This window comes from Pinisolibacter sp., assembly GCF_036782435.1.
GTDB lineage: Bacteria > Pseudomonadota > Alphaproteobacteria > Rhizobiales > Ancalomicrobiaceae > CALBKH01.
The window spans coordinates 1-54,388 of sequence record NZ_DAIPZB010000003.1 but is presented as its reverse complement, the minus strand read 5'-3'; the positions used below and the strand labels follow the sequence as shown (position 1 = coordinate 54,388).

The 54,388-nt window shown below is 68.4% G+C and carries 55 protein-coding genes (1 of these 55 cut by a window edge); 25 read left to right on the top strand and 30 right to left on the bottom strand.

Translation table 11 applies throughout. The features are described from left to right. Positions 1-1,019, top strand: the 3' portion of a protein-coding gene (gene mutY, locus V7Q42_RS01915) for an A/G-specific adenine glycosylase (protein WP_333822036.1). It extends 73 nt beyond the left edge of the window; 1,019 of the gene's 1,092 nt are visible here — the last part of the coding sequence; its start codon lies off the left edge, out of view; it ends in the stop codon at positions 1,017-1,019. 17 nt (positions 1,020-1,036) lie between these two features. Here the strand turns inward: mutY and V7Q42_RS01910 are convergent, their stop codons facing one another. Further along, the gene (locus V7Q42_RS01910; RefSeq protein ID WP_333822035.1) at positions 1,037-1,459 is read right to left on the bottom strand and encodes an acyl-CoA thioesterase; all 423 of its coding nucleotides are present in this window, start codon (positions 1,457-1,459) and stop codon (positions 1,037-1,039) included. 187 nt (positions 1,460-1,646) lie between these two features. Between V7Q42_RS01910 and V7Q42_RS01905 the strand changes: the two genes are divergently transcribed. Beyond that, complete coding sequence (locus V7Q42_RS01905; protein WP_333822034.1) at positions 1,647-2,639, top strand: hypothetical protein; 993 nt, start codon at positions 1,647-1,649, stop codon at positions 2,637-2,639. A 96-nt stretch (positions 2,640-2,735) separates the two neighbouring features. Here V7Q42_RS01905 and V7Q42_RS01900 read toward each other — a convergent pair whose 3' ends face one another. Further along, positions 2,736-3,890 (bottom strand): site-specific DNA-methyltransferase, encoded by a 1,155-nt coding sequence (locus V7Q42_RS01900; RefSeq protein ID WP_333822033.1) that lies wholly within the window; start codon positions 3,888-3,890, stop codon positions 2,736-2,738. Between the two features lie 192 nt (positions 3,891-4,082). Here V7Q42_RS01900 and V7Q42_RS01895 point away from each other — a divergent pair, with 192 nt between their 5' ends. Then, a complete protein-coding gene (locus tag V7Q42_RS01895) occupies positions 4,083-4,751 on the top strand; it encodes an HAD family hydrolase (protein WP_333822032.1) in 669 nt (222 codons plus the stop codon). Between the two features lie 83 nt (positions 4,752-4,834). After that, positions 4,835-6,316 carry an AMP nucleosidase gene (locus V7Q42_RS01890; RefSeq protein WP_333822031.1) on the top strand — a complete coding sequence of 494 codons (1,482 nt, stop codon included), beginning with the start codon at positions 4,835-4,837 and terminating at the stop codon, positions 6,314-6,316. Between the two features lie 316 nt (positions 6,317-6,632). Here the strand turns inward: V7Q42_RS01890 and V7Q42_RS01885 are convergent, their stop codons facing one another. Further along, positions 6,633-6,971: a hypothetical protein gene (locus V7Q42_RS01885; protein ID WP_333822030.1), complete on the bottom strand. Its 339-nt coding sequence runs from the start codon at positions 6,969-6,971 to the stop codon at positions 6,633-6,635. Positions 6,972-7,224: 253 nt separating this feature from the next. Between V7Q42_RS01885 and V7Q42_RS01880 the strand changes: the two genes are divergently transcribed. After that, complete coding sequence (locus tag V7Q42_RS01880; protein ID WP_333822029.1) at positions 7,225-7,473, top strand: hypothetical protein; 249 nt, start codon at positions 7,225-7,227, stop codon at positions 7,471-7,473. A 138-nt stretch (positions 7,474-7,611) separates the two neighbouring features. On the opposite strand, the gene V7Q42_RS01875 is transcribed toward V7Q42_RS01880, so the two are convergent. Continuing rightward, on the bottom strand, positions 7,612-8,466 hold the full coding sequence (locus V7Q42_RS01875; protein ID WP_333822028.1) for a tRNA1(Val) (adenine(37)-N6)-methyltransferase: 855 nt from the start codon (positions 8,464-8,466) through the stop codon (positions 7,612-7,614). After that, positions 8,463-8,693, bottom strand: coding sequence for a putative signal transducing protein (locus V7Q42_RS01870; RefSeq protein ID WP_333822027.1), 231 nt, complete (start codon positions 8,691-8,693; stop codon positions 8,463-8,465). Before V7Q42_RS01870 ends, V7Q42_RS01875 begins: the two co-directional genes overlap by 4 nt. Before the next feature lie 291 nt (positions 8,694-8,984). Here V7Q42_RS01870 and V7Q42_RS01865 point away from each other — a divergent pair, with 291 nt between their 5' ends. Continuing rightward, on the top strand, positions 8,985-10,004 hold the full coding sequence (locus V7Q42_RS01865) for a polyprenyl synthetase family protein (protein WP_333822026.1): 1,020 nt from the start codon (positions 8,985-8,987) through the stop codon (positions 10,002-10,004). Between the two features lie 162 nt (positions 10,005-10,166). Here V7Q42_RS01865 and V7Q42_RS01860 read toward each other — a convergent pair whose 3' ends face one another. From V7Q42_RS01860 to ppdK, 4 genes are all read right to left on the bottom strand, one after another. Next, complete coding sequence (locus V7Q42_RS01860) at positions 10,167-10,457, bottom strand: type II toxin-antitoxin system RelE/ParE family toxin (RefSeq protein WP_333822024.1); 291 nt, start codon at positions 10,455-10,457, stop codon at positions 10,167-10,169. After that, positions 10,454-10,699 (bottom strand): CopG family ribbon-helix-helix protein, encoded by a 246-nt coding sequence (locus tag V7Q42_RS01855; RefSeq protein ID WP_333822210.1) that lies wholly within the window; start codon positions 10,697-10,699, stop codon positions 10,454-10,456. The genes V7Q42_RS01860 and V7Q42_RS01855 overlap by 4 nt, the downstream gene beginning before the upstream one ends. A 374-nt stretch (positions 10,700-11,073) precedes the next feature. Then, complete coding sequence (locus V7Q42_RS01850) at positions 11,074-11,592, bottom strand: hypothetical protein (protein ID WP_333822022.1); 519 nt, start codon at positions 11,590-11,592, stop codon at positions 11,074-11,076. Between the two features lie 158 nt (positions 11,593-11,750). Then, a complete protein-coding gene (gene ppdK, locus V7Q42_RS01845) occupies positions 11,751-14,417 on the bottom strand; it encodes a pyruvate, phosphate dikinase (RefSeq protein ID WP_333822020.1) in 2,667 nt (888 codons plus the stop codon). 464 nt (positions 14,418-14,881) lie between these two features. On the opposite strand from ppdK, the gene V7Q42_RS01840 reads away from it, so the two are divergent. From V7Q42_RS01840 to V7Q42_RS01815, 6 genes are all read left to right on the top strand, one after another. Continuing rightward, a complete protein-coding gene (locus V7Q42_RS01840; RefSeq protein WP_333822018.1) occupies positions 14,882-16,924 on the top strand; it encodes a tetratricopeptide repeat protein in 2,043 nt (680 codons plus the stop codon). Between the two features lie 8 nt (positions 16,925-16,932). After that, positions 16,933-17,856 (top strand): 4-(cytidine 5'-diphospho)-2-C-methyl-D-erythritol kinase, encoded by a 924-nt coding sequence (locus V7Q42_RS01835; protein ID WP_333822016.1) that lies wholly within the window; start codon positions 16,933-16,935, stop codon positions 17,854-17,856. An 89-nt stretch (positions 17,857-17,945) separates the two neighbouring features. Next, positions 17,946-19,610, top strand: a complete 1,665-nt coding sequence (locus V7Q42_RS01830) for an anti-phage dCTP deaminase (RefSeq protein WP_333822015.1) — start codon at positions 17,946-17,948, stop codon at positions 19,608-19,610. Then, positions 19,603-20,100 carry a hypothetical protein gene (locus V7Q42_RS01825; RefSeq protein WP_333822013.1) on the top strand — a complete coding sequence of 166 codons (498 nt, stop codon included), beginning with the start codon at positions 19,603-19,605 and terminating at the stop codon, positions 20,098-20,100. Before V7Q42_RS01830 ends, V7Q42_RS01825 begins: the two co-directional genes overlap by 8 nt. 131 nt (positions 20,101-20,231) lie before the next feature. Continuing rightward, complete coding sequence (locus V7Q42_RS01820; protein WP_333822012.1) at positions 20,232-21,185, top strand: ArgK/MeaB family GTPase; 954 nt, start codon at positions 20,232-20,234, stop codon at positions 21,183-21,185. A 220-nt stretch (positions 21,186-21,405) separates the two neighbouring features. After that, on the top strand, positions 21,406-22,416 hold the full coding sequence (locus tag V7Q42_RS01815) for a hypothetical protein (protein ID WP_333822010.1): 1,011 nt from the start codon (positions 21,406-21,408) through the stop codon (positions 22,414-22,416). 87 nt (positions 22,417-22,503) lie between these two features. Here the strand turns inward: V7Q42_RS01815 and V7Q42_RS01810 are convergent, their stop codons facing one another. After that, positions 22,504-25,239 (bottom strand): DUF2339 domain-containing protein, encoded by a 2,736-nt coding sequence (locus V7Q42_RS01810; protein ID WP_333822008.1) that lies wholly within the window; start codon positions 25,237-25,239, stop codon positions 22,504-22,506. Positions 25,240-25,313: 74 nt separating this feature from the next. On the opposite strand from V7Q42_RS01810, the gene V7Q42_RS01805 reads away from it, so the two are divergent. The 5 genes from V7Q42_RS01805 (at position 25,314) to V7Q42_RS01785 (ending at position 28,833) form a co-directional block, all read left to right on the top strand. Next, complete coding sequence (locus V7Q42_RS01805) at positions 25,314-25,751, top strand: ArsR/SmtB family transcription factor (protein WP_442958154.1); 438 nt, start codon at positions 25,314-25,316, stop codon at positions 25,749-25,751. Next, positions 25,748-26,269, top strand: coding sequence for an arsenate reductase ArsC (locus V7Q42_RS01800; protein ID WP_333822006.1), 522 nt, complete (start codon positions 25,748-25,750; stop codon positions 26,267-26,269). Before V7Q42_RS01805 ends, V7Q42_RS01800 begins: the two co-directional genes overlap by 4 nt. 14 nt (positions 26,270-26,283) lie before the next feature. Further along, on the top strand, positions 26,284-26,706 hold the full coding sequence (gene arsC / locus V7Q42_RS01795; RefSeq protein ID WP_333822004.1) for an arsenate reductase (glutaredoxin): 423 nt from the start codon (positions 26,284-26,286) through the stop codon (positions 26,704-26,706). A gap of 30 nt (positions 26,707-26,736) precedes the next feature. After that, positions 26,737-27,789, top strand: a complete 1,053-nt coding sequence (gene arsB, locus V7Q42_RS01790; protein ID WP_333822002.1) for an ACR3 family arsenite efflux transporter — start codon at positions 26,737-26,739, stop codon at positions 27,787-27,789. An 81-nt stretch (positions 27,790-27,870) separates the two neighbouring features. Beyond that, positions 27,871-28,833, top strand: a complete 963-nt coding sequence (locus V7Q42_RS01785) for a hypothetical protein (protein WP_333821999.1) — start codon at positions 27,871-27,873, stop codon at positions 28,831-28,833. A gap of 77 nt (positions 28,834-28,910) precedes the next feature. On the opposite strand, the gene V7Q42_RS01780 is transcribed toward V7Q42_RS01785, so the two are convergent. Together V7Q42_RS01780 and V7Q42_RS01775 are read right to left on the bottom strand one after the other, a co-directional pair. After that, positions 28,911-29,861 carry a DnaJ C-terminal domain-containing protein gene (locus V7Q42_RS01780; RefSeq protein WP_333821997.1) on the bottom strand — a complete coding sequence of 317 codons (951 nt, stop codon included), beginning with the start codon at positions 29,859-29,861 and terminating at the stop codon, positions 28,911-28,913. Positions 29,862-30,006: 145 nt separating this feature from the next. Further along, the gene (locus V7Q42_RS01775) at positions 30,007-30,510 is read right to left on the bottom strand and encodes an RT0821/Lpp0805 family surface protein (protein WP_333821995.1); all 504 of its coding nucleotides are present in this window, start codon (positions 30,508-30,510) and stop codon (positions 30,007-30,009) included. Positions 30,511-30,528: 18 nt separating this feature from the next. On the opposite strand from V7Q42_RS01775, the gene pdxH reads away from it, so the two are divergent. Further along, positions 30,529-31,170 carry a pyridoxamine 5'-phosphate oxidase gene (gene pdxH / locus V7Q42_RS01770; protein WP_333821993.1) on the top strand — a complete coding sequence of 214 codons (642 nt, stop codon included), beginning with the start codon at positions 30,529-30,531 and terminating at the stop codon, positions 31,168-31,170. A 13-nt stretch (positions 31,171-31,183) separates the two neighbouring features. On the opposite strand, the gene V7Q42_RS01765 is transcribed toward pdxH, so the two are convergent. Together V7Q42_RS01765 and V7Q42_RS01760 are read right to left on the bottom strand one after the other, a co-directional pair. Continuing rightward, a complete protein-coding gene (locus V7Q42_RS01765; protein ID WP_333821991.1) occupies positions 31,184-32,152 on the bottom strand; it encodes a magnesium transporter CorA family protein in 969 nt (322 codons plus the stop codon). Positions 32,153-32,377: 225 nt separating this feature from the next. Then, entirely contained in the window at positions 32,378-32,548 is a 171-nt protein-coding gene (locus V7Q42_RS01760; protein WP_333821989.1) for a hypothetical protein, read from the bottom strand. Positions 32,549-32,961: 413 nt separating this feature from the next. Between V7Q42_RS01760 and V7Q42_RS01755 the strand changes: the two genes are divergently transcribed. Next, positions 32,962-34,590 carry a long-chain-fatty-acid--CoA ligase gene (locus V7Q42_RS01755; RefSeq protein WP_333821987.1) on the top strand — a complete coding sequence of 543 codons (1,629 nt, stop codon included), beginning with the start codon at positions 32,962-32,964 and terminating at the stop codon, positions 34,588-34,590. A 53-nt stretch (positions 34,591-34,643) separates the two neighbouring features. Here the strand turns inward: V7Q42_RS01755 and V7Q42_RS01750 are convergent, their stop codons facing one another. Further along, the gene (locus V7Q42_RS01750) at positions 34,644-35,522 is read right to left on the bottom strand and encodes an aldo/keto reductase family oxidoreductase (protein WP_333821986.1); all 879 of its coding nucleotides are present in this window, start codon (positions 35,520-35,522) and stop codon (positions 34,644-34,646) included. Between the two features lie 93 nt (positions 35,523-35,615). Between V7Q42_RS01750 and V7Q42_RS01745 the strand changes: the two genes are divergently transcribed. Next, positions 35,616-36,527 (top strand): LysR family transcriptional regulator, encoded by a 912-nt coding sequence (locus V7Q42_RS01745; protein ID WP_333821984.1) that lies wholly within the window; start codon positions 35,616-35,618, stop codon positions 36,525-36,527. 212 nt (positions 36,528-36,739) lie between these two features. Here the strand turns inward: V7Q42_RS01745 and V7Q42_RS01740 are convergent, their stop codons facing one another. Both V7Q42_RS01740 and V7Q42_RS01735 read right to left on the bottom strand, forming a co-directional pair. Then, positions 36,740-37,324: a Tll0287-like domain-containing protein gene (locus tag V7Q42_RS01740; protein ID WP_333821982.1), complete on the bottom strand. Its 585-nt coding sequence runs from the start codon at positions 37,322-37,324 to the stop codon at positions 36,740-36,742. 202 nt (positions 37,325-37,526) lie between these two features. After that, on the bottom strand, positions 37,527-37,808 hold the full coding sequence (locus V7Q42_RS01735; protein WP_333821980.1) for a DUF3297 family protein: 282 nt from the start codon (positions 37,806-37,808) through the stop codon (positions 37,527-37,529). 250 nt (positions 37,809-38,058) lie between these two features. Here V7Q42_RS01735 and V7Q42_RS01730 point away from each other — a divergent pair, with 250 nt between their 5' ends. Further along, the gene (locus V7Q42_RS01730; protein ID WP_333821979.1) at positions 38,059-38,838 is read left to right on the top strand and encodes a DUF1499 domain-containing protein; all 780 of its coding nucleotides are present in this window, start codon (positions 38,059-38,061) and stop codon (positions 38,836-38,838) included. A 173-nt stretch (positions 38,839-39,011) separates the two neighbouring features. Here the strand turns inward: V7Q42_RS01730 and V7Q42_RS01725 are convergent, their stop codons facing one another. The 6 genes from V7Q42_RS01725 to V7Q42_RS01700 all read right to left on the bottom strand — a co-directional run bounded on the left by V7Q42_RS01725 (position 39,012) and on the right by V7Q42_RS01700 (position 45,655). Further along, positions 39,012-39,626: an SCO family protein gene (locus V7Q42_RS01725; RefSeq protein ID WP_333821977.1), complete on the bottom strand. Its 615-nt coding sequence runs from the start codon at positions 39,624-39,626 to the stop codon at positions 39,012-39,014. A gap of 21 nt (positions 39,627-39,647) precedes the next feature. Then, complete coding sequence (dxs, locus tag V7Q42_RS01720) at positions 39,648-41,567, bottom strand: 1-deoxy-D-xylulose-5-phosphate synthase (RefSeq protein WP_333821976.1); 1,920 nt, start codon at positions 41,565-41,567, stop codon at positions 39,648-39,650. A 278-nt stretch (positions 41,568-41,845) separates the two neighbouring features. Next, on the bottom strand, positions 41,846-42,100 hold the full coding sequence (locus V7Q42_RS01715; protein ID WP_333821974.1) for an exodeoxyribonuclease VII small subunit: 255 nt from the start codon (positions 42,098-42,100) through the stop codon (positions 41,846-41,848). Positions 42,101-42,156: 56 nt separating this feature from the next. Beyond that, complete coding sequence (locus V7Q42_RS01710) at positions 42,157-43,356, bottom strand: MFS transporter (RefSeq protein WP_333821972.1); 1,200 nt, start codon at positions 43,354-43,356, stop codon at positions 42,157-42,159. A gap of 84 nt (positions 43,357-43,440) precedes the next feature. After that, positions 43,441-44,370 carry a histone deacetylase family protein gene (locus tag V7Q42_RS01705; RefSeq protein WP_333821971.1) on the bottom strand — a complete coding sequence of 310 codons (930 nt, stop codon included), beginning with the start codon at positions 44,368-44,370 and terminating at the stop codon, positions 43,441-43,443. 298 nt (positions 44,371-44,668) lie between these two features. Then, positions 44,669-45,655 (bottom strand): L-threonylcarbamoyladenylate synthase, encoded by a 987-nt coding sequence (locus V7Q42_RS01700; RefSeq protein WP_333821970.1) that lies wholly within the window; start codon positions 45,653-45,655, stop codon positions 44,669-44,671. 245 nt (positions 45,656-45,900) lie between these two features. Between V7Q42_RS01700 and V7Q42_RS01695 the strand changes: the two genes are divergently transcribed. Then, a complete protein-coding gene (locus V7Q42_RS01695; protein ID WP_333821969.1) occupies positions 45,901-46,668 on the top strand; it encodes a crotonase/enoyl-CoA hydratase family protein in 768 nt (255 codons plus the stop codon). A gap of 16 nt (positions 46,669-46,684) precedes the next feature. Here the strand turns inward: V7Q42_RS01695 and V7Q42_RS01690 are convergent, their stop codons facing one another. After that, on the bottom strand, positions 46,685-47,299 hold the full coding sequence (locus V7Q42_RS01690) for a hypothetical protein (protein ID WP_333821968.1): 615 nt from the start codon (positions 47,297-47,299) through the stop codon (positions 46,685-46,687). Between the two features lie 10 nt (positions 47,300-47,309). After that, positions 47,310-47,474, bottom strand: a complete 165-nt coding sequence (locus V7Q42_RS01685; RefSeq protein WP_333821966.1) for a hypothetical protein — start codon at positions 47,472-47,474, stop codon at positions 47,310-47,312. Positions 47,475-47,584: 110 nt separating this feature from the next. On the opposite strand from V7Q42_RS01685, the gene V7Q42_RS01680 reads away from it, so the two are divergent. Continuing rightward, positions 47,585-48,451 (top strand): SDR family oxidoreductase, encoded by an 867-nt coding sequence (locus V7Q42_RS01680; protein WP_333821964.1) that lies wholly within the window; start codon positions 47,585-47,587, stop codon positions 48,449-48,451. Between the two features lie 41 nt (positions 48,452-48,492). On the opposite strand, the gene V7Q42_RS01675 is transcribed toward V7Q42_RS01680, so the two are convergent. From V7Q42_RS01675 to msrB, 5 genes are all read right to left on the bottom strand, one after another. Continuing rightward, on the bottom strand, positions 48,493-49,509 hold the full coding sequence (locus V7Q42_RS01675; RefSeq protein WP_333821963.1) for an NUDIX hydrolase: 1,017 nt from the start codon (positions 49,507-49,509) through the stop codon (positions 48,493-48,495). Positions 49,510-49,519: 10 nt separating this feature from the next. Beyond that, positions 49,520-50,047, bottom strand: a complete 528-nt coding sequence (locus V7Q42_RS01670; protein WP_333821961.1) for a tyrosine phosphatase family protein — start codon at positions 50,045-50,047, stop codon at positions 49,520-49,522. Between the two features lie 139 nt (positions 50,048-50,186). Beyond that, the gene (locus V7Q42_RS01665; RefSeq protein ID WP_333821959.1) at positions 50,187-50,801 is read right to left on the bottom strand and encodes an HD family hydrolase; all 615 of its coding nucleotides are present in this window, start codon (positions 50,799-50,801) and stop codon (positions 50,187-50,189) included. A gap of 409 nt (positions 50,802-51,210) precedes the next feature. Continuing rightward, positions 51,211-51,717 carry a peptide-methionine (S)-S-oxide reductase MsrA gene (gene msrA / locus V7Q42_RS01660; RefSeq protein ID WP_333821957.1) on the bottom strand — a complete coding sequence of 169 codons (507 nt, stop codon included), beginning with the start codon at positions 51,715-51,717 and terminating at the stop codon, positions 51,211-51,213. Position 51,718: 1 nt separating this feature from the next. Next, positions 51,719-52,156 (bottom strand): peptide-methionine (R)-S-oxide reductase MsrB, encoded by a 438-nt coding sequence (msrB, locus tag V7Q42_RS01655; RefSeq protein ID WP_333821956.1) that lies wholly within the window; start codon positions 52,154-52,156, stop codon positions 51,719-51,721. A gap of 242 nt (positions 52,157-52,398) precedes the next feature. On the opposite strand from msrB, the gene V7Q42_RS01650 reads away from it, so the two are divergent. After that, entirely contained in the window at positions 52,399-53,883 is a 1,485-nt protein-coding gene (locus V7Q42_RS01650) for an NAD(P)/FAD-dependent oxidoreductase (protein WP_333821954.1), read from the top strand. A gap of 48 nt (positions 53,884-53,931) precedes the next feature. Then, on the top strand, positions 53,932-54,090 hold the full coding sequence (locus V7Q42_RS01645) for a hypothetical protein (RefSeq protein WP_333821953.1): 159 nt from the start codon (positions 53,932-53,934) through the stop codon (positions 54,088-54,090). The last annotated feature ends 298 nt before the right edge of the window (positions 54,091-54,388 follow it).

Here is a 54,388-nt window from a genome sequence, read left to right as displayed (position 1 = left end):
GCCCGGTCGATCGAGCCGCGGGCGAAATCGCCGATCCCTATCGGGTGTGGCTCTCCGAGATCATGCTGCAGCAGACGACGGTCGCCGCGGTGAAGAGCTACTTCGAGGCCTTCACCGTCCGCTGGCCATCGGTCACCGATCTGGCGCGTGCCGACGAGACCGAGGTGATGAAGGCCTGGGCCGGCCTCGGCTACTATTCGCGCGCCCGCAATCTCCACGCCTGCGCCCGCGTCGTCGTCGCCGATCACGGCGGCCGCTTCCCCGAGACCGAGGAGGGCCTGCGGGCGCTGCCCGGCGTCGGCCCCTACACCGCCGCGGCGATCGCCGCCATCGCCTTCGATGCGCCTGCGACCGTGGTCGACGGCAACGTCGAACGCGTCGTCGCCCGCCTCTTCGCCGTGGAGGCGGAGATGCCCACGGCGAAGCCCGAGTTGCGCCGCCTCGCGGCGACGCTGACGCCGATCGAACGACCCGGCGACTTCGCGCAAGCGATGATGGATCTCGGCGCCACCGTCTGCACCCCGAGGAAGCCGGCCTGCGCGCTGTGCCCGTGGTCGGAAGGCTGCGCCGCCCGCGCGCTCGGCTCGCCCGAGACCTTCCCGCGCCGCGCTCCGAAGGCGGCTCGGCCGACCCGCACCGGCACGGCCCATGTCGCGGTGCGCGCCGACGGCGCGGTGCTGCTGCGTCGTCGCCCGCCGAAAGGTCTCCTCGGCGGCATGAGCGAACCGCCGGGTTCGCCGTGGCGCGAGGTCGGTGCGGCCGAGCCCGACGGTGATGCCGCCGCGCATCCGCCGCTCGCCGGCGCCTGGGTGCGGATGCCGACGCTGGTCGAGCACACCTTCACCCATTTCCACCTGCGCCTCGTCGTCCTGCGCGCCGACGTCGCCGCCGATGCTCCAGCGCCGGACGGCCACTGGTGGTCGCCGCCCGACGAGATCGCCGGCGAGGCGCTGCCGACGGTCTTCCGCAAGGCGATCGCAGCCGCCCACGACGGCACGCCGCCGCGCCGGGGAAGGTGAGGGGAGGCCACGCCGCTTCAGCCGGCGCGGTAGGCGCTCAGCTTCTCGATCGCGCTCTCCGACAGGGGCGTCGAGCGCCGTGTCGTCTCGTCGGTCAGCACCACCACCGAGATGCCGCGCGCCGCCAGCACCCCGTTCTGGAACACCGCCTGCTCGAGCGACATCGACGAGCGGCCGATCTTGGCGACGCGCGTGCCGATCTCGACCGTGCCCGGCCAGTTGATCTCGGCGACGAGGTCGATCTCCAGCCGCGCCAACACCAGCGACTGACCGGGCGCCAGGAAATCGCCGCCGCCGGCGAGCAGCATCTCGACCCGCCCGGTCTCGAAGAAGGTGGCGAAGACGGCGTTGTTGACGTGGCCCTGCCGGTCGGTGTCGCCGTAGCGCAGCTTGTCGAAGGTGCGGGCGGGGAAATCGTCGAGGGTCGGAAGCGTGGTCATGCGGATCCCGGATCGAGGAACGGCCGCGAGGGCCGTGGTGTCGAAACGATAGACGAGGCCGACCGGCGCGTCTGCCGTCCGGTTCGCAGGGCAGGGTCACGCCGCTCCGCCGTCGCGGCGTTCATCGAAGCGTCGTCGATGCCGCCGAGGATGCCGCCACGCTTTTCCCCCTCCTGGAGATGACACGATGCGTCGCCTCGTCCTCGCCGCCGCTCTCGCCGTCGCCGCCGCTTCCCCGGCTGCGGCCGTCGATGTCGGCGGTCCGCATTCCTTCGCCTTCGTCGCCCTCGGCGACATGCCCTACAAGCTGCCCGACGACTATCCGCGTTTCGAGGCGCTGATCGCCAGGATCAACGCGCTGAAGCCGGCCGTCTCCATCCACATGGGCGACATCAAGGCGGGCTCGACCGTCTGCTCCGACGAGACCTTCCGGAAGGTCGCGGACGAGTTCGCCATGTTCGACGGCCCGCTGGTCTACACCGTCGGCGACAACGAATGGACCGACTGTCATCGCGAGAAGGCCGGGAGGTTCGACCCGAACGAGCGCCTGAACAAGGTCCGCGAGATGTTCTTCGCCGCGCCGCAGTCGCTGGGCAAGAACCCCATCGCGCTCGAGCGCCAGTCCGAGCTGATGCCCGACGTCAAGGCCTGGGACGGCAAGCTCTTCGTCGAGAACACCCGCTTCGTCATGAACGGCGTGATGTTCGTCCAGCCCAACATCCCCGGCTCCAACAACAATTTCGAGACCCGCGGCCTCGACAACGTCAAGGAGTTCTTCGCCCGCGACGAAGCCAATCAGAAATGGCTCACCGCCGCCTTCGAGAAGGCCGTGGCGGACAAGCTCGGCGCCGTGGTGATCTCGCTTCAGGCAGAGATGTGGGACATCAAGCAGTTCGAGCCGGACGTGCCGCTCGCCTCGGGCTTCGTCAAGACGCTGAAGACCATCGAGAAGCAGGCCAAGGCCTTCGGCAAGCCGGTGCTCGTCATCAACGGCGACGCCCATTTCTTCCAGGTGACGCCGTTCTACGGCACTGACATGAAGCCGGTTCCGGGCATCACTCGCCTGCAGGTGCCGGGCGAGAAGATCGTCGGCGCGGTGCGGGTGATCGTCGATCCCGACGACGCCGACAAGCCTTTCGCCTTCCAGGAGATCGCCCAGATCCCGCCGGCGAAGAAGTGACACCGCGACGCCGAGAGGCATCGTGACGAAAGCGAAGCCCCCGGGGTCCGGCCCCGGGGGCTTCGTCGTTTCGTTCCGAACCGTGGGCGGATCGCCTCAGCCGGCTTCGCCCATCGCGGTGCGCATCTGCTGTCTGAGTTCGTCGATGACCATCGGTACGCCGTTGCGGGTCACGTGCCAGAAGGTCCAGCCGTTGCACGCCTCGGCCTCCTGGACCAGCGCGCCGATCCGGTGGATCGAGCCGGTCCGCCCCAGCGCCTCGAGGCTGCCGTCGACCCGGACGCGGGCGAGGTGACGCCCCTTGGGTCCGTAGAGGATCTCGCCGGCCTCGATCAGCCCGGCCTCGATCAGCGCACCGAAGGGCACGCGGACCTCCGCCTTCTTGCCCTTGGCCATCTCCAGCGACGCCGCGTCGTGCGGCACCACCGCGTCGATGCGGGTCCGCGCCGCCTCGGCATAGGTCGCGTCGCGCTCGATGCCGACGAAGGAGCGGCCGAGCTTCTTCGCCACCGCGCCGGTGGTGCCGGTGCCGAAGAACGGGTCGAGCACCACGTCACCGGGGTTCGACGAGGCGAGCATCACCCGGTGCAGCAGCCCCTCCGGCTTCTGGGTCGGATGCACCTTGTCACCGGCGTCGTCCTTCAGCCGTTCGCCGCCCGAGCAGATCGGGATCGTCCAGTCCGACCGCATCTGCGTGTCTTCGTTGAAGGCCTTCAGCGCGTCGTAGTTGAAGGTGTATTTCTTGGTGTCCTGGTCGCGACCGGCCCAGATCAGCGTCTCGTGGGCGTTCTGGAAGCGCCGACCCTTGAAGTTGGGCATCGGGTTGGTCTTGCGCCACACCACGTCGTTGAGGATCCAGAAGCCGAGGTCCTGGAGAATGGTGCCGACGCGGAAGATGTTGTGATAGCTGCCGATCACCCAGATCGTGCCGTTCGGCTTCAACACGCGGCGCACCGCGAGCAGCCAGGCGCGGGTGAAGGCGTCGTAGGCCTCGAAACTGTCGAACCGGTCCCACTCGTCGTCGACGGCGTCGACGAGGCTCTGGTCCGGCCGATGCAGGGTGCCCGCGAGCTGGAGATTGTAGGGCGGATCGGCGAAGACCAGATCGACCGACTTCGCCGGCAGTTTCTCCAGTTCGGCGACGCAATCGCCGACGAGGATGCGGTCGAGATGGGGATGGAGTGCCGAGGCCTCACGTGAAGAGAGGTCAGGCGAGCCCGTTCGGGCCGTCCGGATACGCGACTGGGGCATGAACGTACTCGCCTGATACGCGGCTACTGAACGCTACTCGATGGCGTCATGGTTACCGATCGCGGTAAAGGGCAGGTAAAGGGCGAGGCGACGGCGCGACGAACGGGATAACCCGTATCTCGCCCCTTCCCGGCGCACCGGCGCGCTCCTAAAAGAGAAGAGATCTCCGCCAACCGAACGAGTCGGATCTTCATGCTCGTCATCTTCGACTGCGACGGTGTGCTCATCGACAGCGAGATCGTCGTCGCCCGGCTCGAAGCCGAGGCGATGACCGGCCTCGGCCTGCCGATCTCCGTCGAGACCGTCTGCGCCCGCTTCGCCGGCACAACCACGAAGGAAGTCTGGGAGACGATCGAACGCGAACTCGGCCGTCCGCTGCCGGCCGGATTCCTCGAGGCTCATCTCGCCCGTGTCCGCGAGGTCTTCGCCCGCGAGCTGAAGCCTGTGCCGGGCGCCCACGCCATGGTCGAGGCGCTCGATCTGCCGTGCTGCGTCGCCTCCTCGACCCGCCTGCCGGCGCTCATCGACAACCTCGCCACCTGCGGTCTCGCCCATCTCTTCGACGGGCGCATCTATTCGGCGAGCCAGGTGAAGCGGGCCAAGCCCGCCCCCGACATCCTGATGTACGCCGCCTCGCAGATGGGAGCAGATCCGGCCGACTGTCTGGTGATCGAGGATTCGGTCGCCGGGGTCACGGCGGCGCGCCGCGCCGGCATGGAGGTCGTCGGTTTCGTCGGCGGTGGCCACGTCACCGCCGGTCTCGCCGACCGACTGCGCGCCGCCGGCGCTGCGGCGACCTTCGCGAAACACACCGACCTGCCGCGGATCCTCGCCACGCATCTGCCGCGTGCCGCGGCGTGAACGCGAGGCCGGCGCTCGGACGAGACTTCGGAAGAGAAGAAGTGGCGGTCGACCGGCGGCGCGCCGGAGGGGAGGCAAGGCGCATGTCGAACGGACCCGTCGACACTCCGAAGGGACGTCCCTTCGAGATCTTCACCGAGGCGACGGCCGCGGTGGCGCGGCTGATCGCGCTCTACGACGAGGCGATCGCCTTCCTCAACAGGCGCTTCCGCGAGGTGCTCGACGGCGAGGCCGTCGAGGGCCGCATCCGCGCCTTCTATCCGGAATTGCGCATCACCATCGACACCCACGCCCGCCTCGACAGCCGTCTCGCCTTCGGCTACGTCCAGGCCCCCGGCGTCTATGCGACGACGGTGACCCGGCCCGACCTCTTCGCCCACTATCTCGAGGTCCAGATCGGCCAGCTCCTCGCCAACCACGGCGTCGGCGTCGAGGTCGGCTGGTCGGCGGTGCCGGTGCCGATCCATTTCGCCCTGCGATCCGACGAGGGCCTGTCCTTCGAGGCGGCCGAACGGCTCGACCGGCCTCTACGAGACCTCTTCGACGTCCCCGACCTCGCCGTCACCGACGACGCCATCGTCAACGGCACGCTCGAGGTCGCCGCCGGCGAACCCGGCCCGCTCGCCCCCTTCACCGCACCGCGCGTCGACTATTCGCTCCACCGCCTCGCCCACTACACGGCGACGAAACCGGAGCATTTCCAGAACTACGTGCTCTTCACCAACTACCAGTTCTACGTCGACGAGTTCATCGCCTATGCCCGCGCCGCGGTCGACGACCCGGCGGGCGATTACGAGGCCTTCGTCGAGCCCGGCAATCTCGTCTGGAAGCGCGGCGCGTCCGAACCGGTCGAGGGCGCCGCGCCGCCACGCCTGCCGCAGATGCCGGCCTATCACCTGACGCGCAAGGGCCATTCCGGCATCACCATGGTCAACATCGGCGTCGGCCCCTCCAACGCCAAGACCATCACCGACCACGTCGCGGTGCTGCGTCCGCACGCCTGGGTGATGCTCGGCCACTGCGCGGGCTTGCGGAATTCACAGAAGCTCGGCGACTACGTCCTCGCCCACGCCTATGTGCGCGACGACCACGTCCTCGACGCCGACCTGCCGCTGTGGGCGCCGGTGCCGGCGCTCGCCGAAATCCAGGTGGCGCTCGAACAGGCGGTGGCCGAAATCACCGGCCTGACCGGCTGGGAATTGAAGACGGTGATGCGGACGGGCACCGTCGCCACCATCGACAACCGCAATTGGGAGCTCAGGGATCAGCGCGAACTGGTCGAGCGCTTCTCCCAGTCGCGTGCCATCGCCCTCGACATGGAATCGGCGACCATCGCGGCGAACGGCTTCCGCTTCCGCGTCCCCTACGGCACGCTGCTCTGCGTCTCCGACAAGCCGCTGCACGGTGAATTGAAGCTGCCCGGCATGGCGAGCGAGTTCTACCGCCGTCAGGTCGGCCAACATCTGCGCATCGGCATCCGCGCCATGGAGAAACTGCGCTCGATGCCGGCCGAGAAGATCCACTCCCGGAAGCTCAGGAGCTTCGAGGAAGTGGCCTTCCAGTGAAGAGCGTTGGTTTGGGATTGCCGAAAGGCGGGATTCCGGTAGCTCCGGCGCCTCGAATTCGGCCATCGTCCCCGGCGAGCGCGACGCGCGAGGGAAGGGGACCCATCGGCCTCTCGACCTGTTGAAGAGCCGCTGGATCCCCTTCCCCTCCGCTTCGCGTCCCACCGGGGATGGCGGCCCGTGGTTCGGTCGAGTTCGGCGGTGGTCGCGACGCTGCGGACGGATCGGCTCGACCCCGCGAAGGTTCCGCGGGCGCTTTGCGATACGCGCGATCCTCTCGCGGAGGTCCCGGCCGACCGGGACCTCCAGGGTCTGCTCACTTCGCCAGATCGATCGCGCCGTAGCAGTCGGGGCCCTTCCACTGGGCGGTGACGTGCTTCGCCGTCACCTTGCCGGAGAAGGTGACCGGACCCTTGGTCGCGGTGAAGCTGCCGTCCGCCTTGACCGTCCCGCTGCCGGGCATGCCGACGCCCTCGTAGACCGCGCCGTCGAGACGGATGTCGGAGCCCGAGACGATGGCGTTCATCGAGGTGACGCCGGCGCAGACCGGATCGCGCCCGCCGGCCACCGACGAAGCGCCGCGATAGACGCCGTCGGCGGCCGCCGGCACGGCGGCGAGAACGACGGCGGTGAGAGCGAGAACGGTCGAACGCATGAGTCTCGGATCCTGATCTGGCGCCCGGCGGGCGAGGAGTTCGGCTCGAGAGTTTAGAACATTTTCTCCGCCCGTGGTCACCGTCTGCGATCGAAGACCGTGGAAATCCGGAGGGTCACGGTGCGCCGGCCCGGCCACCGGGCGGCGGAGCGCCCGGTGGCCGCGCCGATTTTCGCCGCCGGTGATCTCGCTCATGGCGCGTCGGGCGCGACGGTGCGACCATGCGCATCGTTCGGGTGAGAGGAGTGAGACCATGACCCCGAAGATGAAGATGATGACCCTGGCGGCAGCGACCGCCGTCGTGATGGCCTTCTCGACCGGCGCCGCCAACGCCTGGGCCTGCCACGCCAAGAGCCGTCTCGGCGAGGGCTGGGGCTATTCGCCCGACCGGCGGACGGCGCAGCAGGAAGCCAAACTCAAGTGCCAACTGACGACGCCGCGGCGGATGTCCTGCCGTATCGTCTCCTGCCGCAACGTCGGCCCGCGTTTCCTCGGTCGGTGAACCGTCCCGTCGTGTTCGGCTCCCGACATTCGGAAGCGTCCGAATGCCGTGAACGTCGCGGCCCGACCGGACGATGCCCGGCCGGGCCGTCTTCGCACCAGGGACCCTCGACCCGGTCGAAACATCATCGGATCCGCCTTACGCGCGCTCGGTGAGATCCTCGCGGCCGCCGCCGAGCCCGGCGGTTCCGCGCAGCACGGCGTCGGCCTGCGGCAGATAGGCGTTGGAGCCGGCGGGATGGAGCACCAGCCCCGGCAGCACCGCCGGCCGGGCGCGCGATCCCTTGACCGCCGTGACCAGCAGCCGGTGCGCCGGCGCGTCCTCACGCGGATGGATCGGCCGGATCGATGCCGCGCCGAAACGGCCGGCGAGGGCCGCGACGATCTCGCCGAGCCCGCCGCCCTCGAAGATCAGCGACAGCCGCCCGTGCGGCCGGAGCGTCGCCGCCGCCACCCGCACCCAATCGGCGAGCCCGCCTTCCGCGAGCACATGCGCCGCGGCGCGGCCCTGGCGCGGCGAAGCCCGAACGGCGCCGGGCGCATGGAACGGCGGATTGCAGACGACATGGGCGGCGCATTCGCGCGGCAACACCGCCTCGCGCGCCTTCGCCGGGCCGAGCAGGTCGACGGCGATCGTCTCGACCCGGCCGACGAGGCCGTTGCGGACGATGTTCGCCTCCGCCAGCCGCAGGACCTCCGGATCGCGCTCGGCGAGGCGGACCTCGAGCCCCGGTGCTCCCACCGCCGCCGCGAGCCCCGCCGTCCCCACCCCGGCGCCGAGATCGACCAGCAGCCCCGACGCGCCGTCGGCGACCGTCGCGGCGAGGAGGATGGCGTCGAGCCCGGCGCGATGGCGTCCCTTCGCCGGCTGCTCGACGACGAGACGGCCGTCGAGGAAGCGGTCGATCGTCGTCGCCGACGTGGCGGGGGCGCCGGGGGTGCTGACGTCGCCCGCCGACGACGGCGGCGAAAGGGGGGAGGGATCGCGCGTCACGCCGTCGCGGGCCTCAGTTCGTCGCCGAGCCCGGCATCGACGAGCAGCCGGCGGGCGCGGTCCACCTCGTCGGCATCGACCAGGACGCGGCGCGCGAAGATGCCGATCGACCCCTCCAGTACCGACATGTGGCGATCGGCGACGAAATGGACGATGCCCGCTCCGGCGAGCAGCGCTTCGACGGTGGCGATCAGGACCGGATCGTTGGAGCGGATCAGTTCTTCCATCGGCGCCTCTCTCGGATCGATCCTAGAGCATGCCTTCATGTGAGGGAATCACCACGACGCCCCCTCCGTCGGCCCTGCATCCGGCGCGTTTCCCCCGTGCCGACCTGTCCCTTGTGAGCGCCCCCGCCCCCGCCTATGCTCGCCCGTCGCCTCCGAACCGGTCCGAAGACGTCGGCGGAGGGACGGAAGCACTTGCTTTCGGATAGTGACGGCGGCTGCCGAGGGATGGTATCGCGCGAGGCGGAAGGTGCCGACCGCGACCGGTGGGCCGGTGAGTGGGAGTGGTTCGACGTGGGCGTGGTGGTTTCTCTCGAAGACGGCAAGAAGCGTCCGGAAGCCTCGATCGAGCCCCTGGTGCGGCTCGTCACCGGCGACATGGACCGGGTCAACGCACTCATCCTGTCGAAGGCCGGTTCCGACGTCACCATGATCCCGGAAGTGGCCAATCACCTGATCTCGTCGGGTGGCAAGCGGCTCAGGCCGATGCTGACCCTCGCCGCCTCGCAGATGTGCGGCTACGGCGGCGACGATCACATCAAGCTCGCCATGGCGGTCGAGTTCATGCACACCGCGACGCTCCTCCACGACGACGTCGTCGACGAGAGCGACATGCGTCGCGGCAAGCTCGCCGCGCGCAAGCTGTGGGGCAACCAGGCGAGCGTGCTGGTCGGCGACTACCTGCTCGGCCAGGCCTTCCGCACCATGGTCGAAACAGGCAATCTCCAGGCGCTGCAGATCCTCTCCGACGCCGCCGCGATCATCGCCGAGGGCGAGGTGATGCAGCTCGCCGTCGCCAAGAACATGGCGACCACCGAAGACGAATATCTCGCGGTGATCCGCGCCAAGACCGCGGCGCTGTTCTCCGCCGCCGCCGAGCTCGGCCCGGTGGCCGCCGGCCGCCCGCGCGACGAGGAGGCGGCCTTCCGCTCCTACGGCAACAACCTCGGCCTCGCCTTCCAGCTGATCGACGACGCCCTCGACTACGGCGGCTCGTCGGCGGCGCTCGGCAAGAACGTCGGCGACGATTTCCGCGAAGGCAAGATCACGCTCCCCGTGGTGCTCGCCTATCGCCGCGGCTCCGACGAGGAACGCGCCTTCTGGAAGCGCTGCCTCCAGGACGGCGCGGCCGAGGACGCCGATCTCGTGACCGCGATCGAGTTCCTCCGCAAGCACAAGGCGATCGAGACCACCGTCGAACGCGCCCGCCACTACGGCGCCATGGCGAAGGACGCATTGGCCCCGTTCAAGGACGGCGCCCACAAGCGGGCGCTGTTGGACGTCGTAGACTTCTGCGTCAGCCGGGTTCATTGAGGGGGGGCCCGAGCGCGGCTACGACCCGGCGTAGGGCGGAATGGGCGCAGCCGTAATTCGCCTTCGGGCGTGGCGATGGTCATGACCCGTCTCGGCCAATGAAGGCGAGCGGCGCAATTCGGCATCGCCAATTATGCCTACGGCTCCGAGCTTTACGCTCTCTTACAGGCTATCCGGCCATTTCTGGGCCGTATGAATCACGGTGAGGATCTCGACCGAGGTCGGCCTCACGCGATACGGCACGATGTAGGGGATATCGGCGAACACCAGTTCTCGCGTCCCCTCGATTCGCCCGACCCGTCCGATGGCGGGTTGGTCCCCCAGAAGCTCCACCCCGGAGATGATGCGGGCCACTACGCGGGCCGCCGCCGCGGGGTCGTCCTGCATGATGTGGGCGCCGACAGCGTCCAGGCGCCGGACGGCTCGTCTCGTCCAGCGGATCGCCCGTGTCATCCTTCGCGTCCCGATGTCACGTATTTCGCGGTGACGCGAGCGAGATCGTCTGCCGACGCGAACTCACCGCGATCGGCTTCCGCGATCCCGGCCTCGATCTCGGCGATCTGCCACTCTTCGCGGGCGAGATAGTCGTCGATCGCCTGCGCTGCCAAATACGAGCGCGGCCGGTCGAGCTTCTCCGCCAGCAGATCGAGCCTGCGAGTCTTGTCGTCGTCGAGACGCACGGTGAAGGCGGCCATGGCGCGGAGGTTCTTATTGGTTCTTAGCGGTTCTCGGCGATTATCAGCGAACCTCAGCGGTGCGTCAAGACGGGGCCGCGCCTCGGTCCGGAGCGGCATCGCCTCATGGAACCGGCGCCATTCGGTCAGGAAGACTGCGCCCCGGAGACCCTTCTCCCGCGAGGGGAGAAGGAAGACGGGGGCTTCCCGAGGCGTTACGCGAACCGGATCGTCGACGGGCATTACCAAATGCCTCGCTCTTTTGATCGAAGTCAGGGCCGCGGGTTGCGAGCCTATGCCGGAAAGAATGACCGGAAGCGATAGGCTAACAAGTCACTTGAGGCGTCGAGAGCCATGATACGGATGGCGCGACCGGACTCGTGGATGTGTGTACGTTACAGCGTGGTTCGTATGATGAAATCTGCGGGCGACAGCGCTTCTCTTGCTTCCTCTCCGTGTAAATCTTGGCGAAGGGTTTGGATCAAGAAGCCGAGATGCTCTTCCATTGATGAATATGGCGTCTTGCTGGTCTGCATGGCGGTTAGGAATTCGCTTGTCGCTCGCACCACTGTTGGAGACCCTATCACCCAAAGTCGGCGCATCTCTGCGAGAATTTCCTCGGTCTTTCCAGGGTCCCGCTTTTCGACTGTCAACGCCGGAAGTCTTTCGATAATAGCTTGGTAGGTCGCGTTGCGGCGCTCCCAGTCCGCGGCTGCTTCCTCTGCTCGCAGCTTGCGTTCCGACAATTTCTTGTCGAACTCGAATCTTCGCTCCGCAAGATCACGCTCAGCGTCAATTTTGTTGGTCTGGAGTGACGCCATGGCTTCCCTATTCATGGCTGCAACTATCATAGAAATGATACCTGATACCACTGCCGCCACGACCGCAGGGCCTATGAAAGAAGCCGGATCCATTGCAATTCTCCGCTTGTTGAGTAAAAAATGATATCACGCGAGAATAGGAATACGTTTTCTGGAAGTATGTCTCTTGGCAAATCCATATTCAACGCCATCCGAACGAAATCGGGGCGCCTCTCGGCGCCCCGTCTCGCTTCCTCCCGTGACTCTGTTCGTCACTTCTTGTGGATCAGCGCCGCCTGCGCCGCCGCCAGTCGCGCGATCGGCACGCGGAACGGCGAGCAGGAGACGTAGTCCAACCCGACCGTCTCGCAGAACTTCACCGAGGCCGGATCGCCGCCGTGCTCGCCGCAGATGCCGAGCTTGATGTTCGGGCGGGTCTTGCGGCCGCGCTCGGCGGAGAGCTCGATCATCGAGCCGACGCCGATCTGGTCGAGGGTGACGAAGGGGTCGTGCTCGAGGATGCCGGCCTTCAGATAGGCGTTGAGGAACTTCGCCGCGTCGTCGCGCGACAGGCCGAAGGTCGTCTGCGTCAGGTCGTTGGTGCCGAAGGAGAAGAACTCCGCCGTCTCGGCGATCTTGTCGGCGGTGAGCGCCGCGCGCGGCAACTCGATCATCGTGCCGACGTGATAGTCGAGCTTCACGCCCGTCGCCTTCGCCACTTCCGCCGCCACCGCGTCGATGCGGGTCTTGACGAAGTCGAGTTCCGACTTGATGCCGACCAGCGGCACCATGATCTCCGGCACCACGTGATCGCCGGTCTCCTTGCCCGCCTGGATGGCGGCCTCGAAGATCGCCCGCACCTGCATCTCGTAGATCTCGGGGAAGGTGATGGCCAGACGCACGCCGCGATGGCCGAGCATCGGGTTGAACTCGTGCAGCGCTTCGGCCCGTTCCTTCAGCTTGTCGCCGGAGACGCCCATGGCGGCCGAGACCTCGGCGATCTCCTCGTCGGTCTTGGGCAGGAACTCGTGCAGCGGCGGGTCGAGCAGACGGATGGTGACCGGCAGGCCGGACATGATCTCGAACAGGTCGACGAAGTCCTTGCGCTGCATCGGCAGCAGTTTGGCCAGCGCCTCGCGCCGCTCCTTCTCGGTGTCGGCGAGGATCATCTCGCGCACCGCGACGATGCGGCCCTCGTCGAAGAACATGTGCTCGGTGCGGCACAGGCCGATGCCCTCGGCGCCGAAGTTGCGGGCCATGCGGGCGTCCGCCGGGGTCTCGGCGTTGGCGCGCACCTTCATGCGACGCACCTCGTCGGCCCAGCCCATCAGCAGGGCGAAGTCGCCGGAGAGTTCCGGCCGCTGCATCGGCACCGCGCCGATCAGCACCTGGCCCTCGCCGCCGTCGATGGTGATGCGGTCGCCCCGCTTCAGCGTGACGCCGTCGGAGGTCATGGTGCCGGCGGCGTAGTCGATGCGGATCGAGCCGGCGCCGGAGACGCAGGGCTTGCCCATGCCGCGGGCGACGACCGCCGCGTGGGAGGTCATGCCGCCGCGGGTGGTCAGGATGCCTTCCGAGGCGTGCATGCCGTGGATGTCTTCCGGGCTCGTCTCGACGCGCACCAGGATGACCTTGCGGCCGGCCTGGGTGGCGGTCTCCGCCTCTTCCGAGGAGAAGACGATCTCGCCCGCCGCGGCGCCCGGCGAGGCCGGCAGACCGTGGGCGAAGACCTTGCGCTCGGCCTTCGGGTCGATGGTCGGATGGAGCAACTGGTCGAGACCGGCCGGATCGATGCGGCGGATCGCCTCTTCCTTGCTGATCAGCCCCTCGGCCACCATGTCGACCGCCATCTTCAGCGCCGCCTTGGTGGTGCGCTTGCCGATGCGGCACTGGAGCATCCACAGCTTGCCGCGCTCGACGGTGAACTCGACGTCCTGCATGTCGCGGTAGTGCTTCTCCAGCCGCTCGCAGATCGCCGCGAATTCGGCGTAGGCCGCCGGCATCACCGTCTCGAGGCTCGGCTTGTCGGAGCCGGCCTGCTCGCGGGCGTGTTCGGTCAGGTTCTGCGGCGTGCGGATGCCGGCCACCACGTCCTCGCCCTGGGCGTTGACCAGGAACTCGCCGTAGAGCGCCTTCTCACCGGTCGACGGGTTGCGCGAGAAGGCGACGCCGGTCGCCGAGGTCTCGCCCATGTTGCCGAACACCATCGCCTGGACGTTGACCGCGGTGCCCCAGCTCGCCGGGATGTCGTGCAGACGGCGATAGGTGACGGCGCGGGCGTTCATCCACGAGCCGAAGACGGCGCCGATCGAGCCCCACAGCTGCTGGCGCGGATCCTGCGGGAAGGGCTTGCCGAGTTCGCGCTCGACCAGCGCCTTGTACTCGACGATCACCGCCTTCCAGTCGGGCGCGGTGAGATCGGTGTCGAGGACGTAGCCGTGATCCTGCTTGTAGGTGTCGAGGATCTCCTCGAAGTCGTGATGCTCGAGGTTCAGCACCACGTTGCAGTACATCTGGATGAAGCGGCGATAGCTGTCGTAGGCGAAGCGCTCGTCGCCGGCGACCTTGGCGATCGCCTCCACCGTGACGTCGTTGAGGCCGAGGTTGAGGACGGTGTCCATCATGCCCGGCATCGAAGCGCGGGCGCCGGAACGGACCGAGACGAGAAGCGGATCGGCCTCGTCGCCGAAGTTCTTGCCGGTGATCTTCGCCATCTTGTCGAGTGCCGCGTCGACCTGAGCGGTGAGTTCGTCGGGATACTGGCGGTCGTTGGCGTAGAAGGCGGTGCAGACATCGGTGGTGATGGTGAAGCCGGGGGGCACGGGAATGCCGAGATTCGACATCTCCGCCAGATTGGCGCCCTTGCCGCCGAGCAAGGACTTCATCTCGGCGGTGCCTTCCGCCGAACCGTCACCGAAGGTGTAGACCCACTTGGTCATGCGACGTCTCCCGTCTCGAGATCGCAATGCTCCGCGGGAGCGACGAATCCGCTCCCGCCTGCCATTCGACTTTCGAGTGGTGGTTTGCATCCGCAAAGAGCCGCTGACAAGTCGTTTAACCGCATACACGGCATCGATGATCGCCCACTTCGCCGCGGCGGTCGGATACGCGTGACGCGTCACTGAAATATCTTGGAGACGGGACCGGAAATCGCATCCGTCGAAGAGCCTTCACAAGCGGACACAAACCCGCCATTCTCCCGACGTTCGATCGGGCGGTTCGGTCGGATCTCTCCGAAATCGTCGGAGGCGGCCGGAATCGCGGTGGCTTCGCTTCGACCGCGGGCTCGCCCGCGGGAATCGCCGCGATCGATCGGCTGCGCACCCGTCCCCGGCGGCGGCGTCGGCCGAGGATCGGGTGTTCGGCCGAACGTCCGCGCCGACACCCTGGGAGCTTCCCGCGCATGAACCGTGACTTCGAGAATTGCCGCCGCGACCCTTCGTCGCCCGTCCCGTCGACGACGGCGCCGCGCCGCCGCGGTCGTGTGAGTGCCGTCTTCGCCGCACTCGCACTCCTCGGGGCCATGGCTTCGGGTGGCGCCGAGGCGAAGCCGATGGTCGACCTGCTCTCGGTGTTCACGCCGCCGACGCTCGCCGGCACCTATCTCGCCGGCCGCCATGCCGGTTCGGCGCGCGACATCGCCGCCGCGGCCACCTATTTCCAGACCGCGCTGGCCATGGATCCGGGCAACCCGGTGCTGATCGAGCGCACCTTCCAACTGCTCGTCGCCGACGGCCGCATCAAGGATGCGCTGCCGATCGCCGAGCGCCTCGTCACCCGTGACAAGGGCCACGCCCTCGCCCGTCTGGTGCTCGGTGTCGACGCGCTGAAGCGCGGCCAGTGGGACCGCGCCCGCAGGCAGTTCGGCGAGACGACGCCGCGGCCGCTCTCGGATCTGACGGTGGCGATCCTCTCCGCCTGGGCCCAGGCCGGCCGGCGCGACACCGGCGGCGCGCTGAAGACTGTCGACAAGGTCACCGGCCTCGACTGGTACTCGGTGTTCAAGGGCTACCACGGCGCGCTGATCGCCGACATGGGCGGGCGCAAGGCGGAGGCGAGCGAGCGCATGAGCGCCGCCTACGCCGGCGACAAGCGGGCGCTGCGTGTGGTCGAGGCCCAGGTGCGCTTCCTCGCCCGTCAGAAGAAGCCGAAGGAGGCTCTGGCGGTCGTCGCCGAATTCGAGAAGACCATCCCCGACCATCCGGTGATCGAGGCGCTCAAGGCCGAGATCGAGGCCGGCAAGATGCCCGCCCCGATCATCGCCTCGCCGCAGGCCGGTGCCGCCGAGTTCCTCTACGGCCTCGGCTCGGCCATGGGCCGTGACGGCGGCGAGGACATCGCCGCCTTCTACCTGCAACTGGCGCTGTGGCTGACCCCCGATGCCGAACTGCCGACGATCGGGCTCGCCGGCCTGCAGGGCCAGTTGAAGCAATACGACAAGGCGATCGCGCTTCTCGACCACATCCCGGCCGGCTCGAAGCTGCGCCCCCTCGCCGACATCCAGATCGGCCGCTATTACGCCGTGACCCAGGACTACGAGCAGGCCTCGAAGCACCTGAAGGCGGTGATCGACCGCACCCCGAAGGATCTCGACGCCATCCAGGCGCTCGGCGACGTGCTGCGCGCCGACAAGAAGTTCGCGGAATCGGCCGACGTCTATACGCGGGCCGTCGACCAGATCGCCACGCCGACCAAGGGCGACTGGCAGCTCTTCTACTACCGCGGCATCGCCTACGAGCGCACCAAGCAGTGGCCGAAGGCCGAGGCCGATTTCGACGAGGCGCTGAAGCTGCAGCCCGACGAGCCGCACGTTCTCAACTACCTCGGCTATTCCTGGATCGACATGGGCCGGAACCTCGACAAGGGGCTGGCCCTGGTGAAGAAGGCGGTCGAGCTCAAGTCCGACGACGGCTACATCGTCGACAGCCTCGGTTGGGCCTACTACAAGCTCGGCCGCTTCGACGAGGCGGTGAAGGAGCTGGAGCGGGCGATCCTCCTGAAGCCCGACGATCCCGTGATCAACGATCACCTCGGCGATGCCTACATGAAGGTCGGCCGCGAACTCGAGGCGACCTTCCAGTGGCGTCACGCCATCGACATGAAGCCCGAGCCGGAAGAACTGCCGAAGATCCAGAAGAAGCTCGACGATCAGTTGGCGGCGCAGAAGGTGGCCGAACGCGAGGCCAAGATCGCCGTCGCCGCGAAGGCCGCCGCCAAGGCGGCCGCCGATGCCGCGGCCGAGGCGGCGGCCGCGACTGCTTCGGCCCTCGCCGCAGAGGTGTCGAAGCCCGGGCCGAGCGACGCGCCGAAGTCCGAGACGCCGGCCGCCGACCCGGCGAAGGCTCCGATGACCGAGACCAAGCCGGCGACCGAAGCGCCGGCGACCGCCCCCGCAGCTCCGGCGGCTCCCGCCGCCGATCCGGCGTCGCCGCCCAAGGCGCAGTGAGCCACGGCATGGGCGCCTCCGCCACGGCAGTCGATCCGCTGGTGGAGGCGGCGCCGGCCAAGATCAATCTGGCCCTGCACGTCACCGGCCGCCGCGCCGATGGCTATCACCTGCTCGACACGCTGGTCGTCCACGGCGTCGCCGCCGATCGCCTGATCGCCCACGGGCTCGGCGAGCCGCGCGCCGGCGACGCCCCGCTGCCGATCACCCTCGCCGTCACCGGTCCCTTCGCCGCCGGTCTCGCGGCGGATGCCGACAACCTGGTGCTGCGCGCCGCTCGTCTCCTCGAAACAGAAGCGCGCCGGTCGAGCCTGCCGGTCGCGCCCGTCGCGCTCACCCTCGAGAAGAACCTCCCCGTCGCCTCCGGCATCGGCGGCGGCTCCTCCGATGCCGCCGCGACGCTGCGCCTGCTGAACCGGGTGTGGCGGCTCGATCTCTCCCTCGAGCGTCTCGCCGAGATCGCTCTGCCGCTCGGCGCCGATCTGCCGATGTGCGTCCACGGCCGCCCGCTGCGCGCCCGCGGCATCGGCGAGACCATCGATCGCCTCGGCGGCTTCCCCGCACTGCCGATGGTGCTGGTCAACCCGGGCGTCGCCGTCTCGACCCCGGCGGTGTTCCGCGCCCTCGAGCGGCGCGACAATCCGGGATTCCCGGATCTCCCGGCGCGCTTCGCCGATACCGACACCCTGGTCGGCTGGCTCGCCGCCACCCGCAACGACCTCGAGGCCCCGGCCGTCCGCGTCGCCCCGGTGATCGGCGACGTCCTCGCCCGCCTGCGCGGCCGGCCCGGTTGCCGCCTCGCCCGCATGTCCGGCTCCGGCGCCACCTGTTTCGCCATCTTCGGCACCGACACCGAAGCGCGAGAAGCCGCCGCGGCGATGCCGGCGGACTGGTGGACCATGGGTCTCGGTCGAGAGTCCGGTGGAGCTTGATTGTTTTTGTCGACAGCACAACCTCGAATCGGCAATCTGGCCCCCGGGGTGGGTTGACGCGGCCCAGCTTGGCGACGGAGGGGGTTATAGTGAAAAGCTCTGCTAAATCAGTTATTTCAGGCGAAATCGCGTCTAGGGAAGTGCAAGAGGTCTCGCCGCTCTCACGCGAATTGGTGATGGGTTTCGTCGGTTATGTGGGATCAGGGTGTTCGACGGCGGCGAAACGTTTGGAGGTTTTGCTCCAAACGGAAGACTACGCGGTCGAATGTATAAAATTGAGTAGCTTGATAGCCCGCCAATCGGGGAGAACCTATTCTGATGGAGACCACGGGGCCGATGCCGGCCGGAAGAGGTTCGACCGTGCGAGCAGTCTGCAGGATCACGGCGACGAATTGAGGGCGGCTCATGGGGATGACGCCGTTGCGGCATTGGCGATCGGAGAGATCAAGCGACTTCGGGACAAGCGCGGATTGGAGCCGGGGCGGACGAAAATCGCGTTCATTCTCGACTCCATCAAACATACCGCCGAAGTCGACCTGTTGCGGAAGGTCTACGATCAATCGTTTCGTCTGGTGGCTGTACATTGCGATCGTACGGCTCGTCGAGCCAGATTGATAGGAAATATTAGAAATAACGTGAAGTACGCAGGTGTGTCTGAGGATGAGGTGCAAACTTACATCGATAGAGATGAAAAAGACGCCAAGAATCACCACGGACAACAAGTCAGAGATGCCTTTTATGTAGCGGATTATTTTTTAGACAATAGCGAAAAATCATCGGGCGGGGAAAATCTGACGGACGATCTGTTGCGATTTTGTAATTTGGTTCTGGGTAATTCGCTTGTCCGGCCGAAAGCCGCAGAAAAGGGCATGTACCACGCCCATTCTGCCGCGCTTCAATCGTCCTGCCTTTCGAGGCAGGTCGGAGCGGCGTTGGTCTGCGAAACGGGGACGCTGGTCGCAACCGGATGCAACGATGTTCCGAAGTTCGGCGGTGGTGTTTATGATGAAGATTGCAAACCGGATCATCGCTGCTTCCGTTGGGAATGGCAGGCGAACGACAAGTCTCAACCAAAATTCCACGGATGTCACAACCAAAGACGAAAGAGTGAGTTGAGGCAGAGGATCGGAACCTGGTTGGCCGAGACACTCGCGCCGAAAGTGGCGGAAGCGGTACACCCGAGCCGACCCGGCGGCTTCGACTTGGCGGGAGGCGAGAGAGCGAAGGTTCAGAAAGCGATCGCCGAACTGTTCAACACGAAGCCGGATCTCCTCGACGGCATGCCCGGCGTCAAGGATCTCATCGAATATTCGCGTTCGATCCATGCGGAAATGGATGCTCTGTTTTCGGCGGCCCGGTCCGGAATTTCGCCGGTGCGAGGGACGCTCTACACGACGACTTACCCATGTCACAACTGCGCACGACATCTGGTGACGGCGGGAATTCGGTCGGTCGTCTACATAGAACCATACGTGAAGAGCTTGGCGAGTGAGCTCCACAGCGACGCGATCCGCAACGAACGACCTAGTTCGACAGCGGGTGAGCGTGCGGACAAGATGGAGATCGTACCGTTCACGGGGGTTGGCCCGCGCATGTACGAGGATTACTTTTTCAAGCGAGTCGAATTGAAGGACGGGAAGGGTGCCTATGTCCCCCCGACGCCGGCAGTCCCGGTCACCGCAGTCCGGCTTCTCGAATTGAGGATCGTCGAAGAAAAAGCGGCACAGCTCGTTCCGGAGACGAATCATGAATGAGGCCAAGATCATAAGGCCGCTGTGTTTTGCACGGGCCTCCACTGAGCCTGTCTCGATCGAAGTGCAGGCTTCGCTCTTCCTCGATCGCACAAGCTGTCGGGGCCTGACGAGTTTCGTGCACATCAATACGTTGTCGGAAGAAATATTACTTAGATTGGTCTCGCGATACGGGATAGCGGTTATAGTAGATCTTCGGCCTCGCCCTGTGTTCGAGCGCCCAAAATTTCGCCACAGAGAGGTTGTCGGGTATTTTTTCACTAGATCTATCAAATATATTGAATATGCGATGATATCTAATGCAGAAATTGATGAGTTTAATATTGAGAAGAGAAAAGAAATATTGCGGAACGCGCTCCCGCTCGGAATGACTTTGTTTCTTTTTGACGATGCCGCCACGGAAAAGGGTTGGGTAGGCGAGATGCGCCATGATGCTCGAATTTCTTCTGAATTCCGGACGGAGATGCATCCGCGGTCCTTGATGGGTCATTGACTGGTGGCGTCGGGGTGGCTGCGAACTTCCGAGGTTCACACGAACATCGTCCCGTTCGAACCGCTCCCGATCCCTCCGACGTCTCGAGTGCGCCCCCTTCACCTCGGGCGTCGCCCGTGCGATCAGGGGGCATGATGAGAGCCGCCATCCCGACCCTCGACGAGATCCGCGCCGGCGGCAAACCGGCGGTCGCCCGCGCCCTGTCGCTGATCGAGATCGCCCACGGCTCGCTCGACCTCGCCCGCCTGCTCGACGCCTGCGCCGCCGATCCCCGCGGCGACGTCCTCGGCCTCACCGGCCCGCCGGGGGTGGGCAAGTCGACGCTGACCAATGCGCTGATCTCCGGCGCCCGCCGCGGCGGTCGCACCGTCGGCGTCGTCGCCGTCGATCCCTCGTCGCGCTTCACCGGCGGGGCGCTGCTCGGCGACCGCACCCGGCTCAGGACCGACCCCGACGACCAGGGCGTCTTCGTCCGTTCGATGGCGGCACGCGACCGGCTCGGAGGCCTCTCCGACCACGCTGTGGCGGCGATCGTGCTGATGCGCGCCGTCTACGATCTCGTCGTCGTCGAGAGCGTCGGCATCGGCCAGTCGGAGGGCGACATCGCCTTCGTCGCCGACACGGTGCTGCTGTGCATCCAGCCGGGCTCCGGCGACAGCCTGCAGTTCATGAAGGCCGGCGTCATGGAGCTGCCCGACATCGTCTGCGTCACCAAGGCCGACATGGGCGAGCCTGCCCGCCGGGCAATGGCCGACGTCGCCGGGGCGCTGACGCTCGCCGACCACGAGCCGGGCGCCTGGATCGCCCCGGTGGTGCTGGTCTCGGCGACGAGCGGGGCGGGGCTCGACGATCTCGCCGCCGCGGTCGCCGGCCATCGCGATCATCTCGCCGAGGCGGGCCGGCTCGATCGCCGCCGCGCCGCCCAGGCCCGCCACTGGGTCGAGGACGCCATCCGGGTGCGCTTCGGCGCGCGCGGTCTCGCGGCGGTCGACGTCGCCGCGGCGCTGCGATCGGCCGAGGGCCCCTTCGGCGCCATCGTCCGCCTCGACGCCGACCTGGAGGCCCGCCTGTCTCCGTCGTCGTGAGCCGCGCCGGATCGCGCCGTTCACCATGTTTCTGCCACATCCGCGCCGACGCGCCGCCACGAACCGCGAAATTCCGCGAAAACGTGCGGTTTCCGCCGTCGCTTAACCTTTTCTCGAGGTTACTCGTCGATCATCGGGTCGTTCGGGAAACCACCTCTCGGTCGTTGCATGTCGGCAACGCCTGCGGTGTGCCCCGCTGGTTCGGAGTTCGTATCGAGTCATGCCGAATGAGCTGAGCCGCCGCCGCGCGGCCCGACGGGTCGGTCTCCTCCCGCGTCTGCGGGCGGCCCCCGTTCTTCTTCTCGGCCTCGTCGCCGTCGCCGTCGTCGGGCACACCCCGCCGACCGAAACGCCCGTCCGCTGGACGGTGCGCGACGCCGGCGCCTGGATGGCCGATTTCGACACCCTCAGAGATCAACGCACCGCCCTGATCGCGGCTGCGTCGCCGGTCGCCGCATCCCCCCGTGGCGACCGCATGGCCGCGGCCCTGTCCGCGCCCGCCCCGCTGTCCTCCGCCGGCGCTCCCCCCGCGCCGGCGGAGGCCGCGCCGGCCCCGATCGTCGTCGCCGAAGCCGATCTCGTCCCGCGCCACGAGCTCAAGCGCGTCCCGCGCGACGTCGTCGATCCCGACGTCACCGGCGCCGTGCCGGGTGTGAAGCGTCCGGCCGTCGTGCCGGTCGAGGTCGCTCCGACCGTCAATCGTTCCGGCAAGGGCGATCGTCTGTTGGCGCCGCAGCCGCTCGGCCGCACCACCGACCGTGACCTCTTCGTCAAGCCGACGCTCGCCACCGTGGCGCCGTCGCAGTCGGGGTGGCCGCCGGTCGTCACCGTCGCCTCGCTGATCGCGCCGCAACCGGCCGAGACGCTGCCCCGTCTCGCCCTCGCCGCGCCCGAGGGCGCCATCGAGGACGGCCGCATCGTCATCGCCATGAGCCGCACCGGGCCCGGCCGCGTCGTCACCCAGTCCGCCGTCGCCGCCTACGGCGATCGCGACGTCGCTCGCGCCAAGAGCCGCGGCCACCCGCTGCTGCCGCCGGTACCGGAATCGCGGATGGCGAGCGCCAACCCGCGCACCACCGTCTGGTCGCAGCCGGCGATGCCGGAGATCGGCTACGCCCGTCGCTCGGCCGATGGCATCCTCGCCCGCTTCCGCGCCGTCCTCGGCGACGAGCCCGATCCCGAGCCGCGCCCGCTGACCAAGGCCGAAGAAGCCGAGAAGATGGGTCCCTGACGGACGACGCCGATCGGCACCGCTGCGATCGGTACCACGGATCTCCTCGGGTGGACGGAAGTTCCTCCCCCCTCGGGCGCCTCGTCCTCACGAGGCGCCCTTTCCGTCTCCGGGCCGGGCGAACAGGAAGCGCTGGTAGACCAGTGCGATGCCGATCAGCACCACGCCGAGGCCGATGAAGGAGAAGGCCCGCCACACGCCGCCGACGTCGGCGAGGTCGATCAGGAAGACCTTGGCGGCGGTGGCCGTCACCACCACGCCGGAGAGCAGGCGGACCGGCTTCGACCCCAGCACCAGCCCGACCACCAGCGTCGCCACGCCGTAGACCAGCCACGCCGCCGAATAGGCCCACATCTCGGCGTCGCTCTCGAACCCGGTCAGGATCTCGCCCTGGAAGGCGCGGCGCACCATCAGCGTCACCCAGACGAAGCCGAGGAGATGGGCGGCGCCGGCGAGGACGGCGACGAGCCACCATGGCCGCCCGGCGAGCCGCGCCATCCGGGCGGTGACGCCGGCGGCGATCGCCGGCAGGAGGTAGCCGAAGAACAGCGCCCCGAAGACGAGCGGTCCGACCGACCGTCCGGTGATGACCGGGTTTTCGGCGCCGACGAGGCCGAGGATCGCGATCGCCGCGGTGAAGAGCGACAGTCCCTTCGACGTCGCATCGATCACCGGCGAGCCGAGTCGCCCGGCCGCACGCTGCGCCCCGGCAGAGAGGAGGAACGCGGTGGTGACGTCGAGACCGAGTTCGACGAGACCGATCGTCGGGGCGAAGAGGTCGCCGCCATGGGTGAGATGGCGGATCTCGACCAGCGCCAGGAGGCCGACGAAGATCAGCGCCAACCCTTCGACGACGGCGCGCCAGATGTCCTGCGGCGTGGTTCGGAACAGCCGCGCGGCGAAGAGCGTCCCGGCCGCCGGTACGCCGTAGCCGAGAAGCAGGGCATTGAAGATCGGCGTCGTCGCGATGTCGCGGGTGATCGCCGGATCCCAGCCGAGCCGGCCGAGAACGACGACGCCGACGACCGCCGTCGCGATGCGCAGCGCGTCGATCGGTCGAAGGGTCCACACCCAGGCGATGGCCGGGACCATCGCGGCGAGCGCCACCGTCAGCGCCGCCCGTTCGAGCGCGATCGCCGCCGCCGTGCCGAGCGCGGCGATGGCGGCGATGGCGTAGATCGCCACCGCGAGCGACGGTCGTTCGGCGCTCTCCCGCCCGATCAGCCGCAGGCAGGCGGCGGTGAAGCCAGCCGCCGCCGCGAGCGCCACCGCGGCATAGCCGAAGTGGATCTCGAAGCTCGCCACCCGGCCCCACACCACGACGAGGAGGAGGAGCGGCAACCCGGTGCCGGCGAGGGCGAACCAGCCGGAGACCCGGTCGGCCTGCGGCGTCGCCCGCCACGCCCCGAAGAAGCCGATCGCGACGAGACCGGCGCCGATCGCGCCGTGCAGGCCGAGGAAACTCGCGATCACCCGCGGCCGCAGCGCCACCAGCCCGTCGGTGCCGATGGCGAAGGTGTCGTTCTCCAGGCTCGCGGCGACGTCGAGCCCCTGGATGACGGCGGCCAGCACCGCGGCGACCGCGGCGATGACGATCGCCGGCGCCACCACCGGGATGCGCCAGGCGAGGCCGGCGAGGCCGATCAACGTGGCGACGAGGACGATCGGCCCGAGCGACCCGGCGCCGCGATCGAAGGCGACGAGGACGAGGAAGGTGGCGGCCGCCAGCGAGACGAGGCCGAAGCGGTCGAAACCCGCGTCTTCGGTCGGCGGTCCCGCCTCGTCGAGCGAGACGACGAGGATCCCCGCGGTGAGCAGGAAGACGCCGAGGGCGTAGACGGCGAGCGAGATCTCGGCGAGGGCGAGGGGGCGGAAGAGGTCGACGAAGACCACCCCCCAGCCGACCGCGAGCGCCAGGGCCGTCGCCGCCACCCACCGCCACAGCCGGATACGGGCGACGCCGAAGGCCGCCGCCGTCACGACGAGGAGGAAGCCGGCGAGCGCCTCCGGTTGCGGCGCATCGGAATGGACCAGCACCGGCGTGCCATAGGCACCGAGGATGCCGAGGACCCCGAGCCACGGGCCGTGGACGAGGGCCGCCGCCATGGTGGCGAGCGCCACGGCGCCGAGCGCGACGAAGGCGAGCGCCGGCCCGAAGAACCCGTAGAGCGCATAGGCCGCCCACACGTCGGCGAAGAGCCCGGTGGCGCCGGCGGCGGTGAGGACGGCGGGGATGTGCGCGGCGGGAAAGCCGGCGAGGACGCCGATGGCGCGGTCGCCGCGGCGGAGCCATTCGCCGGCGCCGATCACCGCCAGCGACGCCGCCGCGCCGAGCAGGAGCCGCGCGGCCGGGCCGAAGAAGCCCTGTTCGATCGAATACTGGACGAGGAAGACGAGGCCGAAGGCGAGCGCCGCCCCGCCGACCCACACCGCCCACCGCGTGCCGATGCGCTCTTCGAGACCGGCGGCCGAGGGCACGGGGGCGTTCGGCGATGCGGCGGGCGTGACGGCCGGTTCCGGTTCCCCGATCGGCCCGACGGCCTCGGCCTCGTCGACCGGTGCGACGTCGGGCGAAGACGTGACCGTCTCCGACGCATCGGCGGTTTCCGCCGTGATCGGCGACTCGGTCTCGATCGGTCGAGGCGCGACCCCGGGCTCCGCCTCCACCGCCGACGCGAGCGCAGTCCGGGCTGCGAGGCTGCGCAGTTCCGCCTCGAGAACCGAGACTCGCCCGCGCAGCGACAGCACCAGCGACAGCGCCAGAAGCGCCATCGCCGGAACGGCGATGATCAGCACGATGGCGAGAGTGATCAGTCCGTCCATGATCCTCGTTCCCGCTGAGCCCGATCCGCCGGCGGAGTGTTCCGCAACTTCGAATGTCTGTCGATGAGAAAGCGATGGTCGCCGACCGCACCGCCGACGCGTCGCTCGCCGACACGTCGGCCTTGCGTCGGCGATCATATTTCTATATTTCCAGAAATATGGAATCGAACAAGATCATCGAGGCCCTCGCGGCCCTGGCGCAGACGACGCGGCTCGCCGTGTTCCGCCGCCTCGTCGCCGCCGAACCGGAGGGCGAGGCGGCGGGCGATCTGGCGCGCGAGCTCGCCATTCCGCCCAACACGCTGTCCGCCCATCTCGCCGTGCTCGCCCGCGCCGGCCTGGTCACCGCCGACCGGCGCGGTCGCTTCGTCGTCTACCGCGCCGAGGTGGAGCGCCTCACCGCCGTGACGACCGCGCTCGTCGCCGACTGCTGCGGCGGCCGGCCCGAACTCTGCAATCCACCGCCGGCCGCCGAATGCCGGCCGTCGCGAAAACCCGAGGTGTCCGCATGACACGGCCTCCCTACGAAGTTCTGTTCCTCTGCACCGGCAACTCGGCGCGCTCGATTCTCGCCGAATCGATCCTGGCCAAGGACGGTGCCGGCACCTTTCGCGCCCATTCGGCCGGCTCGACCCCGCGTGGCGAAGTCCATCCGATGGCACTGAAGGTGCTCGCCTCCTTCGGTTATCCGACCGAGGGCTTCCGCTCGAAGAGCTGGGACGAGTTCGGCGAGCCGGAGGCGCCGGCATTGGACTTCGTCTTCACCGTCTGCGACAACGCCGCCGGCGAAGTCTGCCCGGTGTGGCCGGGACAGCCGATGACGGCCCATTGGGGCATCGAAGATCCGGCGGCGGCGGTCGGGACCCCGATCGACGTCGAACGGGCCTTCGTCACCGCTTTCAAGCATCTGCAGCGGCGGATCTCGCTGTTCCTCGCTCTGCCCGTGGCGTCTCTCGATCGCATGGCGCTGAAACGCGAGATCGACGCCATCGGCCGATCCGAGGGCGCCACCTCGGCCCGACCCGTTTGACCCTGGAGCCCCGCATGTCCGAAGTGACGATCTACCACAACCCCTCCTGCGGCACCTCGCGCAACGTCCTCGCCATGATCGAGAACGCCGGCGTCACCCCGAAGGTGGTGCTCTATCTGAAGACCCCCCTGAGCCGCGACGAACTGGTGGCGCTGATCGCGAAACTGGCCGTGCCGGTGCGCTCGATCCTGCGCGAGAAGGGTACGCCCTTCGCCGAACTCGGTCTCGGCGATCCGTCGAAGACCGACGCCGAGCTGATCGACGCCATCCTCGCCCATCCGATCCTGATGAACCGGCCGATCGTCGTCTCCGACAAGGGCGCCAAGCTCTGCCGTCCCTCCGAGGCGGTGCTCGATCTCCTGCCGGCCCAGAAGGGCGCCTTCGCCAAGGAGGATGGTGAGCAGGTCGTCGACGCCTCCGGCAAGCGCGTCGTCTGACCTCCGATCCGAATACCGAAAGGGTAACCCATGTCCGTCTTCGAACGGTTTCTCACCCTGTGGGTGGGTCTGTGCATGGTGGCGGGCATCGCCCTCGGCCATTTCCTGCCGACGGTCTTCCACGCCGTCGGCAGTCTGGAAGTGGCGAAGGTCAATCTCCCGGTCGCGCTGCTGATCTGGGCGATGATCGTGCCGATGCTGATCCGCATCGACTTCGCCTCGCTTTCTCGCGTCGGCGAGCACTGGCGCGGCATCGGCGTGACGCTGGCGGTCAACTGGGCGGTGAAGCCCTTCTCCATGGCGCTGCTCGCCTGGATCTTCGTCCAGCATCTGTTCCGGCCGTATCTGCCCGCCGACCAGATCGACGGCTACGTCGCCGGCCTCATCCTGCTCGCCGCAGCGCCCTGCACCGCCATGGTCTTCGTCTGGTCGAACCTGGTGAAGGGCGAGCCGCACTTCACCCTGACCCAGGTGGCGCTCAACGACTCGATCATGGTGATCGCCTTCGCCCCGATCGTCGGCCTGCTCCTCGGCCTCTCGGCCATCACCGTGCCGTGGGATACGCTGGTGCTGTCGGTGGTGCTCTACATCGTCGTGCCGGTGATCGTCGCCCAACTCTGGCGCCGGCGGGTGCTGGCGACCGGTGGCGAGGCGGCGCTCGCCGGGCTTCTCGCCCATCTGCAACCCTGGTCGCTGGTGGCGCTCCTCGCCACGCTGGTGTTGCTCTTCGGCTTCCAGGGCGGCGAGATCCTGGCGCAGCCGATGGTGATCGCCCTCCTCGCCGTGCCGATCCTGCTCCAGGTCTATTTCAATGCCGGCCTCGCCTATCTGCTCAACCGGCTCTCCGGCGAAGCGCATTGCGTCGCCGGCCCCTCGGCGCTGATCGGCGCCTCGAACTTCTTCGAGCTGGCCGTCGCTGCGGCGATCTCGCTCTTCGGCTTCCGCTCGGGGGCGGCGCTCGCCACCGTCGTCGGCGTGCTGATCGAGGTGCCGGTGATGCTGTCGGTGGTGTGGATCGTCACCCGCACCGCCGGTTGGTACGAGGCCGGCGCCGGACGCGGCGACGCGCGCGACGTCGCATGAGCCCGTCGGCCATCGACGAGTGATGGAGGTTCGACCGAACCACCGCTATGATCGGCGGGTCAGACGAGGTCGAACCGAACCATGGCAGACGATCCCTTCTCCGCCGGCCTGGAGCAGTTCTCGCGCGCCATGGCGCTGCCGTGGCGGCTGTTCTCCAAGCCGACCGGCGAGGTCTTCCTCGAAGGTCTGCGCCGCCGCAACGTCCTGCTCGACGCGCTGTTCTACGACGTCCGCGTCGTCACCCGGGAGGAAGCCGAGCGTCTCTCGCCGTCCAGGGCGGGGGAGGGAGCGATCCTGATCGTGCCACCCTCCGGCGCCGGTCCGCTCACCGTCTGCTCGACGATCGAGAGTTTCGTCGATGCCGGCGGCGCCGACATCTCGACCCTGACCGTCGCCGGCGTCGGCTCCTCGGCGCTCGGCACCGCGGCCTTCGCTCGCAACGTCGCCGATGCCGTGGGAAAGCCGGTGGCGGCGGTGGTCTCCGGCTATGGTCTCGCCGATCTCGTCACCGAGGCGACCGGCGGCTTCCTGTGGTTCGCCGGGCTCACCACGCTGCATGATCTGTGGGGCCGCCTCGACCGCTCGCTCGACTGGATGCGCGAAGCCGCCACCGATCCGCTCGCCGGCGGTGCCGACCCGGTGGTGGCCGAACGCGACGCCGACGTCGTCCTCGCCCTGTTGAAGGACGACCGGCTCGGCTTCGATCTGATCGTCGCCCATTCGAAGGGCAACATGGTGGTCGGCGAAGCCCTCCACGCCCTCCAGCGCGACGATCGCGCCCGCTCCGACCGGATCGGCGAGACGGTGCACATCGTCTCGATCTCGTCGCGCCAGCAGATGCCGCGCGCCTGCAAGCAGGTCACCGAGATCGTCGGCCGCTGGGACCTGATCGGCAACTTCGCCACCCGCCGCGACGGCCCGCCCGACGTGGTGGTGCCCGACGCCTGGCACCACACCAACACCGATCTCGTCGGTCACTTGCCGGTGACGAGCCTGATGCGGGACGTGCTCGCCGCGGACGCGCCACCGATCGCCGGTCGCTGACGCGAGACCGGCGAAGAACGAAGCCCGGGAACCGTCGTCGGCGCCCGGGCTTCCATGTTCTCATCGATGCGGCCGTCTCACCGCTTCTTGCGCGCCCTGAGGAACGCCTCGAGTTCGGCATCGCCGCCTTCCGGCAAGACGATGCGCGGCTTGACGTAGAGATTGCCGCGGCTGCCCGCCTTGGTCGGCAGACCCTTGCCCTTGAGGCGCAGCGCCTTCGATCCGGTGGTGCCGGCCGGCAGCGTCAGTTCGACCGCGCCCTCGAGCGTCTCCACCCGGACGCGGCCGCCGAGCGCCGCATCCTCGAGGGTGATCGGCACATCGGCTTCGAGGTCGTGGCCGTCGACGTGGAAGATCGGATGGCGCTTGAAGGCGACGGTGACGATGGCGTCGCCGGCCCCGCCGGTGCCCGCGTGACCCTGCGCCTTGAGGCGGATCTGCTGACGGTCGGTCACCCCTTCCGGCAGCGCCACCTCGAGGGTGCGTCCGGTCGGCAGCTCGACGCGGATCTTGTCGCCGTGCGCCACTTCCTCGAGCGACACCTGGGCGGTGACCTCGATGTCCCCGCCGCGCTCGCGCGCCCGCGCGCCGGCGCCCGCACCGCCGCCCATGCCGCCGGGGCCGCCGCGACCGGCGCGGAACCCACCGCGGGCACCGCCGCCGAAGGCCTGTCCGAGAATGTCGGTGAGGAAGTCGTCGAATTCGGCGCCGCCCTGCGCCCCGCCGGCGCGGCCGCCGCCGAAGGGACCGCCGCCGCCGCGGAAGTCGAAGCCGTGGGCGCCGCCGCCGAAGCCGGTGAACTTGGGCTTGCCCTCGGCGTCGATCTCGCCGCGGTCGAACTGCCCCTTCTTGGCGGCATCACCGAGGATCTCGTAGGCCGAGTTGACCTCCGCGAAGGCCTCCTTGGCGCGCGGGTCGTCCTTGTTCTGGTCGGGGTGGTACTTCTTGGCGAGGCGACGGAACGCCTTCTTGATGTCGTCGGCGCCGGCCGAGCGTGCGACGCCGAGCACGTCGTAGGGATCGCGCATCGATGTTACCTCGTCTGGCCTCTTCGGACCCTCGCCGTCGTTCCGACATGCGTCGGCGGCGCCGAATCCGTCGAGCCTCGTTTCGTCGCACCACATGTGGTGTGGTTCGCCGGCGAACGCCAGAGGAAAACGCCGCGCGTCGGCCTCAGCCGGCCGGCTTGGTGGCTGCAGGACCGAATTCCACCAGATCCCACGGCCCGGCATAGCCCTGGCAGGCCCGCCCGCGATAGAGCGCCACGCCTTCGATGGTGGTCAGCGTGGTGGCGAATTCTCGGCACGGCGCGCCGTTGCGCGCCTTCGCCTCGACGAGGTCGGAGATGGTGCCGGAATTGCCGCTCGCCGGATTGGTCCATTCGATCTTGGCGGCGACCGACGGCGCAGCCGTCTCCACCGCGCGGCGGATCACCTCGCCGTCGCCTTCCGGGTCGGGGGCGACCGGCTTGCGGATCGAACCGGTGACGATCTCGTCGGCCGGCGGCCCGTTCTGAGACGAGGTCCAGGCGTTGAGCGGCATCATGATCGTGGAACAGCCGCCGAGCATCGACGAGACCATGAGCAGCACCGCGATCGACGCCGAGCGGCTCTGCGCCGCCCTCGTCTGGCGCGGCGCACCGGGCGCGGTATAGGATGCGGTTCCGAGACCGGCCAAGGTACCCTCCACAAGACGATGACCGACCAATTCAGCGAGAATCCGCCACCCGAGTTAATGTCGGGTGACTTTTCCGGAGCCGACGAGCCCTTCCGGTTGTTTTTCGACTGGATGCGCGATGCGGAGGCCGCGGAACCCAACGATCCCAATGCGATGGCGGTCGCCTCGGTCGACGAGACCGGGCTGCCCGACGTGCGCATGGTGCTGCTCAAGGGCTTCGACGAGGCGGGCTTCGTCTTCTACACCAACTTCGAGAGCAAGAAGGGCGTCGAGCTCCTGGGAAGCCGCAAGGCGGCGCTGCTCTTCCATTGGAAGTCGCTGCGCCGGCAGATCCGCATCCGCGGCCCCGTCGAGGTGGTGAGCGAAGCGGAGGCCGACGCCTATTTCGCTTCGCGCCCGCGTGCGAGCCGCATCGGCGCCTGGGCCTCGAAACAGTCGCGCCCGCTCGAAAGCCGCTTCGCCCTCGAGAAGGCGGTCGCCGAATACGGCCTGCGCCATGCCATCGGCGAGGTGCCGCGCCCGCCCCACTGGTCGGGCTTCCGGGTGGTGCCGACGGCCATCGAGTTCTGGCACGACCGCCCGTTCCGCCTCCACGACCGCATCGAGTTCACGCGGGGCGCGCCCGGCGAACCCTGGGTGAAGACGCGGCTCTATCCGTGATGGTCACGGGTGGTCACAGCCAGCGCTTCCACTTGAACACCGCGAAGGTCGTCGCCACCGAGGCGATCATCAGACCGAGCGCCATCGGGTAGCCCCAAGGCTTGTCGAGTTCCGGCATGCCGTGGAAGTTCATGCCGTAGATCGAGGCGATCAGCGTCGGCGGCATGAAGACCACCGCCAGGATCGAGAAGATCTTGACGATGGTGTTCTGCTCCAGCCCGACCAGACCGAGGGTCGCCGACAAGAGGAAGTTGACCTTGGCGTCGAGCGACTTGGTGTGCTCGGCGAGCGAGCGGATGTCGTGGTCGAGGGTGATCAGTCGTGAGCGCCCGTCCGGATCGAGCCGGTCGCGCCCACCGTGCTCGGCGAGGAAGTGGAACAGGCGGGCGAGCGAGACGATGCTCTCCTCCGCCCGCGACACCGCGCCACCCAGGCTGCCGATCCCGGTGATGGCGTCCTCGAGCCCCTTCTCGCGCTCCCGCCGCGACCGGAACACGGCGCGCGACAGCACCTCGATGTCGGCGCCGATCTTCTCCAGCGCGTCGGCGAGCCGATCGACGATGGTTTCGAGCAGCCCGAGCAGCACGCCGCGGCCGTCGACGAGGCCGAAGCCGGGTCGCTCCGCCCGGTTCCGGTAGATCTCGAAGGATCTGGGCTTCTCGTAGCGCACCGTCGCCAGCCGATTGCCGGAGAGGATGAAGGTGACCGGCGTGAGATGCGGCGTCGCGGTGTCCGAATGGACCTGGACCAGCGCCGTCATGTAGAGGGCGCCGTCCTCGGCGTAGAGCCGGCTCGAAACCTCGATCTCCTCCATCTCGGCCCGCGTCGGCACGGCGACCCCGAGCATCTTCTCGACGTCGGCGTCCTCGTCTTCGGTCGGCTCCAGGAGATCGAACCACACCGCCGGTCCTTCCGGCGGCATGGCGTTGGAGATCGCCGCGGTGATCAGGGCGCCGTCGACGAGGCCGTGGATGGTCAGCATGGTGGGATCCGGCGATGGAGGGCGAGGCGCCGCCCGCGCAACGTCGCGGGCTCGCTCATCGTTATCGCGTCGGCGTGCGGTGGTCGACCGTCGCGCCGGCGCGCGGCGTCGGAAGTCGCCGAAAAGCGGTGGAATGCTCGGAAAAACCGTCGCCGCGGATCGGCGGACCCGCGGCGTCTCCTCGATGACGATACGGAGCGCGGGCGTCGAACGCCCGCGCCGAACTCAGCTCCACTGCTCGGAGCGGCTCTTGACCTTGGGACCCTTCAGGGCGCTGGCGGCGGCCGAAACGGCCGAGATGCCGATCGACTTGTACTGCTCGTCGAGCGTGTCCACCTGGGTACGTGGCTGGGATTCCTGAACGAACTGTTTCGTCGTGATCTTCTCGTCGGACATCCTTGGACCTCTGTCGCCTTTCGCTCCCGAAGAAATCGCCCGTGTCGTCGTCACCGGAATTCTTCTTCGATGGAAGACGTCGTCGTCTCCCGCTCGCCTTCTTGCTTCCCGATTGCGGCGTCTTCGTGTTGTCACACGGCCGACTCGCGAAATTTGCGCCTCTCTCGAGCAGTCGGCCAGATCTCGAGCAGGCGGAAATCTGCCGGTTTGACAGATTCCCCCGAAATTCCACCGGAGCGTGTCACATTTGCATCATGTTGCCGCGCATTCGAGCATGGCGCCGATTTCGGCGAAAGATGTCGTCGCGCGCGCGGGCTCTGGACAGCGGCCGTCGGCGCGAAGAAACTCCCTCACCACGACGTCAATTCGGTTCCGCGAACTGCGGGCCACGTGGTGAGGTGTAGGAGGAAATCATGCTCGGATCGATGATGGATTGGCCGCTGCTCTGCACGAAGATTCTCGACCACGCCGCGGCTCAACATCCCGATCGAACCATCCTCACCCGATCGGTCGAGGGGCCGCTCCACACCACCGACTACGCCACTCTGCGCCGCCGCTCCCTGCAGTGTGCCAAGCGCCTGGAGAAACACGGCATCAGGCTCGGCGACCGGGTCGCGACGCTCGCCTGGAACACCTGGCGCCACATGGAGGTGTGGTACGGCCTGCTCGGCCTCGGGGCGATCTATCACACCGTCAATCCGCGCCTCTTCCACGACCAGATCGCCTGGATCGTCAACGACGCCGAGGATCGCCTGCTCTTCGTCGACCTGACCTTCCTGCCGGTCATCGAGAAGCTGATCGATCACATGCCGACGCTCGAGCAGGTGATCGTGCTCACCGACGCCGCCCACATGCCGGCGACGACGCTGAAGAACGCCGTCGACTACGAGAGTTGGCTGGCGCAAGTCGACGACGATTTCGAGTGGAAGAGCTTCGACGAGAACACCGCCGCCGGCCTCTGCTACACCTCCGGCACCACCGGCAACCCCAAGGGCGTCGTCTATTCGCACCGTTCCAACGTCATCCACGCCTGGCAGGCGTCGACCCCCGACATGATCGCCTGTTCCGCCCGCGACGTGATCATGCCCGTGGTGCCGATGTTCCACGCCAACTGCTGGTCGATCGCCTTCACCGCGCCGCTCAACGGCACCGCTCTGGTCATGCCGGGCGCCAAGCTCGACGGCGCCTCGGTCTACGAGATGCTCGAGGTCGGCAAGGTGTCGGTCACCGCCGCGGTGCCGACCGTGTGGCTGATGCTCTTGCAGTACATGGAATCGAAGCAGCTGAAGCTGAACCATCTGAAGCGCGTCATCATCGGCGGCGCCGCCTGCCCGCGCGCCATCACCGAGAAGTTCGAGAAGAACTACGACGTCCGCGTCGCCCACGCCTGGGGCATGACCGAGACGAGCCCGCTCGGCACGGTCTGCGGCCTCAAGCCGGAGACCGCCGATCTCGACCTCGAAGGCCGGCTCGATCTCCAGGTCAAGCAGGGCGTGCCGCCGTTCGGCGTCGAGATGAAGATCACCGACGACGCCGGCAACGCGCGTCCCCACGACGGCAAAGCCTTCGGCCGCCTGAAGGTGCGCGGACCGGCGATCGCCGGCGGCTACTTCAAGGGCCAGGGCACCGAGAACTTCGGCCCCGACGGCTTCTTCGACACCGGCGACGTCGCCACCGTCGACGCCAACGGCTACATGCAGATCACCGACCGCGCCAAGGACGTGATCAAGTCGGGCGGCGAGTGGATCTCGACCATCGATCTCGAGAACCTCGCCGTCTCCCATCCCGACGTGATGGAAGCCGCGGTGATCGGCATCGCCCACCCCAAGTGGGATGAACGCCCGCTGCTCGTCATCGTCCCCAAGGCCGGCAAGTCGCCGACCCGGGACGAGATCCTTGCCCACTACGAGGGCAAGATCGCCAAGTGGTGGATGCCCGACGACGTCGTCTTCGTCGAGGACATCCCCCACACCGCCACCGGCAAGATCCAGAAGATGACCCTCCGCGACCGCTTCAAGGACTACGTGCTGCCGGGGGCGTGAGTGTTCGGAGGCCATCCGGGACCGATGGAAGGATCCCGGATGGCGCTCGACCGTCACGCAGCCGCGGTCCCCGCCACCCGGTCCAGGTCCGTCATCGCGTTCTCCGGCAGAACCAACTCGGCCGCCGCCAGATTCTCCTCGAGATGGGTGCGAGACGAGGTGCCGGGGATCAACAGGATGTTGGGAGCGCGACGGAGCAGCCAAGCGAGCGCGACCTGCATCGGCGAGGCGCCGAGCCGTGCCGCGACCTCGGACAGGATCGACGACTGGAGCGGCGTGAAGCCGCCGAGCGGAAAGAACGGCACATAGGCGATCCGCTCGCGAGCGAGATCGTCGATCAGCGCATCGTCGGCTCGATGCGCCAGATTGTACCGGTTCTGCACGCAGACGACGTCGGCGATCCGGCGCCCTTCGGCGATCTGCGTCGCCGTGACGTTGCTGAGGCCGATGTGGCGCACCAGACCCTGGCGCTGCAACTCGGCGAGCGCGGTCAGCGGCGCCTCGATCGACCCTTCCGCCGGCCCGTGGACATCGAACATGAGGCGCAGATTGACGACCTCGAGGACGTCGAGCCCGAGATGGCGCAGGTTGTCGTGAACGGCCCGCGTCAACTCCTCCGGCGAGAACGCCGGCAACCAGGCTCCGTCGGTGCCGCGCCTCGCGCCGATCTTGGTGACGATGACGAGGTCGTCGGGATAGGGCGCGAGCGCCTCGCGGATCAGCCGATTGGTGACGTGCGGCCCGTAGAAATCGCTGGTGTCGATGTGGTCGACGCCGCGCGCCACCGCCTCGCGCAGAACCGCGAGCGCCGCAGCGTGATCCTTGGGGGGGCCGAAGACGCCGGGCCCGGCGAGTTGCATGGCGCCGTAGCCGAGCCGCTTCACCGAGCGGTGGCCGAGGGGGAAGGTGTTCGTCGGATCAGTGGTGGACATGGGTACGCTCCTCTGTCGTACCCGAGAGATAGTCGTTGAACGGGATCGCGATTATCCGGCACAATCTGCACGGTCTGTGCGGAGTTGCGAACAATGAAGGCCGAATTCGATGACCTGGCCGCCTTCGTCGCCGTGGCGCGTGCCGGCGGATTCCGGGACGCGGCGCGGGCGAGCGGCGCCAGCCCGTCCGGCCTCAGTGAAGCCGTCCGCCGCTTGGAGGCGCAACTCGGCGTCCGGCTTCTGAACCGGACGACGCGCAGCGTCGTTCCGACCGATGCGGGCTCGGGTCTGCTCGCGCGGCTCGGTCCGGCTTTCGCCGAAGTCGAAGCCGCCCTCGACGTGGTGAACGGCTTTCGCGATCGCCCGGCAGGAACGCTGCGTCTCAATGTTCCGGTCAGTGCCGCCCGACTGATCCTGCCGCGTATCGTCCCGGCGTTTCTCGCGGCCTTCCCCGACATCCGTCTCGAGATCGTCACCGAGGAGAGCTTCGTCGACGTTCTCGCCGCCGGTTGTGATGCCGGAATCCGCTACGACGATCGGCTCGAGCAGGACATGATCGCCGTGCCGATCGGTCCCCGCGTTCAGCGCTTCGCCGCCGCCGCCTCCGGCGCCTATCTCGCGCGGCGGGGGTACCCCGAGCATCCGCGCGATCTACTCGGTCACGACTGTCTGCGTGGCCGGTTCGCCAGCGGAGCGACACCTCCGTGGGAATTCGAGCGTGACGGTGAATTGGTGCGGGTCGACCCCACCGGGCCGCTGATCGTGCGGGTGGGAGGAGGAATCGATCTGGCGGTCGACGCGGCGATCGCCGGGCTCGGGGTCGTCTACTTGTTCGAAGACTGGCTGCGCCCGCATCTGACGAGTGGGGTGCTCGAGCCCGTCCTCGAACCCTGGTGGCAGCCCTTCTCCGGCCCGTATCTCTATTATCCCGGACGGCGCCTCGTGCCGGCGCCGCTGAGGGCCTTCGTCGACTTCGTCAAGGCCTCGGGCGCATCGGTTCGATGACCGGCGCCCTCCGGCCCGAACCATCGATCCCGCCGAGCAGGTATCGCGCGCCGATCGGCCGCGCGATCGAACGGCCGAACCGCGTGGCCGGCCCGAGAGCCCGTATCGACGAGAGGACGACGCCGACGGTCCGGACCGGCTCCGCATGCGGGTCGGGCGCGGTACCCCGGTCGGCGCGTATCACGCACGCGTACCGGGGCGCCGCCCGCCGCTCACTTCAGAACCTTGGTCACCGTGAAGGCACCGCGCAGTTCGCCCGGGGTGAAGCCGGTCGCCTGATCGTGCGGATAGCGCTTGGTGAGCTCCGCCTTGATCTCCGGCTTGAGGTCGGTGCCGTGGCAGGCCATGCAGGGCTCGGCCGCCATCGGGATCGCCTTCATGTAGCGGAAGTGCTTCTCGCCGCCGACTTGGACCACCTCGGCATGGTCGAGCGTCGCCGGGTCGGCGCCGGCCTTCATCTTGGCGGCGAAGTCCTCCAGCACCTTGCGCTCGAAGGCGTCCGGGGCGTTGCCCTCGTTGCGCACTCGGAGCGCCGTGCGGGCGACCTTCAGCCCGTGCGCGGACGACTGTTCCGAGGCGATGGTCGGCGCCGCCTGCTGGCAGGTCTCGATCGCCGCCACCGGGCCGCCGGTCTTGAGCGCCCCGACCAGCGCCGGTTTGAGGCTCTCGCCGAGCCCTTTCACCGCGGCGCGAGCCTCGGCGACGAGCGCCGCATCGGGCGTCTCGGCGAAAGCCGGTGCGGCGACCGCGAAGGTCGCGGCGAGGAGAAGAGCGGAGCCGAAAGCGCGATACGTCATGATGATTCTCCCCGATCGTCGAAAGGTCCTGAGGAGATGGCGATCGAATCGCCGCTCGAGAACCCCCAGATCGGGGGGAGCGACGCCTTGCCGCTGTCGGAGGCGTCGCGGCGAGGGCGCCTGCCTCGCGCCGTGGCACGAGGCGTTCGTCGCTCGCGAAGGTCCGCCGGACCTTCGCGCCCGGCTCGAGAGCCGGGACCGCTCACTCCTTGAACCACACCTCGACGTCGCCGGTGAGCTTGATCAGCAGCGGCCGGCCGCGACGGTCGACGCCCTTGCCGACGGGGACGCGGATCCACCCTTCCGAGACGCAGTACTCTTCGACGTTGAACTTCTCGACGCCCTTGAAGCGCACGCCGACGCCGCGCTGCAGCGTCTCGCTCGAGAAGAACGGGCTCGCCGGATCGGCGGTGAGGCGATCCGGCGGGGTTTCGACGGCGGCGGTCGCGGGGGTTTCGGTTTCGGTCTCGGGCGTATCGGTCATCGGTCGTCCTCGTCGGGTGGCGCAGGCGCGCGGGATCGGTCGGACGCCGTCATGCCCGGTTTCGCCGCCGACGTCAAAGCCGCACGATCCGCTCGCCGGGGCACGGGTCTGCGAGCCGGCGTGGCGTCGTCTCTCCCGCCGCCGGTCTCCCTCGCTCGCCTCCCGATACCGTGGTAAGGGAGGCGACCGGCCGGGTGGGGGCGAATCCTCGCTACGGCGCTCTCGTTCGCCGTCCTCGCCCCGGAGCCCCATGGTCTTTCGCCCGCCCGAGCGCCGCTCCCTGATCGCCGGTTGGAGCCGTTGGCTCGGCGCCTTCTCGGTGCCGGTGCTGGTCATCGTCACCATCGCCCACCGCGCGGGGATGATGCCGACGAACCAGGCGTTGGTGCTCGTCGCGGCCGCCTTCGGCTTCGCCGCCGTGGCGCTGGTGCTGGCGCTCGTCGCCGCCGCCTTCATCTGGCACGACGGTCGTCGCGGCGGTCGCGACGCGGCGATCGGCGCGATCTGGGCGGTGCTGGCGCTGTCGCCGGTCGTCTATCTGGCGGTCGAGTGGGTCGACTTCCCGAAGGTGACCGACGTCTCCACCGACGCCGTCGATCCGCCGCTCTATCGCGAGGCGGCCTTCCTGCGCGCCGGACGCCTCGCCTCGGCCCGCCCGCCCTCGCCGGAGGAGCGCGCCCGTGTCCATGCCGCGTGGCCGGAGATCGTCACCCGCCGCTTCTCGGTCGGCTCCGACCTGCTGTTCTTCGTCACCCGCCGCCTCGTCGAGGAAGAGGGCTGGCAGGTCACCGAAATGCTCCAGCCCACCGGCGACGGCGAACGCGGCCGCATCGAAGCGGTGGCGCGCACCCTGATCTTCGGTTTCGAGGACGACGTCGTCGTCCGTGTCCTGCCCGAGCCGTCGGGCAGCCGCATCGACCTGCGCTCGTCGATCCGCTGGGGAAGTCACGATTTCGGCCGCAACGCCCGTCGCATCCGCGGCTTCCTCGACGAACTCGATCGCCGGGTGGTGGCGAGCTACGGACGCTGATCGGACGATCGGACGAAAGCGGTGCGTCGCGCGACGGCGATCCGGTTCATACCGAGTTCACGAAATTCGGACTCGTCCGAATTTCGTGGGTTGCGGCCTGACCGGCCGACGCCCGTTCGGGCTTGCCTTCGCTGATGAAGTTCCGAACAGGTCGGAACTTCATCCGCTCGGTATCATTTCATCGTCATCAGCCGGCGGATCTTGATCATCGCCTTGTCGGTCGGCTCCTGGAAGTTGATCACCCCGACGAACCGCCCCTGCGGATCGATCAGGTAGGTCGCCGCCGTGTGGTCCATGGTGTAGTCGCCGCCCTTGCCCTCGACCTTGCGGGCGTAGACCCGGAACGCCTTGACGATCCGGTCGGTCTCCTCGTGCGAGCCCGACAGGCCGACGAAGCGCGGGTCGAAGGAGCCGAGATATTCGTCGAGCTTCTCCGGCGTGTCGCGGTCCGGATCGACCGACACGAAGACGACGCGCAGCCGGTCGCCGTCCGCGCCGAGCTCCTTCATCCAGGTCGTCGCCTCGAGCAGCGTCGTCGGGCAGACGTCGGGACAGAAGGTGTAGCCGAAGAACATCGCCGTCGGCTTGCCGAGAAGCTCCTTCTCGGTGAAGGGGCGGCGCTTCTGATCGACCAGCGAGAACTCGCCGCCGATTCCGGCGACCGGCTTCATCACCCCGTTCTCGGCCTTCTGCGTCGGCGCTTCGCGCAGGACGACATAGGTGCCGAGGCCGCCGACGATGGCGACGATCAACACCCACAGCACCACCCGCAAGGATCCGAGGCTCATCTCCCGACCTCCGCTTCGGTATCACGCCCGCCAGGCCGGCTCGGCCGACAGTTCCGAGCGACCCAGCGCCTCGAAGGCGCGGCGCACGATGCCGGAGGCGTCGAGCCCGATCGCCGCCATGGTGGCCTCCTGGTCGCCGTGGTCGAGGAACAGGTCGGGCATCATCAGGGTGCGCAGCTTCAGCCCGCCGTCGAGCAGCCCGTCTTCGGCGAGCGCATGCAGCACATGGCTGCCGAAGCCGCCGATGGCGCCTTCCTCGACCGTGATCAGCACCTCGTGTTCACGCGCCAGCCGCCGCAGCAGATCGCGGTCGAGCGGCTTCATGAAGCGCGCGTCGGCGACCGTGGTCGACAGCCCGTGCGCCTCCAGCGTCTCGGCCGCCTCGACAGAGGCGGCGAGCCGCGTCCCCAGCGACAGGATGGCGATCTTCGTGCCTTCGCGGACGATCCGGCCCTTGCCGATCTCGAGCGGCGTGCCGCGCATCGGCAGATCGCAGCCGACGCCCTCGCCACGCGGGAAACGGAAGGCCGAGGGACGATCGTCGATCGCCACCGACGTCGCCACCATGTGGACGAGTTCCGCCTCGTCCGACGGCGCCATGACGACGAAGTTCGGCAGGCAGCCGAGATAGGCGAGATCGTAGGCGCCGGCATGGGTCGCCCCGTCGGCACCGACGAAGCCGGCGCGATCGATGGGGAAGCGCACCGGCAGCCGTTGCAGCGCCACGTCGTGGGCCACCTGATCGAAGCCGCGCTGCAGGAAGGTCGAATAGATGGCGCAGAACGGCTTGTAGCCGCCCGCCGCGAGACCCGCGGCGAAGGTCACCGCATGCTGTTCGGCGATGCCGACGTCGAACACCCGCTTCGGGAAGGCCTTGCCGAAGATGTCCAGACCGGTGCCCGACGGCATCGCCGCGGTGATGCCGACGATCTTGGCGTCGTGGGCGGCTTCCGTCGTCAGCGTGTCGGCGAAGACGCGGGTGTAGGACGGCGCGTTGCCCTTGGGCTTGGCCTGCTTGCCGGTGATGACGTCGAAGCGGTTGACGCCGTGATACTTGTCGGGCGCCGCCTCGGCCGGGGCGTAGCCCTTGCCCTTCTGGGTGACGACGTGGACGAGGATCGGCCCTTCCTTGGCGTCGCGCACGTTGCGCAGGACGGGCAGGAGGTGGTCGAGATTGTGCCCGTCGATCGGCCCGACGTAGTAGAAGCCGAGTTCCTCGAACAGCGTTCCGCCCATCGCCATGCCGCGGGCGTATTCCTCCGCCCGCTTGGCGCCGATCTCCATGAACTTCGGCAGACGCCGGGAGATCTGTTTGCCGATGTCGCGCAGCTGCATGAAGGTGCGCGACGACACGAGCCGCGCCAGATAGGCGCTCATCGCCCCGGTCGGCGGGGCGATCGACATGTCGTTGTCGTTGAGCACGACGATCAGCCGCGAGCCCTTGGCGCCCGCGTTGTTCATCGCCTCGTAGGCCATGCCCGCCGACATCGAGCCGTCGCCGATCACCGCGACGACGTTGTTCGTCCCGCCGTCGAGATCGCGCGCCGTGGCGAAGCCGAGCGCCGCCGAGATCGAGGTCGAGGAATGGGCGGTGCCGAACGGGTCGTAGACGCTCTCGTCGCGCTTGGTGAAGCCCGAGAGGCCGCCGGGTTGCCGCAGCGTACGGATCCGGTCGCGCCGTCCGGTGAGGATCTTGTGCGGGTAGCTCTGGTGGCCGACGTCCCAGATCAGGATGTCGCGCGGCGTCTCGAACACGCGGTGCAGCGCCACCGTCAGCTCCACCACCCCGAGGCCGGCGCCGAGATGACCGCCGGTCACCGACACCGCGTCGATGGTCTCGGCGCGCAGCTCGTCGGCGAGCTGGCGGAGCGCCGAATCGGGAAGCTTCCGGAGGTCCTCCGGGGTCTTCACCGTGTCGAGAAGGGGAGTCTCGATGGACAACTGGAACACTCTCGCGGGTGAGGTCGGTCGACCACGGTCTCCCGGCCCGGCGCGATCACGGAACGAACACGCCATCTTTTCGAATATATGACGCAGCGTCCCGCTGCAAATGACCGTTTGACCGTTCGACCCGTTTCGGGGCCTTCCGCCGCGGCGCGGACGGCAGCGGTTCCGGGATGTTCGTCGTTTTTCTTCAGCGTGTTGCGCCGATCGATCGGTCTTTGCACATCTTACGTCTTCGTGATCGACGACCGCTGCCGGAAGCGGAACGTCTCTCCTCAGCCGCGCTCGAGGTCGAGCGGCTCGACGCCCTGCGGCCGTCCTTCTGCGGAGAGGCGGATCTTCTCGACGCGTGTTTCCGCCGCCGACAGCAACTTCTGGCAGTGCGCCTTGAGCGCTTCGCCGCGTTCGTAGGCGGCGATCGATTCGTCGAGGGCCACGTCGCCGCGCTCGAGCTTCTGCACGATCGCCTCGAGTTCGGCGAGCGCCTTCTCGAAGGGCAGGGCGGCGATGTCGGCGGAGATCTCGGTCACGGGCTCTCTCTCATGGTTCCGGGCGCCCCCGAGGAGGCACCGCGGGACGGACGCTGTCAATGGGCGACGGCGAGACGGCGCGGATGGGCGATGCGTTGCAGCACCACGGCCGCGACCAGCGCCGTCAGCGATGCGCCGATGGCGAGCCACAGCGCCAACGTCGGCCCGCCGCGTTCCATCGCCAGCGCGAAGACCGCCGGCGAGGCGGCGAAGACGAGGTTCTGCGGCAGGCTCATCCGTCCCATCAGCGCGCCGTAGGCCTCCGCCCCGAAGAGGGTGAGCGGCAGCGTGTTGCGCAGCACCGACAGGATGCCGTTGGCGCCGCTCCATACCACGATGAAGATCCAGGCGGCGATCAGAGGATCGAGCGGCGAGCCGAGCAGCGCCAGCATCGGCGACAGCACGGCGATCGACAGGCCGGTGGTGGTGAGCGGATGCAGGCGCTGGCCGAGGGTCACTTCGATCGCGCGCGCCGCGATCGTCGCCGCGCCGCTCGCCGCCGCCACGGTCACCGCGGTGGCGTCGTCGAGGCCGAGTTCGCCGAAGAGGCGGATGACGTGCAGCGGCAATCCCCACGAGGCGAAGCCCTGTGAGGTGAAGGCGACGACCATCGCCACGATGGCGATCGTCCGGGTGCGCGGCGACAGGGTCACCGGCGGCGGCTCCGGCACCCGCGGCGTCGGACCGCGCGAGAAGCCGAAATTCGGCTCGACGTCCGACCAGTGCGCGGCGATCCACAGCTGCAGCGGCAGGAGCAGGGCGAGTTCGACCGCCGCATAGCAGGCGAGCGTGCCGCGCCAGCCGAGGTGCGCCTCGAGCAGCGCGGTCAGCGGCCAGAACAGGCTCGGGGAGAAGCCGACCAGCAGGGCGACGAGCCCGATCCGCCGCCGTGCGCCGACGCCGGTGAAGCGGGTGACGAAAGTGTTGACCGCCAGGGTCAGCCCGAACGGCATGGCGATGCCGAACAACAGCCACGCCGCATACCAGGTGATGGCCGAGGGGAAGGCGGCGACCAGCGCATGGCCGAGGCCGATGGTGATCGGCGCCGCCACCATGAAACGGCTCGCCCCGAAACGGTCGAGCAGCCGCCCGGCGAGCGGCGAGGCGAGACCGCCGAAGGCGACCATGGTGGTGACGCCGAGATAGACGCCGGTGGTGTCGAGCCCGAGATCTCGCCCGAGGTCCGGCGCCAGCACCGACGGCATGTAATAGGTCGTCCCCCAGCCGACGATCTGGCCGAGAGCGAGTACGGGCACGAGAAGGGAGTCGCGGGGGACGGCGGCGGACATCGCGCGAAGATGGCGATGTCCCCGCCCGCCGACAAGCGCGAGAAGCGCCGGTCAGCTCTTCATCAGCGTCATCACGTGTGCGGCGACGGAGCGGGCGAGGCCTTCGAGGTCGTAGCCACCCTCCATCACCGAGACGATCCGGCTGTTGCAGCGCCGATCGGCGATGTCCATCAGCCGCGACGTCGCCCAGGCGAAGTCCGCCTCGACCAGATTGATCTGGCTCATCGGATCGCGGGTGTGGGCGTCGAAGCCGGCCGAGATGATGATCATGTCGGGGCGGAATTCGTCGATGCGCGGCAGCACCGCGATGTCCATCGCTTCGCGGAAGTCGGCGCCGCCGGCGCCCGCCCACAAGGGCGCGTTGACGATGTTGTCGGCGATGCCGGTCTCGCCCACTTCGCCGGTGCCGGGATAGAACGGCATCTGGTGGGTCGAGGCGTACATCAGGTTCGGATCGTTCCAGAAGATGTCCTGGGTGCCGTTGCCGTGGTGGACGTCGAAGTCCATCACCACGACACGCTCGGCGCCGTGCTTCGCCCGCGCCCACTTCGCCGCGATCGCCGCGTTGTTGAACAGGCAGAAGCCCATGGCGCGCTTCGACTCGGCATGGTGGCCGGGCGGACGGACGATGCAGAAGGCGTTCTTGACCTTCTTCTCGAACACCTCGTCGACCGCCTGACAAGCGCCGCCGACCGCCCGGAGCGCCGCCTCGAGCGAGCCCGGCGACATGGTCGTGTCGTCGTCGAGGCGCGTCAGCCCCTCGGCCGGCACGCAGGCGGAGATCTCGTCGAAATAGCTGCCGGGATGGCCGAGTTCGACCATCTCGCGGGTGCCGCGGGCCGCCGCCTCGCGCTCCAGCGCCTGGAAACGCTCGTGTTCGAGGATGCGATCGACGACGCGGATCCGATCGGCCCGTTCGGGATGTCCGAGAGGGGTCGCATGCCCGAGGCAGGCGGGATGATGGATCAGCAATGTCGACATTCGCGTATTTCCTCCCCGCGACCCGGCGCTCTTCGCGTCACCGCCATTCGGCGTTTCGGGTCGCTCGGCCGCACTCGGCCTTCGTCTCTCGGCTTCTCGTGGATCTCGTGACACGGGGCGCGACGAAGGCGAAATCACTTCTTCGCGGCCCGACCGGACCACCGGCGCTACGATGACGGATCGTCGCCCGCTCGTCACCCCCGGATCGTGACGGACCGGGTCGCTACGGTCATACCTTCGTCGCTCGTGGTCGACCGCGGTTCTGTCGTCGTGGCAGTGTGTGGAAGCGCGGCCGGTGTCAGGGCCGTGGCGCCGCCGCCCGCCTCAGCCGATCGACGATCGCCTCGCCGAGCCCCTCCGCCGGGATCGGCGTCACCGCGATGCTCCTCGCGCCGCCGGAGTCGAGCTCCCGCAGCGCCCGGAAGAGGTTGGCCGCCGCCTCGGCGAGATCGCCGCTCGGCGACAGGTCGAAGATCGCCGTGGCGCGCTCGGCCCCCTTCGGCCGCGTCGGCCCGAAGGTGATCAGCGCCTCTCCGGCCGCGACCTCGCCGGCGTCGAGGCGGACGCGGGCGTTCGGCGCATAATGCGAGGAGAGCATGCCCGGCGCGATCGGTACGGCGTCGTCGGTGGGCGGCGGCTCGTCGGCGAGCGGCTCGCCGATCACCGCCTCGATCGTCTCGCGCGGCACCCCGCCGGGGCGCAACAGCCGCGCCGGCCCGTCGAGGAGCGCGACGATGGTGGACTCGACCCCGACCGGCGTCGGTCCGGCGTCGATCACCTCGGCGACCGCCTCGCCCAACTCCTCGACCACGTCCGCGGCCCGCGTCGGACTGACCCGGCCGGAACGATTGGCGGAGGGCGCGGCGACCGGCCGGCCGAAACGGGCGAGGATCTCGCGCGTCGTCGCCTCCGCCGGCACCCGGAGGCCGATGCTGTCGAGACCGGCCGAGGCGAGATCGGCGATCGGACTGTCGGGCCGCTTCGGCACCACCAGCGTCAGCGGCCCCGGCCAGAAGGCGCGGGCGAGGGCGCGCGCCCGGTCGTCGAAGATGCCGTGGCGCTCGGCGCTCGCGAGGTCCGGCACGTGGGCGATCAACGGGTTGAAACTCGGCCGCCCCTTGGCGGCGTAGATCGCGGCGACGGCGCGCCCGTCGGTGGCGTCGGCGCCGAGCCCGTAGACCGTCTCGGTCGGCAGCCCGACGAGACGACCGGCCGCGAGCGCCGCGACCGCCGCCGCGATCGCCGCCTGCCGTTCCGCCTCGCTCGCCGTTCCGCGTACCGCCATCGTTCACGCCTCGTGTCGCGCCGCCCTCGGCCGCCCGCGTTCGCGGCTTTCCTTGACGCCTTTCGCGGCGCGAAACAAGGGGCGCGCCGGCGGAAACGCGAGGCTCGGGCGGCGCACCGCTATTGCGGCGGCGGCGAGCCTGTGCCTAGAGTGCGCGCAGCCGCATCGAGATGCGGACAATTGATCGATACGATCGAAACCTGACGTATAGGGCAGGCGACAAGAGACCGGGAGCCGAGACGACCATGACCACTTCCGAGCACATCACCGTCACCCGCTCCGGCGCCGTATCGATCGTCCGCATCGATCGGCCGGACAAGAAGAACGCGCTCACCTCGACCATGTACGAGGCGATGACCGCGGCGCTGACGGCGGGCGAGGCCGACGACGCGGTCGCCGTCCACGTGCTCCTCGGCGTGCCCGGCGCCTTCTCCGCCGGCAACGATGTCGCCGAATTCGCCGCCGCCGCCGCGACCGGCAAGCTCGGGCTGCAGGTGATCGACTTCCTCGTGGCGCTGGCGAGTCTGGAGAAGCCGCTGGTCTGCGGCGTCGACGGTCTGGCGATCGGCATCGGCACGACGGCGCTCCTCCACGCCGATCTCGTCTACGCCTCCGACCGCTCGCTGTTCCGCACACCCTTCCTCGATCTCGGCCTCGTCCCCGAGGGCGGCTCGAGCCTGCTCGCCCCCCGCCTCATGGGCCATCCGCTCGCCTTCGAACTGCTCTGTCTCGGCAACGGCTTCGACGCGCCCCGCGCCGCGACGATCGGCATGGTCAACCGGGTGGTGTCGCCCGACGAGGTCGAGCCGACGGCGATGGCGGCGGCCGAAGCGCTCGCCGCCAAGCCGCGTCAGGCGCTCGCCGTCGCCCGCCGCCTGCTGCGCACCGGCCACGTCACCAGCCGCGAAGAGGTGCTGACCCGCATCGCCGAGGAGGCCAAGGAGTTCGCCCGCCGCCTCGCCTCGCCGGAAGCCGCCGCCGCCTTCGCCGCCTTCATGGGCAAGAAGAAGTGAGGCGAGGCCGGCCGGCTCACCCCAGGAAGCGGAAGAACAGCTCTTCGAGCTCCTTGCCGTAGGTGGCGTCGGCGCCACCGCCGGCCCGCTTCATCAGGATGTAGGGCCGGTAGGTGCGGTAGATCCGCTTGACGTCGATGCCGATCGCCTTGTCGAGCACGTCGAGATCGCACACCGCGGTGTCGAGACAGCGGACGAATTCGTCGAAGGCGCCGGTCAGCAGGTCGATCTTCGGCCCGAGGTTCTGCTCCTTGATGAAGGCGATGAGCGAAGCGTCGCGTTCGGCGATCAGCGCCTCGCGGGCGTCGTCGGCGGTCGTCGCCTGGAGGCGTCGTTGCAGGTCTTCGATCCGGTCCCACCACGGCTTCATGTCGGAGGCGAGTTGGACATAGGCCCTGTGCGCCTCGGTGTCGTCGAAGCGGTCGATCAGATCCAGCGTGTAGGTGATGCGGACGATGTTCTGGGTGCGCGGCGCGGCGACGAAGTGCTCCCACGCCCCCCAGGCCCAACCACCGAGGGCGAAGGCCGCGATCACGCTCGTCACGACCCACGAACGCCGGCCGCGCCACCCTTCGATGGCGCGGCCGGCTCTGTCCTTCACCGAGTTCGGTGCGTCTCGTTCGCTCGTCACGCTTTCGCCCTCAACGGCTCGGCACGCGCGGCTTGGGGCAACACGGGCCGCCGCAGCACACGTCCTTCCACGGCGGCCGCTGTGGCGGCCGCGGTCGGACCTGCGCCTGGGCCAGCGTGGTGGCGGCGAAGACCGCCACCACGAAGGTGACGACCAGCTTTCGAACCATCTTCACGGAACTCCCTCGCTCCACGCCACCCGAGCCCTCGGCACTGGCGTGTGGTGGACGTATACGTTAACCTGATGACCGATATCGATATCACACCCGACCTGAACGGAAGCCGAATGACCACGCTCCAGGGACGCACTCTGTTCATCACCGGCGCCACCCGCGGCATCGGCCTCGCCATCGCTCTGCGCGCCGCCCGCGACGGCGCGCGCGTGGTGATCGCCGCCAAGACCGACACGCCGCATCCCAAGCTGCCCGGCACCATCCACACGGCGGCGGAAGCGGTTCGCGCCGCCGGCGGCGAGGCACTGCCTCTGGTGGTCGACGTTCGCGAAGAGGAGTCGGTGGTCCGCGCCCTCGAGGCCACCATGGCGACCTTCGGCCGCCTCGACATCGTCGTCAACAACGCCTCGGCGATCCGCCTGACCGACAGTTCGGCGACCGAGATGAAGCACTTCGACCTGATGATGGGGGTCAACACCCGCGGCACCTACATGGTCACCAAGCACGCCGCGCCGCTGCTCGCTAAGAGCGACAATCCGCACGTGCTGATGCTGTCGCCGCCGCTCGACATGAAGGAGCACTGGTTCGCGCCCCACACCGCCTATTCGATCGCCAAATACGGCATGAGCATGTGCGTGCTCGGCCTCGCCGGCGAGTTCCGCGATCGCGGCATCGCCGTCAACGCGCTGTGGCCGCGCACCGCCATCGCCACCTCGGCGATCGAATTCGTCGTCGGCGCCAGCCTGATGGCGATGAGCCGCACGCCCGAGATCATGGCCGACGCGGCGCACGCGATCTTCACCAAGCCGGCGCGCGCCTTCACCGGCAACTTCCTGATCGACGACACCTTCCTCGCGACGGAAGGCTTCACCGACTTCGATCGCTATCGCGTCGATCCGACCAAGCCGCTCGCCCCCGATTTCTTCGTGCCGGAGGACATCCCGGCCCCGGCGAGCCTCGGCCCGGCGAAGAAGGGCTGAGCCGCCCGTCCCGTGTGGAGCGAGCCGCGGTGCGGCCGGCCTCACCCCCGCGCACCGAGCCTGAGGCCCGGCGCGGGGCGCTCGCCGAGTACCTCTCGGCGGAAGCGGTAGAGACACGCCGGCCGTCCGCCGGTGGTGAGCGACGTCTCGCCGGTCGCCTCGACCAGCGCTGCCGTCTCGACCAGCCGGCGGAAGTTCTGCTTGTGCAGATGGCGGCCGGAGATCGCCTCGACGGTGCGCTGCAGCTCGGTGAGCGTGAAGCTCTCCGGCATCAGCTCGAACACCACCGGCCGGTACTTCAGCTTGGCGCGAAGCCGCGAGATCGCGGTGGCGAGGATGCGGCGGTGGTCGAAGCGCATCGGCCGGCCGAGCCCGGCGATCGGCGGGCCGAGCGGCGGGTGCCCCGCCGCGGCGCGATCGCGCTGCGCCTCCTCCACCAGTCGCGCCTCGTACAGAAGCTCGTAGCGCTCCAACACCTTCTCCTCGTCGAAAGGGGCGCCGTCGGCACCGAAGGCGAGACGCAGCCGCTCGGCGCGTCCGAGCGCCCGCGCCGGATCGGCGTCCTCCGGCGCTTCGGCGACCCAGGCGCGCAGCGCCGGCAGGATCGCCTCGTCGACCACCGCCGGCCGACCGTGCCGCCAATCCTCCCAGGGGAAATGGTCGTACCACGGCCGGAAGGCGGCGCCGGCCCGCGCCAGTTCCTGCGAGGCCGGCATCGCCTCTTCCGCGCCCTCGCCGCGTCCGGCGATACGCGTCAACGCCAGATAGCCGACCGACACGACATGGGGGCCGACGTCGCCGGCGCGCGCGTAGCGGCCGCGATCGCCGAAGGTGTAGAGCTGTTCGACATACCCGAGCCTGAGCGCCGTCTGCGCCTCCACCCACGACCTGAGGCCGATCTCCAGGGTGCGGTGGCGCACCGGATCGAACGGGCCGAAGGGCAGCGCCTCCTGCGCTTCGCCGTCGCCGACGACGGTGAGGATCAACGGCACGTCGCCGCGCACCGCGACGATCGCCGCGTTGAGGCCGATCTCCAGGCGTGCCGCACCGCCGGTCATCGTGTCCGCCTCACGACCATGCCTCCGCCTCGAGCGGCAGGGTGAAGGGCTTGCCCTCGTAGGCGTCGGCGCCGCGGCCGATCGACCTGATGGCCGCCACCATCCGCCCGTCGCGACCGAGCAACGCATCGGCCATCGCCACCACCCGGCCGTTCGGCGTGGCCGACGGCGCCCGCGCCCGCAACTCCCGGGCGATCGCCGCCTCGTCGACTTGTGGCAACAGGGCGCAGGCCGCGACGTAGCCGCCGGCGGTCGAGCGCGAGATGCCGGCCCAGCAGTGCACCACCATCGGCTGCGCCCGATCCCAGGTCGTGACGAAGTCGAGGAAACGGGCGATCTGCGCCGACGAGACCGGCAGCATCCCCTCCATCGGCTCGACGATGTCGTTGAAACCGAGGAACAGGTGATTCTCCGGCCGGATCGACGGCGGCCGCTCGACCGGCGTGCCGGCGTTGATCAGGGTCGCGACATGCGAGGCGCCGACCCGCACCACCGTGTCGTGGAGGCGCGACAGGGAACAGACGTGCAAGGTGGACATGAGCGGATCCGGCGAAGGTGTCGATCAAATCTGAAGCATTTTCGCCGTCGTTGGAACGACCCGCGCGAAAAGCCCCGTTTCGGAGTGTCCCTGCCACGTCATCCGGCCGGAAACATGGCGAGCCGCTTTCGAGAACGCCTCAAACGGCGGCGCGCATCTGCGCATCGAGATCGTGGAAACGCTCGAGGAACCGCGCCTGTGCCTTGGCGATCGGCCAGGGCTCGAGCCCGAGCCGATCGGGAAACCCCTTCGGCCGGCCGAAGATCTTCTCCGCCTCGGGCTTCTCGAATCCGGCGAGTTCGATCGCCTCGAAATAGGCCGAGACGTGATCGGCACGCTTGGTCAACGTGCGGATCATCGCGGGAAGCGCCGCCGGCAGGCCGAAGCGGATGTGGATGGCGGTCTCGAGCGCGTGCTCGACCGTCTTGTAGCCGCCGCCGATCACCGCCTTGAACGGCGAGATCATGTCGCCGATGACATATTCCGGTGCGTCGTGCAGCAGCACCGCCATCCGCCACTTCGGCGCCAGGATCGGCTCCAGCCGAAGCGCCAGTTCCTCGACCAGCACACAGTGCTGCGCGACGGAGAAGGCGTGGTCGCCGATCGTCTGGCCGTTCCAGCGAGCGACACGGGCGAGGCCGTGGGCGATGTCCTCGATCTCGACGTCGAGCGGCGACGGATCGAGCAGATCGAGCCGGCGGCCGGAGAGCATCCGCTGCCAGGCGCGGGGAGGAGCGGGCGGGCGAGGGGGCATGCGAGGCGATTCTCCGCGCCGGGACGGCACGGGATCGGGATAACGCAGGGCGACGGAAATGGGGAGGGGGCGCGCCGCCGGGGCGATCGCTCGAAGTCCGTTCGGGGATCTACGGCCCGTCGAAGTGCCCCTCTTCCTTCCCCCCTTCGCGGGGGAAGGTGCCCCGAAGGGGCGGATGAGGGGGCGCCGCGAAGCAGCGATCGGACCGATCGGCGGACCCTGCGGGTCGACGAGAGGCCCGGACCCCTCATCCGCCCTTCGGGCACCTTCTCCCGCAAGGGGAGAAGGGACGCCCGCGGCACTCACCGTGCCCCGACCGATGGCGGCGCCGCCCCGAGCGAACGCCTCGGCGATGCCATGGCGCCACCCGGATCGACCCGACGGCGCCGAGGCGCCGCCGCGGGATCGCTCACGCCGCATCCGACCGCTTCGGCAGTTTCCAGTTCGGCCGCACGAAGTGGCAGGTGTAGCCCCAGGGGATGCGCTCCAGGTAGTCCTGGTGCTCGGGCTCGGCCTCCCAGAAGTCGCCGGCCGGCTTCACCTCGGTGACCACCTTGCCCGGCCACAGGCCCGAGGCGTCGACGTCGGCGATGGTGTCGAGCGCCACCCGCTTCTGTTCGTCGTCGACGAAGAAGATCGCCGAGCGATAACTGCGGCCCCGGTCGTTGCCCTGTCGGTCGACCGTGGTCGGGTCGTGGATCTGGAAGAAGAATTCCAGAAGATCGCGGAACGACACCACCTCGGGATCGAAGACGATCTCCACCGCCTCGGCGTGGTCGCCGTGGTTGCGATAGGTGGCGTGGGCGACGTCGCCGCCCGAGTAGCCGACGCGGGTCGAGATCACCCCGGGGATGCGGCGGATCAGCTGCTGCATGCCCCAGAAGCAACCGCCGGCGAGCAGTGCACGTTCGCTCATCTCATCCCTCCACCTGATCGAGATAGGCACCATAGCCTTCCCGTTCCATCTCCGCCTTCGGCACGAACCGCAGGGCCGCCGAATTGATGCAGTAGCGCAGGCCCCCGCGCTCCCGCGGCCCGTCGGGGAAGACGTGGCCGAGGTGGCTGTCGCCGTGGGCCGAGCGCACTTCGGTGCGGATCATACCGTGGGTCGCGTCCCGCAGTTCGGCGACGTTGGCCGGCTCGACCGGTTTCGAGAAGCTCGGCCAGCCGCAATGGGACTCGAACTTGTCGGTCGAGACGAACAACGGTTCGCCCGAGACGATGTCGACATAGAGCCCGGGGGCGAAATTCCTCAGATGCTCGCCGGTGCCGGGATACTCGGTGCCGTTCTCCTGGGTGACGCGATACTGCTCGCGGGTCAGTGCCGCGACTCTGTCGGGATCCTTGCGATACATGGAAAACCTCCTTGCCCTCCCGATACGTAGGGCGGAGACGTTTCGTTACAGGGGGGCGATCGGCCCGGCGGTCGAGCGGCGCCGGCCATCCGACGCGTGCCGCGTGTCTCGCCTGCCCGGTTTTCGATTCATTCGACGAATGAAATGTTTTCATATTCGGGTGCGACGACATAAGGTTACCGCCAGGTCGAGAAAGATCCGATCCCGCGGGTGGGAATCGGTGACCCTGGGGAGGGGGCCAGATGGCAACGCAAGGTTCGAAGAAACAGATCGTCATTCTCGGCGCCGGGATTTCCGGCCACACGGCGGCGCGCTATCTGGTGCGCGGTCGCCGCAAGACGAAGACGCCCTACGAGGTCGTGGTCGTCTCGCCCAACGCCAAGTGGAACTGGGTTCCCTCGAACATCTGGGTCGGTGTCGGCCAGATGAACGAGGATCAGGTGACCTTCGAGCTCGCCCCGCTCTACAAGCGGATCGGTGTGCCCTTCCATCAGGCCAAGGCCCTGTCGATCCACCCCGAAGGCAGCCCCGAGGATCCCTCGCCGCATGTGCTGGTCGAATACACCAGCGCCGACAAGGCCGGCCAGACCGCCCGGATCCCCTACGACTACCTGATCAATTCGACCGGGCCGAAGCTGAACTTCGGCGCCACCGAAGGCCTCGGCCCCGACCACGGTCACACCGTGTCGGTCTGCACCGCTTCCCATGCGCAGGAGGCCAATCACAAACTCCAGGCGACCATCGATGCGATGCGTCGCGGCGAGGAGAAGACCATCGTCATCGGCACCGGCCACGGCAACTGCACCTGCCAGGGCGCGGCCTTCGAATACATCTACAACGTCGAGCACGTGCTGCGCGACGCCGGCGTCCGCGACAAGGCGCGGCTGATCTGGATCTCCAACGAATACGAGCTCGGCGACTTCGGCATGGGCGGCGTCCACATCGAGCGCGGCGGCTACATCACCAACGGCAAGGTCTTCGCCGAGAGCCTGATGGTCGAGCGCGGCATCGAATGGATCACCCGCGCCGCGGTCAACAAGGTCGAGGCCGGCAAGATCCACTACGAGCTGCTCGACGGCTCCAAGGGCGAAGTCGGCTTCGACTTCGCCATGCTGATCCCGCCCTTCGCCGGCGTCGGCCTGAAGGCCTTCGACAAGGCCGGCGAGGACATCACCGCCAAGATCTTCGCGCCCTCCGGCTTCATGAAGGTCGACGGCGACTACACGCCGCGCCCCTTCGCCGAATGGTCGGCCAAGGACTGGCCGTCGACCTATCAGAACCCGGTCTATCCGAACCTCTTCGCCGTCGGCATCGCCTTCGCGCCGCCGCATCCGATCTCCAAGCCGATGTCGAGCCCCAACGGCACGGCGATCAGTCCGGCCCCGCCGCGCACCGGCATGCCCTCGGCCGCCATGGCGATCGCGGTGACCTCGTCGATCCTCGACATGCTCGACGGCGCTGCCGCCCCGACCCATCACGCCTCGATGGCCAAGATGGGCGCGGCCTGCGTCGCCTCCACGGGGCGCAACATGTTCACCGGCTCGGCGGCGACGATGACCGTCTTCCCCGTCGTGCCGGACTACGAGAAGTACCCGGTCTACGGTCGTGACCTGTCGCTGACCTTCGGCGAGATCGGTCTCGCCGGCCACTGGATGAAGGCGATGCTCCACTACACCTTCATCTATCAGGCCAAGATGCGTCCCGGCTGGTCGCTGCTGCCGGATTGATCGACACGAAACACGACGAAAAGATCGAGACACCGGGAGAAACGCAACATGACCGTCACCAACAAAGAGCCCTACCAGCAGGCCTACTATCCGCCGAAGCCGACCCGGCTCACCTGCTTCATGCGCAAGTTCCTGCCCTGGCAGATGTTCCGCTTCGGGGTGATCAATCTGAAGATGATCCGGCTGATGCGGAATTCGCATCATTGAGATGGAGGGAGCGCCGGCCGGGAGGCCGGCGCTTCTGATTCAGGAGGCGGCGAATGGCGGCTTGCCGGGCAGATATTGATCGACATGCCAACTGTGGCGACTCTTCCACGGCTGAGCCCCTGAAGGTTCCCCTGAGACGTCAGTCGCTTACCAAACGTAGAAAATGGCAAAAAAATCAATAACTCCGCGTTCCGCAGAGAAGCGCTAATTTATGTTCGCTGTGCATTAAAATCCAGATAGAGAATGACCTTGCCCCCGGGGATGTCCTCGTTCTGAACTGGAATCCGTCGACAGGAGA

What these genes read in the sequence shown, in the direction of transcription:
- V7Q42_RS01910 (WP_333822035.1), bottom strand. Translation starts at nt 1,459, where the DNA reads ATGACCACGCTTCCGACCCTCGACGATTTCCCCGCCCGCACCTTCGAC.
- V7Q42_RS01905 (WP_333822034.1), top strand. Translation starts at nt 1,647, where the DNA reads ATGCGTCGCCTCGTCCTCGCCGCCGCTCTCGCCGTCGCCGCCGCTTCC.
- V7Q42_RS01900 (WP_333822033.1), bottom strand. Translation starts at nt 3,890, where the DNA reads ATGCCCCAGTCGCGTATCCGGACGGCCCGAACGGGCTCGCCTGACCTC.
- V7Q42_RS01895 (WP_333822032.1), top strand. Translation starts at nt 4,083, where the DNA reads ATGCTCGTCATCTTCGACTGCGACGGTGTGCTCATCGACAGCGAGATC.
- V7Q42_RS01890 (WP_333822031.1), top strand. Translation starts at nt 4,835, where the DNA reads ATGTCGAACGGACCCGTCGACACTCCGAAGGGACGTCCCTTCGAGATC.
- V7Q42_RS01885 (WP_333822030.1), bottom strand. Translation starts at nt 6,971, where the DNA reads ATGCGTTCGACCGTTCTCGCTCTCACCGCCGTCGTTCTCGCCGCCGTG.
- V7Q42_RS01880 (WP_333822029.1), top strand. Translation starts at nt 7,225, where the DNA reads ATGACCCCGAAGATGAAGATGATGACCCTGGCGGCAGCGACCGCCGTC.
- V7Q42_RS01870 (WP_333822027.1), bottom strand. Translation starts at nt 8,693, where the DNA reads ATGGAAGAACTGATCCGCTCCAACGATCCGGTCCTGATCGCCACCGTC.
- V7Q42_RS01860 (WP_333822024.1), bottom strand. Translation starts at nt 10,457, where the DNA reads ATGACACGGGCGATCCGCTGGACGAGACGAGCCGTCCGGCGCCTGGAC.
- V7Q42_RS01855 (WP_333822210.1), bottom strand. Translation starts at nt 10,699, where the DNA reads ATGGCCGCCTTCACCGTGCGTCTCGACGACGACAAGACTCGCAGGCTC.
- V7Q42_RS01850 (WP_333822022.1), bottom strand. Translation starts at nt 11,592, where the DNA reads ATGGATCCGGCTTCTTTCATAGGCCCTGCGGTCGTGGCGGCAGTGGTA.
- ppdK (WP_333822020.1), bottom strand. Translation starts at nt 14,417, where the DNA reads ATGACCAAGTGGGTCTACACCTTCGGTGACGGTTCGGCGGAAGGCACC.
- V7Q42_RS01840 (WP_333822018.1), top strand. Translation starts at nt 14,882, where the DNA reads ATGAACCGTGACTTCGAGAATTGCCGCCGCGACCCTTCGTCGCCCGTC.
- V7Q42_RS01835 (WP_333822016.1), top strand. Translation starts at nt 16,933, where the DNA reads ATGGGCGCCTCCGCCACGGCAGTCGATCCGCTGGTGGAGGCGGCGCCG.
- V7Q42_RS01825 (WP_333822013.1), top strand. Translation starts at nt 19,603, where the DNA reads ATGAATGAGGCCAAGATCATAAGGCCGCTGTGTTTTGCACGGGCCTCC.
- V7Q42_RS01820 (WP_333822012.1), top strand. Translation starts at nt 20,232, where the DNA reads ATGATGAGAGCCGCCATCCCGACCCTCGACGAGATCCGCGCCGGCGGC.
- V7Q42_RS01815 (WP_333822010.1), top strand. Translation starts at nt 21,406, where the DNA reads ATGCCGAATGAGCTGAGCCGCCGCCGCGCGGCCCGACGGGTCGGTCTC.
- V7Q42_RS01810 (WP_333822008.1), bottom strand. Translation starts at nt 25,239, where the DNA reads ATGGACGGACTGATCACTCTCGCCATCGTGCTGATCATCGCCGTTCCG.
- V7Q42_RS01805 (WP_442958154.1), top strand. Translation starts at nt 25,314, where the DNA reads ATGGTCGCCGACCGCACCGCCGACGCGTCGCTCGCCGACACGTCGGCC.
- V7Q42_RS01800 (WP_333822006.1), top strand. Translation starts at nt 25,748, where the DNA reads ATGACACGGCCTCCCTACGAAGTTCTGTTCCTCTGCACCGGCAACTCG.
- arsC (WP_333822004.1), top strand. Translation starts at nt 26,284, where the DNA reads ATGTCCGAAGTGACGATCTACCACAACCCCTCCTGCGGCACCTCGCGC.
- arsB (WP_333822002.1), top strand. Translation starts at nt 26,737, where the DNA reads ATGTCCGTCTTCGAACGGTTTCTCACCCTGTGGGTGGGTCTGTGCATG.
- V7Q42_RS01785 (WP_333821999.1), top strand. Translation starts at nt 27,871, where the DNA reads ATGGCAGACGATCCCTTCTCCGCCGGCCTGGAGCAGTTCTCGCGCGCC.
- V7Q42_RS01780 (WP_333821997.1), bottom strand. Translation starts at nt 29,861, where the DNA reads ATGCGCGATCCCTACGACGTGCTCGGCGTCGCACGCTCGGCCGGCGCC.
- pdxH (WP_333821993.1), top strand. Translation starts at nt 30,529, where the DNA reads ATGACCGACCAATTCAGCGAGAATCCGCCACCCGAGTTAATGTCGGGT.
- V7Q42_RS01765 (WP_333821991.1), bottom strand. Translation starts at nt 32,152, where the DNA reads ATGCTGACCATCCACGGCCTCGTCGACGGCGCCCTGATCACCGCGGCG.
- V7Q42_RS01760 (WP_333821989.1), bottom strand. Translation starts at nt 32,548, where the DNA reads ATGTCCGACGAGAAGATCACGACGAAACAGTTCGTTCAGGAATCCCAG.
- V7Q42_RS01755 (WP_333821987.1), top strand. Translation starts at nt 32,962, where the DNA reads ATGCTCGGATCGATGATGGATTGGCCGCTGCTCTGCACGAAGATTCTC.
- V7Q42_RS01750 (WP_333821986.1), bottom strand. Translation starts at nt 35,522, where the DNA reads ATGTCCACCACTGATCCGACGAACACCTTCCCCCTCGGCCACCGCTCG.
- V7Q42_RS01745 (WP_333821984.1), top strand. Translation starts at nt 35,616, where the DNA reads ATGAAGGCCGAATTCGATGACCTGGCCGCCTTCGTCGCCGTGGCGCGT.
- V7Q42_RS01740 (WP_333821982.1), bottom strand. Translation starts at nt 37,324, where the DNA reads ATGACGTATCGCGCTTTCGGCTCCGCTCTTCTCCTCGCCGCGACCTTC.
- V7Q42_RS01735 (WP_333821980.1), bottom strand. Translation starts at nt 37,808, where the DNA reads ATGACCGATACGCCCGAGACCGAAACCGAAACCCCCGCGACCGCCGCC.
- V7Q42_RS01730 (WP_333821979.1), top strand. Translation starts at nt 38,059, where the DNA reads ATGGTCTTTCGCCCGCCCGAGCGCCGCTCCCTGATCGCCGGTTGGAGC.
- V7Q42_RS01725 (WP_333821977.1), bottom strand. Translation starts at nt 39,626, where the DNA reads ATGAGCCTCGGATCCTTGCGGGTGGTGCTGTGGGTGTTGATCGTCGCC.
- V7Q42_RS01705 (WP_333821971.1), bottom strand. Translation starts at nt 44,370, where the DNA reads ATGTCGACATTGCTGATCCATCATCCCGCCTGCCTCGGGCATGCGACC.
- V7Q42_RS01700 (WP_333821970.1), bottom strand. Translation starts at nt 45,655, where the DNA reads ATGGCGGTACGCGGAACGGCGAGCGAGGCGGAACGGCAGGCGGCGATC.
- V7Q42_RS01695 (WP_333821969.1), top strand. Translation starts at nt 45,901, where the DNA reads ATGACCACTTCCGAGCACATCACCGTCACCCGCTCCGGCGCCGTATCG.
- V7Q42_RS01680 (WP_333821964.1), top strand. Translation starts at nt 47,585, where the DNA reads ATGACCACGCTCCAGGGACGCACTCTGTTCATCACCGGCGCCACCCGC.
- V7Q42_RS01675 (WP_333821963.1), bottom strand. Translation starts at nt 49,509, where the DNA reads ATGACCGGCGGTGCGGCACGCCTGGAGATCGGCCTCAACGCGGCGATC.
- V7Q42_RS01670 (WP_333821961.1), bottom strand. Translation starts at nt 50,047, where the DNA reads ATGTCCACCTTGCACGTCTGTTCCCTGTCGCGCCTCCACGACACGGTG.
- V7Q42_RS01665 (WP_333821959.1), bottom strand. Translation starts at nt 50,801, where the DNA reads ATGCCCCCTCGCCCGCCCGCTCCTCCCCGCGCCTGGCAGCGGATGCTC.
- msrA (WP_333821957.1), bottom strand. Translation starts at nt 51,717, where the DNA reads ATGAGCGAACGTGCACTGCTCGCCGGCGGTTGCTTCTGGGGCATGCAG.
- msrB (WP_333821956.1), bottom strand. Translation starts at nt 52,156, where the DNA reads ATGTATCGCAAGGATCCCGACAGAGTCGCGGCACTGACCCGCGAGCAG.
- V7Q42_RS01650 (WP_333821954.1), top strand. Translation starts at nt 52,399, where the DNA reads ATGGCAACGCAAGGTTCGAAGAAACAGATCGTCATTCTCGGCGCCGGG.
- V7Q42_RS01645 (WP_333821953.1), top strand. Translation starts at nt 53,932, where the DNA reads ATGACCGTCACCAACAAAGAGCCCTACCAGCAGGCCTACTATCCGCCG.